38 protein-coding genes and 3 tRNA genes (1 of these 41 running past the window's edge) are annotated in these 57671 nt (G+C 74.2%); 34 read left to right on the top strand and 7 right to left on the bottom strand.

Annotated elements, in window-relative coordinates; all coding sequences use genetic code 11:
• The 20 genes from ACFU5J_RS05025 to ACFU5J_RS05120 form a co-directional block, all read left to right on the top strand.
• On the top strand, window positions 1-994 hold a 994-nt coding region (locus ACFU5J_RS05025), incomplete at its 5' end, for a type III polyketide synthase (RefSeq protein WP_430578028.1).
• 8 nt (window positions 995-1002) lie between these two features.
• Window positions 1003-1530 carry an isoprenylcysteine carboxyl methyltransferase family protein gene (locus tag ACFU5J_RS05030; RefSeq protein WP_430575352.1) on the top strand — a complete coding sequence of 176 codons (528 nt, stop codon included), beginning with the start codon at window positions 1003-1005 and terminating at the stop codon, window positions 1528-1530.
• A gap of 7 nt (window positions 1531-1537) precedes the next feature.
• Window positions 1538-2587: an NAD(P)/FAD-dependent oxidoreductase gene (locus tag ACFU5J_RS05035; RefSeq protein ID WP_430578029.1), complete on the top strand. Its 1050-nt coding sequence runs from the start codon at window positions 1538-1540 to the stop codon at window positions 2585-2587.
• 172 nt (window positions 2588-2759) lie between these two features.
• A complete protein-coding gene (locus ACFU5J_RS05040) occupies window positions 2760-8750 on the top strand; it encodes an Ig-like domain-containing protein (protein WP_430578030.1) in 5991 nt (1996 codons plus the stop codon).
• A gap of 267 nt (window positions 8751-9017) precedes the next feature.
• Entirely contained in the window at window positions 9018-14981 is a 5964-nt protein-coding gene (locus ACFU5J_RS05045) for an Ig-like domain-containing protein (RefSeq protein WP_430578031.1), read from the top strand.
• A gap of 191 nt (window positions 14982-15172) precedes the next feature.
• Window positions 15173-21232: an Ig-like domain-containing protein gene (locus ACFU5J_RS05050; RefSeq protein WP_430578032.1), complete on the top strand. Its 6060-nt coding sequence runs from the start codon at window positions 15173-15175 to the stop codon at window positions 21230-21232.
• 68 nt (window positions 21233-21300) lie between these two features.
• Window positions 21301-22275: an AAA family ATPase gene (locus ACFU5J_RS05055; protein ID WP_430574525.1), complete on the top strand. Its 975-nt coding sequence runs from the start codon at window positions 21301-21303 to the stop codon at window positions 22273-22275.
• Window positions 22276-22336: 61 nt separating this feature from the next.
• Complete coding sequence (locus ACFU5J_RS05060; protein WP_430574526.1) at window positions 22337-23686, top strand: DUF58 domain-containing protein; 1350 nt, start codon at window positions 22337-22339, stop codon at window positions 23684-23686.
• Window positions 23679-26252 carry a transglutaminase family protein gene (locus ACFU5J_RS05065; RefSeq protein WP_430574527.1) on the top strand — a complete coding sequence of 858 codons (2574 nt, stop codon included), beginning with the start codon at window positions 23679-23681 and terminating at the stop codon, window positions 26250-26252. Before ACFU5J_RS05060 ends, ACFU5J_RS05065 begins: the two co-directional genes overlap by 8 nt.
• Complete coding sequence (locus ACFU5J_RS05070) at window positions 26249-27742, top strand: RDD family protein (RefSeq protein ID WP_430578033.1); 1494 nt, start codon at window positions 26249-26251, stop codon at window positions 27740-27742. The genes ACFU5J_RS05065 and ACFU5J_RS05070 overlap by 4 nt, the downstream gene beginning before the upstream one ends.
• Window positions 27739-28575 (top strand): PP2C family protein-serine/threonine phosphatase, encoded by an 837-nt coding sequence (locus ACFU5J_RS05075; RefSeq protein ID WP_430574529.1) that lies wholly within the window; start codon window positions 27739-27741, stop codon window positions 28573-28575. Before ACFU5J_RS05070 ends, ACFU5J_RS05075 begins: the two co-directional genes overlap by 4 nt.
• Window positions 28572-30383: a hypothetical protein gene (locus tag ACFU5J_RS05080; protein WP_430578034.1), complete on the top strand. Its 1812-nt coding sequence runs from the start codon at window positions 28572-28574 to the stop codon at window positions 30381-30383. The genes ACFU5J_RS05075 and ACFU5J_RS05080 overlap by 4 nt, the downstream gene beginning before the upstream one ends.
• Window positions 30384-31997, top strand: coding sequence for a serine/threonine-protein kinase (locus ACFU5J_RS05085; protein ID WP_430574531.1), 1614 nt, complete (start codon window positions 30384-30386; stop codon window positions 31995-31997).
• Window positions 31994-32707, top strand: coding sequence for a hypothetical protein (locus ACFU5J_RS05090; protein WP_430574532.1), 714 nt, complete (start codon window positions 31994-31996; stop codon window positions 32705-32707). The genes ACFU5J_RS05085 and ACFU5J_RS05090 overlap by 4 nt, the downstream gene beginning before the upstream one ends.
• The gene (locus tag ACFU5J_RS05095) at window positions 32704-32967 is read left to right on the top strand and encodes a hypothetical protein (protein WP_430578035.1); all 264 of its coding nucleotides are present in this window, start codon (window positions 32704-32706) and stop codon (window positions 32965-32967) included. The genes ACFU5J_RS05090 and ACFU5J_RS05095 overlap by 4 nt, the downstream gene beginning before the upstream one ends.
• 68 nt (window positions 32968-33035) lie before the next feature.
• A complete protein-coding gene (locus ACFU5J_RS05100; protein WP_430578036.1) occupies window positions 33036-37508 on the top strand; it encodes an FtsK/SpoIIIE domain-containing protein in 4473 nt (1490 codons plus the stop codon).
• Window positions 37509-37647: 139 nt separating this feature from the next.
• Entirely contained in the window at window positions 37648-37920 is a 273-nt protein-coding gene (locus tag ACFU5J_RS05105) for a hypothetical protein (RefSeq protein ID WP_430574535.1), read from the top strand.
• A gap of 14 nt (window positions 37921-37934) precedes the next feature.
• The gene (locus tag ACFU5J_RS05110; RefSeq protein ID WP_430574536.1) at window positions 37935-39398 is read left to right on the top strand and encodes a hypothetical protein; all 1464 of its coding nucleotides are present in this window, start codon (window positions 37935-37937) and stop codon (window positions 39396-39398) included.
• On the top strand, window positions 39395-40030 hold the full coding sequence (locus tag ACFU5J_RS05115) for a hypothetical protein (RefSeq protein WP_430578037.1): 636 nt from the start codon (window positions 39395-39397) through the stop codon (window positions 40028-40030). Before ACFU5J_RS05110 ends, ACFU5J_RS05115 begins: the two co-directional genes overlap by 4 nt.
• Window positions 40027-40692, top strand: a complete 666-nt coding sequence (locus tag ACFU5J_RS05120; protein WP_430574538.1) for a hypothetical protein — start codon at window positions 40027-40029, stop codon at window positions 40690-40692. Before ACFU5J_RS05115 ends, ACFU5J_RS05120 begins: the two co-directional genes overlap by 4 nt.
• A gap of 16 nt (window positions 40693-40708) precedes the next feature.
• On the opposite strand, the gene ACFU5J_RS05125 is transcribed toward ACFU5J_RS05120, so the two are convergent.
• Window positions 40709-40963: a hypothetical protein gene (locus tag ACFU5J_RS05125; RefSeq protein ID WP_430574539.1), complete on the bottom strand. Its 255-nt coding sequence runs from the start codon at window positions 40961-40963 to the stop codon at window positions 40709-40711.
• 163 nt (window positions 40964-41126) lie between these two features.
• Here ACFU5J_RS05125 and ACFU5J_RS05130 point away from each other — a divergent pair, with 163 nt between their 5' ends.
• From ACFU5J_RS05130 to htpX, 6 genes are all read left to right on the top strand, one after another.
• A complete protein-coding gene (locus tag ACFU5J_RS05130) occupies window positions 41127-41954 on the top strand; it encodes a hypothetical protein (RefSeq protein WP_430578038.1) in 828 nt (275 codons plus the stop codon).
• A gap of 136 nt (window positions 41955-42090) precedes the next feature.
• Window positions 42091-42387, top strand: a complete 297-nt coding sequence (locus ACFU5J_RS05135; RefSeq protein ID WP_430574541.1) for a WXG100 family type VII secretion target — start codon at window positions 42091-42093, stop codon at window positions 42385-42387.
• 244 nt (window positions 42388-42631) lie between these two features.
• Window positions 42632-42928, top strand: a complete 297-nt coding sequence (locus tag ACFU5J_RS05140) for a WXG100 family type VII secretion target (RefSeq protein ID WP_430574541.1) — start codon at window positions 42632-42634, stop codon at window positions 42926-42928.
• A 136-nt stretch (window positions 42929-43064) separates the two neighbouring features.
• Entirely contained in the window at window positions 43065-43646 is a 582-nt protein-coding gene (locus ACFU5J_RS05145; RefSeq protein WP_430578039.1) for a hypothetical protein, read from the top strand.
• A 197-nt stretch (window positions 43647-43843) separates the two neighbouring features.
• On the top strand, window positions 43844-45256 hold the full coding sequence (locus ACFU5J_RS05150; RefSeq protein ID WP_430574543.1) for an FAD-dependent oxidoreductase: 1413 nt from the start codon (window positions 43844-43846) through the stop codon (window positions 45254-45256).
• Between the two features lie 145 nt (window positions 45257-45401).
• Window positions 45402-46295 carry a zinc metalloprotease HtpX gene (gene htpX / locus ACFU5J_RS05155; RefSeq protein WP_430578040.1) on the top strand — a complete coding sequence of 298 codons (894 nt, stop codon included), beginning with the start codon at window positions 45402-45404 and terminating at the stop codon, window positions 46293-46295.
• Between the two features lie 31 nt (window positions 46296-46326).
• Here htpX and ACFU5J_RS05160 read toward each other — a convergent pair whose 3' ends face one another.
• The gene (locus tag ACFU5J_RS05160) at window positions 46327-48195 is read right to left on the bottom strand and encodes a hypothetical protein (protein WP_430578041.1); all 1869 of its coding nucleotides are present in this window, start codon (window positions 48193-48195) and stop codon (window positions 46327-46329) included.
• Between the two features lie 105 nt (window positions 48196-48300).
• Between ACFU5J_RS05160 and ACFU5J_RS05165 the strand changes: the two genes are divergently transcribed.
• A complete protein-coding gene (locus ACFU5J_RS05165; RefSeq protein ID WP_430578042.1) occupies window positions 48301-49212 on the top strand; it encodes a potassium channel family protein in 912 nt (303 codons plus the stop codon).
• Here the strand turns inward: ACFU5J_RS05165 and ACFU5J_RS05170 are convergent.
• The 3 genes from ACFU5J_RS05170 to rarD are packed head-to-tail and all read right to left on the bottom strand — an operon-like array spanning window position 49176 to window position 51580.
• Window positions 49176-50126, bottom strand: coding sequence for an HAD family hydrolase (locus ACFU5J_RS05170; RefSeq protein WP_430578043.1), 951 nt, complete (start codon window positions 50124-50126; stop codon window positions 49176-49178). The genes ACFU5J_RS05165 and ACFU5J_RS05170 overlap by 37 nt on opposite strands.
• Entirely contained in the window at window positions 50123-50620 is a 498-nt protein-coding gene (locus ACFU5J_RS05175; protein WP_430574548.1) for a YajQ family cyclic di-GMP-binding protein, read from the bottom strand. Before ACFU5J_RS05175 ends, ACFU5J_RS05170 begins: the two co-directional genes overlap by 4 nt.
• Window positions 50621-50641: 21 nt before the next feature.
• Window positions 50642-51580 (bottom strand): EamA family transporter RarD, encoded by a 939-nt coding sequence (rarD, locus tag ACFU5J_RS05180; RefSeq protein WP_430578044.1) that lies wholly within the window; start codon window positions 51578-51580, stop codon window positions 50642-50644.
• 114 nt (window positions 51581-51694) lie between these two features.
• Between rarD and ACFU5J_RS05185 the strand changes: the two genes are divergently transcribed.
• The 7 genes from ACFU5J_RS05185 to ACFU5J_RS05215 all read left to right on the top strand — a co-directional run bounded on the left by ACFU5J_RS05185 (window position 51695) and on the right by ACFU5J_RS05215 (window position 55684).
• Window positions 51695-51776 (top strand) — tRNA-Tyr (locus tag ACFU5J_RS05185).
• A gap of 143 nt (window positions 51777-51919) precedes the next feature.
• Window positions 51920-51992 (top strand) — tRNA-Thr (locus tag ACFU5J_RS05190).
• A 64-nt stretch (window positions 51993-52056) separates the two neighbouring features.
• Window positions 52057-52130: transfer RNA gene (locus ACFU5J_RS05195), tRNA-Met, on the top strand.
• Between the two features lie 91 nt (window positions 52131-52221).
• On the top strand, window positions 52222-52392 hold the full coding sequence (gene rpmG, locus ACFU5J_RS05200) for a 50S ribosomal protein L33 (RefSeq protein ID WP_079572326.1): 171 nt from the start codon (window positions 52222-52224) through the stop codon (window positions 52390-52392).
• A gap of 29 nt (window positions 52393-52421) precedes the next feature.
• On the top strand, window positions 52422-52880 hold the full coding sequence (locus ACFU5J_RS05205) for a MaoC family dehydratase N-terminal domain-containing protein (protein ID WP_430574550.1): 459 nt from the start codon (window positions 52422-52424) through the stop codon (window positions 52878-52880).
• Window positions 52880-53305, top strand: a complete 426-nt coding sequence (locus ACFU5J_RS05210; RefSeq protein WP_430574551.1) for a MaoC family dehydratase — start codon at window positions 52880-52882, stop codon at window positions 53303-53305. The genes ACFU5J_RS05205 and ACFU5J_RS05210 overlap by 1 nt, the downstream gene beginning before the upstream one ends.
• Window positions 53306-53470: 165 nt before the next feature.
• Window positions 53471-55684 carry an N-acetylmuramoyl-L-alanine amidase gene (locus ACFU5J_RS05215; protein WP_430574552.1) on the top strand — a complete coding sequence of 738 codons (2214 nt, stop codon included), beginning with the start codon at window positions 53471-53473 and terminating at the stop codon, window positions 55682-55684.
• Window positions 55685-55744: 60 nt separating this feature from the next.
• On the opposite strand, the gene ACFU5J_RS05220 is transcribed toward ACFU5J_RS05215, so the two are convergent.
• Window positions 55745-57064 carry a C39 family peptidase gene (locus ACFU5J_RS05220; RefSeq protein ID WP_430574553.1) on the bottom strand — a complete coding sequence of 440 codons (1320 nt, stop codon included), beginning with the start codon at window positions 57062-57064 and terminating at the stop codon, window positions 55745-55747.
• A 147-nt stretch (window positions 57065-57211) separates the two neighbouring features.
• On the bottom strand, window positions 57212-57671 hold the 3' end of the coding sequence (locus ACFU5J_RS05225) for a HelD family protein (RefSeq protein WP_430578045.1). Its footprint extends 1622 nt past the window's final position; the window shows 460 of its 2082 coding nt (coding positions 1623-2082); the start codon falls outside the window, past its right edge — the gene reads right to left on this strand; the stop codon is at window positions 57212-57214.

Consider the following 57671-nt stretch of genomic DNA (forward strand, 5'->3'; position numbering starts at 1 on the left):
GCTCGCGGCCGACGCGTCGCGCCGCGCCCTCGCGCGCCGGCTGCACGCGTCGTCGGGGGTGCGCACCCGCCACCTGGCGCTCCCGCTGCCCGCGTACGCCGGGCCGACGTCCTTCGCGCAGTCCAACGCGCACTTCGTCCGGGAGGGCACCGACCTGGCGGAGCAGGCCGCGCGCACGGCGCTCGCGGCCGCTGAGGTCGACCCGCAGGACGTCGACCTGCTGTTCTTCACCTCGGTGACTGGGATCGGCGCGCCGTCGATCGACGCGTCCCTCGTGGGCCGGCTCGGGCTGCGGCAGGACGTGCGCCGGGTGCCGTCGTTCGGGCTGGGGTGCTCGGGCGGCGCGGCGGGCCTCGGCCTGCTGCACGAGTACCTGCGCGGCCGTCCGCGGGGCAGGGCGCTCCTGGTCTCGGTGGAGCTGTGCTCGCTGACGTTCCAGCGGGACGACGCGTCGACCGCCAACCTCGTGTCGTCGGGCCTGTTCGGGGACGGGGCGAGCGCCGTCGTCCTCGGGGGCGAGGACGTCGCGGTCCCGGCCGGCCGGCCGGTCCCCGAGGTCGTGGCGACGCGGAGCCGGCTCTACCCGGGTACCGAGGACCAGCTCGGCTGGGACGTGCGGGACAGCGGGTTCGGCATCGTGCTCTCGGCGGAGCTGCCCCACCTGCTGCGCGCGCACCTCGCCGGCGACGTCAAGGACCTCCTCGCCGCGCACGACCTGGAGGTGACGGACGTCGGGACCTGGGTGGTGCACGCGGGCGGGCCGAAGATCGTCGACGCCGTCCGCGACGCGCTGGGCCTCGACGAGGCGGCGCTGGCCCGCACCCGCTCGACCCTCGAGGCGCAGGGCAACCTCTCGTCGTCGTCCGTGCTGCACGTGCTGGCCTCGACGCTCGACGACGGCGCGCCGCCGCCCGGGGGGTGGGCGGTGCTCATGGCGTTCGGACCCGGCGTGTCCGCCGAGCTCGTCCTCCTGCGCGGGCGGGAGGTCGCGTGAGCACGTCGGTGGCGCTGTACGTCGCGCTGGTGCTCGCGACCGGGGCCGAGCGGGTCGCCGAGCTCGTCGTCTCGGCCCGGCACGCCCGCTGGTCGTTCGCGCGCGGCGGGGTCGAGTCGGGGCGCGGCCACTTCCCGGCGATGGTGGCGCTCCACACCGGGCTGCTGCTCGCGTGCGTCGCCGAGGTGGTGCTGCTGGACCGGCCGTTCCTGCCGTGGCTGGGCTGGCCGATGCTGGCGCTGGTGCTCGCGAGCCAGGCGCTGCGCTGGTGGTGCATCGCGACGCTCGGGGAGCGCTGGAACACCCGCGTGATCGTGGTCCCGGGGCTGCCGCTCGTGTCCGGTGGCCCGTACCGGTGGTTCCGGCACCCGAACTACGTGGCGGTCGTCCTCGAGGGCGTCGCGCTGCCGCTGGTGCACACCGCCTGGCTGACCGCCGTCGTCTTCACCGTCCTGAACGCGTGGCTGCTGCTCGGGTTCCGCGTCCCCGCCGAGGAGCGCGCGCTGCGCCTGGCGGACGACGCGCGCGCCGGGTGAGCGCGCCGTGACCCCGGACGCCGACGTGGTCGTGGCCGGCGGCGGGCCGGTCGGGCTGGCGGCCGCCCTCGAGGCCCGCCGCGCGGGGCTCGACGTCGTGATCCTCGAGCCCCGGCCGGCCCCGGTCGACAAGGCGTGCGGCGAGGGGCTCATGCCGGGCACGCTCGCCGCGGTCCGCCGGCTCGGCGTCGACCCGCCCGGTCACGACCTGGGTGGCATCTCCTACCGGCAGGGCGACGTCGTCGCGGACCACCGGTTCGCCGCCGGCCCCGGACGCGGGGTGCGCCGGACGGTGCTGCACGCGACGCTGCACGAGGCGGCCCGGGACGCGGGGACGGTCGTGCTGGCGCGCCGGGTCACGACCGTCGAGCAGTCCGGGGGGCTGGTGACGGCGGGCGGCCTGCGGGCGCGGTGGCTGCTCGCCTGCGACGGGCTGCACTCCCGGGTGCGGCGGGAGACGGGTCTGGAGGTCGTCGCGCCGCGCGCGGTGCCGGGCCGGGGCCGGCGGGCGGCGGACCGGCGGCGCTTCGGCCTGCGGCGGCACTACCGGGTGGCGCCGTGGTCCGACCTGGTCGAGGTGCACTGGGGCCCGCGCGTCGAGGCGTACGTGACCCCCGTGGCCGCGGACCTCGTCGGCGTCGCGCTGCTGGGCCCGGCCGGCGTCGACTTCGACGCCGAGCTCGCCACGCTGCCGCGGCTCGCCGCACGGCTCGAGGGAGCGGCGGCCGGGCCGCTGCGCGGCGCCGGACCGTTGCGCGTGCGCTCCGCGGCCCGCACCGCGGGGCAGGTCCGGCTGGTGGGCGACGCCTCCGGGTACGTCGACGCGCTCACGGGGGAGGGGCTGCGCGTGGGGCTGGCGCAGGCGCGCGCGGCGGTCGAGCACCTCGACGACCCGGCCGCCTACGAGCGCCGCTGGGCGCGCGTCACCCGGGACTACCGCCTGCTGACCACCGGCCTCGTCGCCGCCGCGGGCTCGCCGCTCCGGAGCGCGGTCGTGCCCGCCGCCGCGCGGCTCCCGCGCGTGTACGGGACAGTGGTGGAGCGGCTGGCGCGCTGAGCGGACGGGTGCCCGGGGTATCAGGTGCGCGACGGGGCGCTCCCTGTGGACAGACGGGGACAAACCCCTGTCGCCTGTGGGTGGGGTCTGCCTATCCTGGGCCGGCGATCGCACGGGGGCGTCACCGCCTCGTGTCGGGTGTCTGCCCAGGTCATCGTCCTCCGGGGGAATCTTGAGCTTGCTGACGCGGCTGCGCGCCGACCGTCGTGCGTCCGTCTCCACCGCTGTCGTCGTCGCCGTCGCCGGCGGCGTCGTGACGGCTGCCGTGCTGTACGAGGGCCAGGCGACGGCGGACGTCGACCTCGACGACTCGGGCGTGTGGGTGACGAACCAGGCGTCGGGTCTGGTGGGTCGGTTCAACACCGAGGCCAAGGCGCTGGACGGCACGATGCTGGCGGGCAGCTCGGCGTTCGACGTGGACCAGCAGGCGAGCCAGGTGCTCGTGGACGACAAGGGCACCCACGCGGGGAGCGTCGTCGACGTCGCGCGCCTGAAGTTCGGCTCGACGACGAAGCTGCCGGGCGCCGCCGAGACCTCCATGGGCGGCGGGCGCGTCGCCGTCGTGGACGGCGAGTCCGGGTCCCTGTGGGTCACCACCGTGGACCGCTTCGCCGGCCTCGACACGCAGAAGGCGGACCCGACGGCGGAGCTCGACGGGGCGGCGTCCGTCGTCGTGTCCGAGGGGGGCACCGCGTACGCCGCCGTGCCGGCCCGGGACGTGCTGTGGACGGTGGCGCCGGGCAAGGACCCGGCCACGACGAAGCTCGGGATGCTGTCCGAGGGCGACGACGTCGAGCTGACCACGGTGGGCGACGACCTCGTGCTCCTCGACCGGACCACCGGCGAGCTGCGCCTGCCGGGCGGCGACGTCGTCGACGTCTCCGGCGCCCAGGACGCGCGCCTGCAGCAGCCCGGCCAGGGGTCCGGCTCGGTGGCGTACGCGACCGCGGACTCGCTGGTGGTGCAGCCGCTGGGTGGCGGCGCGGCCACGTCGCGGCAGGCGTCGGGCACCCCCGCCGCGCCGGTGCAGCTCGGCGGCTGCCTGTACGGCGCGTGGTCGGGCTCGGGGCAGATCGTGCGCGACTGCGAGGGCACGGACCGCGACCTCGACCAGGTGCTCGAGGGCATCGACCAGTCCACGGAGCTCGAGTACCGCGTGAACCGGAACAACGTGGTGCTGAACGACCTCACCGCGGGCACGCTGTGGATGGCGCTCGAGGACTACCAGAAGGTGGACGACTGGGACGTCCAGCTCCCCGAGCAGGCGGAGGGCTCCGACGAGGACGCGGAGGACGCGAAGCCGGAGCTGGTCGACAACACCGTGGTGGACCGGGAGAAGCAGGACCCGCCCGTGGCGAAGGACGACGACCTCGGGCTGCGGCCCGGGCGCACCACCGTGCTCGACGTGCTGTCGAACGACCTCGACCCGGACGGCGACGTCATCACGGCGTCGCTGGTGGGCGAGCAGCCGGGCGGGCTGCGCGTGGAGCGGGTCATGGGCGGCAAGGCGCTGCAGGCGGTGGTGCCCGCGGACGCGACCGGCTCGACGACGTTCACCTACGAGGCCGACGACGGCCGCGGCGGCACCGACCGGGCCACCGTGCGGCTGCGCGTGTCGCCGGAGGACGAGAACGCCGCGCCGGAGCAGGACGGCAGCCCGGTGCTGCGGGTGCAGCAGGGCAAGACGGCGACCATCAAGGTGCTGCCGTACTTCCGCGACCCGGACGGCGACGACGTGTACCTCGCCACCGCCCGTTCGACGGTGCAGGGCGACGAGGTGCGGGCCTACCCGGACGGCACGGTGGAGTTCCGCGACGGCGGCACGTCGACCGGGCGCAAGAAGGTCAGGCTGACCGTCGGCGACGGGCGGGGCGAGGTCGTCGAGGGCACGCTGGACGTCGACGTGCTCAGCGAGGGCAACGAGCCGCCGGTGGCCGTGGGCGACCACGTCGTCGCGACCGCCGGCCAGCCGGTGACGATCGAGCCGCTGACGAACGACACCGACCCCAACGGCGACGAGCTGCGCCTTTCCAAGGTCAGCCCGGCCGCCCCGGCGGAGATCACGCCGAACCACGACGCGGGCACGTTCACGTTCCTGGCGCAGGAGCCGAAGTCCTACGACGTGCTCTACCAGGTCAGCGACGGCCCGTCGTCGACCACCGGCGTGGTGCGCGTGGACGTGCAGGACCCGAAGGAGGCGAGCGGCGCGCCGATCGTCGTGAGCGACGCGGCGATGCTGCCCGCGGGCGGGTCCGCCCTCGTGGACGTCCTGGCGAACGACACCGACCCGACGGGCGGCGTCCTGGTGGTGCAGTCGGTGCGGGTGCCGGACGACGCGGGCGTGAGCGTCGCGGTCCTGTCCCACCAGATGCTCCGGATCACCGAGACCCGGCGCATCTCCGAGCCGGTCGTCCTGGAGTACACGGCGTCGAACGGCAACGACACGTCGACCGGGCAGGTGCGCGTGCTGCCGGTGCCGCCGCCGGACCGGCTGCAGCCGCCGAACGCGGCACCGGACGAGGTCACGGTGCGCGTGGGCGACTACGTGAACATCGACGTGCTGGCCAACGACTCCCACCCCGACGGCCTGGAGCTGACGCTCGGCGAGGAGCTGGAGCAGTCGGTGGACCCGGAGCAGGGCGACCTGTTCGTCTCCGAGGACCGGCTGCGGTTCCGCGCCGGCCCCGAGGCCGGCACCGCCTACGCGATCTACACGGTGCGCGACCCGAACGGGCAGGAGGACTCCGCCCAGGTCACGATCCACGTCCGCGGCGGCAAGGACAGCGCGGCGCCCGTGCCGCACGACGTCGACGCCCGCACGCTCGCGGGCGGGACGGTGCGGATCCCCGTCCCGCTGGACGGCATCGACCCCGACGGCGACTCCGTGCAGCTCACGGGCCTCGCGACGGGGCCCGCCCAGGGTCGTGCCGAGGTGGTCGACGGGTACGTCGACTACGAGGCGAGCGAGGACGCCCGCGGCCTCGACTCCTTCCGGTACACCGTCCAGGACGCCCGCGGCGAGGTGGCCACGGGCGTGGTCCGGGTCGGCATCGCGCAGCCGCCCGCGACGAACCAGCCGCCCGTCGCCGAGGACGACGAGATCACCGTGCGCCCCGACCGGCGCGTCGCGATCCCGGCGCTGGGGAACGACTCCGACCCCGACGGCGACCAGGTGGGCCTGGTCCCGGGGACGTTGGAGGGCGGCGACGACCTCAGGGCCAAGGTGTCGGAGGACCGGATCGTCGTGCAGACCCCGGGCGAGGAGGGGACCACGACCTTCTTCTACGCGATCGAGGACACGTACGCGGCGCGCGGCTCCGCCGCCGTGAGCGTGACCGTCGCGAAGGACGCGCCGCTGCAGCGGCCGGTCGCGCGCGACGACTCCGTGCCGGTGGCGGACCTGCTCGGCAAGACGACGGTGACCGTCCCGGTGCTGGACAACGACGAGGACCCGGACGGGTCCACCGACGACCTCGAGCTCGGGACCGACTCGTCCGCCGCGACGGTGACGCCCGACGGCGAGGTGCAGGTCGAGCTCGCCGAGCAGCGCCAGGTGATCACCTACACCGTGACGGACGTGGACGGGCAGAGCGCGAAGGCGTTCGTCGTCGTCCCCGGCCTCACCTCGGTGCAGCCGATCCTCAGGCCGGGGCAGGCGCCGCTCGAGGTGCCCTCGGGCGAGTCCCTGGACGTCGACATCGCCGACCACGTGCTGGTGGTCGAGGGCCGCAGCCCGCGCCTGACGACGGCGGACGAGGTGACCGGCCTCGAGGGCGAGGCCGAGGTGACCGGCACGACGACGCTGACGTACACGCCGCGGGAGGACTTCACCGGACCGGCGGGCGTGACCTTCGAGGTGACGGACGGCGACGGCCCCGACGACCCGGAGGGGCACACGGCGGTGCTGACGCTGCCGATCACCGTACTGCCGCCGGACAACCTGCCGCCCGAGCCGGGCTCCCCGTCCGGCCAGGTCGCGGCGGGGGAGGAGAACGTGGTCGACCTCGGCCGGTTCGCCAAGGACCCGGACGGCGACGACCTGCGGTTCGAGCTCGGCGCGCTGCCGAAGGGGCTGCGCGCGACGACGGCGGGCTCGCGGGTCACGCTCGAGGCGTCGCCCGACACCCCCAAGGGCACCACGCTGACGGTGCCGTTCACCGTGACCGACGACGAGCACCCGCCCGTGGACGGCGAGCTCGCCGTCGAGGTGGTGGCCTCGACCCGGCCGCTGGCGCGCGCTGTCGACGACACGGTCGACGACGCCCACCAGGGCCAGGCGGTCTCCGTGCCGGTGCTCGCCAACGACTCCAACCCGTTCTCCGACCGCGGCTCGCTCGAGCTCGTCGGCGACGCCGTCCTCGAGACCGGGCAGGGCGGCACCACCGTGGACGGCGACCAGGTGGTCGTCACCCCGCAGGCCGACTTCGTGGGCACGATGGTGGTGCGGTACACGGTGCAGGACGCCACCAAGGACCCCGACCGGCAGGTCGAGGGGCGCATCACGGTGAACGTCGTCGGCGCGCCCGAGGCCCCGGCGACGCCGGTCGTGGAGGAGGTGCGCTCGGAGACGGTCGTGCTGTCGTGGACCCCGCCGGGCAACAACGGCTCCGAGATCACCGGGTACACCGTGACGTCGAGCCGCGGCGACACGTTCGACTGCGCCACGACCACCTGCACGCTGGGCGGCCTGACCAACGACGTGACCTACACGTTCACGGTGGTCGCGACCAACGACGTCGGGCCCTCGAAGAAGTCGCCGCCGTCGGCGGAGGCGCGTCCGGACGAGAAGCCGGACCCGCCGGCCGCGCCCCAGCTGGAGTTCGGGGACGGCTCGCTGACGGTGACGTGGGACAACGCGACGTACTCCGACCGGTCGCAGATCTCGTCGGTGACCCTGGAGATCTCGCCGGCGCCCGCGAACGGCCAGACGCAGAAGGTGAGCGTCACCGGCGAGCGCATCGCGTGGGACCACCTGACGAACGGCACGGCGTACAAGGTGCGGATCCAGGCGGTGAACTCCGCGCCCGACCCGTCGGACTGGGGCGCGTGGTCCACCACGATGGTGCCGGCCGGCCCGCCGGACGCCCCCGCGGCGCCGTCGGCCTCGCGCGTCGACGACGCGCTGGGCGGCCAGGTGAAGGTCACCTGGGGCGCACCGGAGGACAACGGCGACGCCGTGAAGAAGTACTACCTCGACGTCTTCAAGAACGGCTCGAAGGTGGAGACCCGCACGGTCTCCGGCACCTCGCAGAGCCTCGAGGGGCTCGACCGGAAGGGGAGCTACGCCTTCGCGGTGACGGCCGAGAACAAGGCGGGCAAGGGCGGCACGAGCGGGAGGTCGAACGCGGTGACGCCGTTCGGCAAGCCCGGCGTGCCGGGCGCCGCGAGCGCGAAGGTCGGCACGGGGATGAGCGGCCAGGCCGCCGTCTCGTGGGGCGCCGCGAACGACAACGGCAACCCCGTCACGTACACGGTGGCGACCGACAAGGGCGGCAGCACGACGACCACCGGGACGTCGACGCGGTTCTCCGGGCTGTCGAACGGGACCGCCTACCGGTTCCACGTCCAGGCGTGCAACGCGGCGGGCTGCTCGGACTGGACGGCCTGGACCGGCGCGGTCACGCCGTTCGGCCCGGTGCCCGCGCCGTCGGTGAGCGCCACCGGCCAGAGCAACGGCGTGAAGTTCACGTGGGGCACCACCGAGAACGGCCGACCGGTCACCGTGAGCGTCACGGGGGCGTTCACCTCCTCCGCCGGGTCCGGCACGAAGACGGTCACGGCCGACCCGGGCCAGAACAAGCGGGTCTGCGTCACCGCGAAGGACAAGGAGGGGCAGTCGAACCAGACCTGCAAGGACGCCTCCGCCCTCCAGGCGGACGCCTGGGTGACCCGCGGGCCGAGCGCGAAGGGGCAGCCGGGCTGCACGGACGGCTCGTGCGCGTACTTCGTGGTGAACACGAAGAACTTCAAGCCCGGCACCCACCACGTGAACTGCTACGGCGACGACCGGGACGGGTGGAGCGACATCACCGAGTCCGGCGCGGGTTACGACATCAGCCTGCCCGAGTCGGGGAAGAAGCAGCTCCTGTGCTACTTCGGCTACCCGGGCAAGCAGGTGGCGGTGAAGATCGACGGCAAGGAGTACCGGCGCACCACCTGGTGACGGGCCCTCCCGGGGGTCCGCGGGCCCGGCCACGGGGACCTGCATGGGGACCTCTCCCCATGCCCGGGGACCGGGATTCCTTGCCTCGGGCGGGTGAATTCTGGCTATCCTGTCCGCGCGATCGCACCGCGCCGACGTCGGCCCGGGCGGGGGGAGTTCGACCCGGGTCGTCGGCCAACAGGGGAGTCATTCAGCGTGTTCACGCGTCTGCGCGGAAACCGTCGCGCGTCGGTCTCGACGGCAGTGGTCCTGGCAGTCTCCGCGGGCATGGTGACCGCGGCTGTCCTCTACGAGGGCCAGGCGACGGCGGACGTCGACCTCGACGACTCGGGCGTGTGGGTGACGAACCAGGCGTCGGGTCTGGTGGGTCGGTTCAACACCGAGGCCAAGGCGCTGGACGGCACGATGCTGGCGGGCAGCTCGGCGTTCGACGTGGACCAGCAGGCGAGCCAGGTGCTCGTGGACGACAAGGGCACCCACGCGGGGAGCGTCGTCGACGTCGCGCGCCTGAAGTTCGGCTCGACGACGAAGCTGCCGGGCGCCGCCGAGACCTCCATGGGCGGCGGGCGCGTCGCCGTCGTGGACGGCGAGTCCGGGTCCCTGTGGGTCACCACCGTGGACCGCTTCGCCGGCCTCGACACGCAGAAGGCGGACCCGACGGCGGAGCTCGACGGGGCGGCGTCCGTCGTCGTGTCCGAGGGGGGCACCGCGTACGCCGCCGTGCCGGCCCGGGACGTGCTGTGGACGGTGGCGCCGGGCAAGGACCCGGCCACGACGAAGCTCGGGATGCTGTCCGAGGGCGACGACGTCGAGCTGACCACGGTGGGCGACGACCTCGTGCTCCTCGACCGGACCACCGGCGAGCTGCGCCTGCCGGGCGGCGACGTCGTCGACGTCTCCGGCGCCCAGGACGCGCGCCTGCAGCAGCCCGGCCAGGGGTCCGGCTCGGTGGCGTACGCGACCGCGGACTCGCTGGTGGTGCAGCCGCTGGGTGGCGGCGCGGCCACGTCGCGGCAGGCGTCGGGCACCCCCGCCGCGCCGGTGCAGCTCGGCGGCTGCCTGTACGGCGCGTGGTCGGGCTCGGGGCAGATCGTGCGCGACTGCGAGGGCACGGACCGCGACCTCGACCAGGTGCTCGAGGGCATCGACCAGTCCACGGAGCTCGAGTACCGCGTGAACCGCGGCAACGTGGTGCTGAACGACCTCACGGCGGGCACGCTGTGGATGGCGCTGGACGAGTACGAGAAGGTCGACGACTGGGACATCAAGCTCCCGGAGCAGGCCGAGGGCTCCGACGAGGACGCGGAGGACGCCAAGCCCGAGCTGGTCGACACCACCGTCCTCGACCGGAAGAAGGAGGACCCGCCCGTCGCGAAGGACGACGACTTCGGCGTCCGCCAGGGCCGGGCGACGGTGCTCGACGTGCTCTCGAACGACCTCGACCCGGACGGCGACGTGATGACCGCGTCCCTCGTCGGCGACCAGCCGGACGGCGTGCGCGTGGAGCGGGTCATGGGCGGCAAGGCCCTGCAGGCGGTCGTGCCCGCCGACGCGACCGGCTCGGCCACGTTCACCTACGAGGCCGACGACGGCCGCGGCGGCACCGACCAGGCCACGGTCAAGCTCCGGGTGGTGCCCGAGGACGAGAACGCCGCGCCCGAGCAGGAGGGCAGCCCGGTGCTGCGGGTGCAGCAGGGCAAGAAGGCGTCGATGAAGGTGCTGCCGTACTTCCGCGACCCGGACGGCGACGACGTCATCCTCCTCACGGCCGCGCCGACGGTGCAGGGCGACGAGGTGCGGGCCTACCCGGACGGCACGGTCGAGTTCCGCGACGGCGGCACGTCCACGGGGCGCAAGAAGGTCAAGCTCACGGTCGGCGACGGCCGGGGCGAGGTCGTCGAGGGCGTGCTGAACGTCGACGTGCTCGGCGACGGCAACCAGCCGCCGGTCGCGGTCGGGGACCACGTGGTGGTCACGGCCGGCCAGCCGGTGACGGTGGAGCCGCTGAAGAACGACACCGACCCCAACGGCGACGAGCTGCGGCTGGCCAGCGTGGCCGACGCCGCGCCCGCCGAGATCACCCCGAACTACGACTCGGGCACGTTCACGTTCCTGGCCCAGGAGCCCAAGTCGTACGACGTGCTCTACCAGGTGAGCGACGGCCCGGAGGCCACGACGGGCGTCGTGCGGGTCGACGTGCAGGACCCGGACGCCGCGCAGGGCGCGCCCGTGGTGGTCGCGGACACCGCGCTGCTGCCGTCGGGCGGCTCGACCCTCGTGGACGTGCTGGCCAACGACACCGACCCGGCGGGCGGCGTGCTCGTGGTGCAGTCGGTGGACGTGCCGGACGACGCGGGGGTGAGCGTCGCGGTCCTGGGGCACCAGATGCTGCGCATCACCGAGACCCGGCGCATCTCCGAGACGGTCACGCTGCGCTACACCGTCTCCAACGGCACCGAGACCTCCACGGGCCAGGTGCGCGTGCTGCCCGTGCCGCCGCCGGACCGCCTGCAGCCGCCGAACGCCGCGCCGGACGAGGTCACCGTGCGCGCGGGCGACTACGTGAACGTCGACGTGCTGGCCAACGACTCCCACCCCGACGGCCTGGAGCTCACGCTGGCCGACGAGCTGGAGCAGTCGGTCGACCCGGCGCAGGGCGAGCTGTTCGTCTCCGAGAACCGCCTGCGCTTCCGCGCGGGGTCGAAGCCCGGCACGGCGTACGCCATCTACAAGGTGCGCGACCCGAACGGGCAGGAGGACTCCGCCCAGGTCACGATCCACATCCGCGGCGGCAAGGACAACGCCGCGCCGCTGCCCCGCGACGTGGACGCGCGGGCCCTGTCCGGGGGCACGGTCCGCATCCCGGTGCCGCTGGACGGCATCGACCCCGACGGCGACTCGGTGCAGCTCACGGGCCTGGCGACCGGCCCGGCCCAGGGCCGCGCCGACGTCGTCGACGGGTACGTCGACTACGCGGCCAGCAAGGACGCCCGCGGCCTCGACACGTTCCGCTACACCGTGCAGGACGCGCGGGGCGAGGTGGCCACGGGCGTGATCCGGGTCGGCATCGCGCAGCCGCCGGCCACCAACCAGCCGCCCGTGGCCCAGGACGACGAGGTCACCGTGCGCCCCGACCGCCGGGTCGCCGTCCCGGCGCTGGAGAACGACTCCGACCCCGACGGCGACCAGATCGGCCTCGTGCCGGGCGCCCTCGAGGGCGGCAAGGACCTCGGGGCCAAGGTGTCCGAGGACCGGATCGTCGTGCAGTCGCCGAGCGCCGAGGGCACGACCACCTTCTTCTACGCGATCGAGGACACGTACGCGGCGCGGGCCTCGGCGTCCGTCAGCGTGCAGGTCGCGAAGGACGCGCCCCTGCTCGCCCCGATCGCGCGCGACGACTCGGTGCCCGTGGCCGACATCCTCGGCCGCACGTCCGTGACGGTGCCGGTGCTCGACAACGACGAGGACCCGGACGGCGCGGCCGACGACCTCCAGGTCACGACCGACGCCACGGGGGTGACCGTGACGCCCGAGGGCGAGCTGGACGTCACCCTCACGGAGCGTCGCCAGGTGATCACCTACACCGTGACGGACGTGGACGGGCTCACGTCGAAGGCCTTCGCCGTCGTGCCGGGCCTCGCCGCGGCCGAGCCGATCCTCAAGCCGGGGCAGGCGCCGCTGGAGGTGCTCGCCGGCGAGTCGCTGAAGATCGACATCGCCGACCACGTCCTGGTGGTCGAGGGGCGCACGCCCCGCCTGACCACGGAGGACCAGGTCACCGCGCTGGAGGGCGGCGTCGAGGTGACCGGCAGGACCACCATGACGTACACGCCCCGGGACGACTACACGGGCCCGGCCGGCGTCACCTTCGAGGTCACCGACGGCACCGGCCCGGACGACCCGGACGGCCACTCGGCCGTGCTGACCCTGCCGATCACCGTGCTGCCCCCCGAGAACCTGCCGCCCGAGCCGGGCTCCCCGTCCGGCCAGGTCGCGGCGGGGGAGGAGAGCGCCGTCGACCTCGGCCGGTTCGCCAAGGACCCGGACGGCGACGACCTGCGCTTCCAGCTCGGCAGGCTGCCGGGCGGTCTCGGCGCCACCCTGAAGGGCGGCCGCGTGACGCTCGAGGCGTCGCCCGAGACCCCGAAGGGCACCACGCTCACCGTGCCGTTCACGGTGACCGACGACGAGCACCCGCCGGTGGACGGCAAGCTCACCGTCGAGGTCGTCGCGTCCACGCGCCCGCTCGCGCGCGCCGTCGACGACGTCGTCAAGGACGCGCACCAGGGCAAGCCGGTCTCCGTGCCGGTGCTGGCCAACGACACCAACCCGTTCGCCGACCGCGGGCCGCTCGAGCTCGTCGGGCAGCCGGTCGTCGAGACCGGCCGGGGCGACGCGACCTCGGACGGCAGCAAGGTCGTCGTCACGCCGAAGGAGGACTTCGTCGGGACGCTCGTGGTGCGCTACACGGTGCAGGACGCCACCAAGGACCCGGACCGCCAGGTCGAGGGCCGGGTGACCGTCAACGTCATCGGCGTGCCGGAGGCGCCGTCGAGGCCCGTGGTCGAGGAGGTGCGGTCCGAGACGGTCGTGCTGTCGTGGACGCCGCCGGCGAACAACGGCTCCGAGATCACCGGGTACACCGTGACCTCGAACCAGGGCGACACCTTCGAGTGCGCCACCACCACCTGCACCCTGACGCCGCTGACCAACAACGTCACCTACACGTTCACGGTCGTCGCGAACAACGAGGTCGGGGCGTCCGACCCGTCCCCGGCCTCCGAGGACGCCCGTCCGGACCAGAAGCCGGACCCGCCGGCCGCGCCCCAGCTGGAGTTCGGCGACGGCTCGCTCACCGTGACCTGGGCCAACGCCTCGTACTCCGACCGGTCGCCGATCACGTCGGTGAACCTGGAGATCTCGCCCGCGCCGGCGAACGGCGAGACGCAGAAGGTGGGCGTCACCGGGCAGCGCATCGTCTGGGAGGGGCTCACCAACGGCACCGCCTACAAGGTGCGGATCCAGGCCGTGAACGACGCGCCGGACCCGTCCGACTGGGGTACCTGGTCGACGTCGGAGATCCCCGCGGGCAAGCCCGACGCGCCCGCGGCGCCCACGGCCTCGCGGGTGAGCTCGGAGATCGCCCCGGACGGGGGTCAGGTCGACGTGTCGTGGGCCGCGCCGAACGACAACGGCGACGCCGTGAAGGCGTACACCGTGGACGTCCTCAAGGGCGGCTCCAAGGTCGACACGCGCACGGTGACGGGCGCGACGTCCACCACGTTCGAGGGCCTCGACACCAAGGGCTCGTACACGTTCGCCGTCACCGCGGAGAACAAGGCCGGCAAGGGCGGCACGAGCGGCGCCTCGAACGCGGTGACGCCGTACGGCAAGCCGCCCACGCCCGGCGCGCCCAGCGCGAGCGTCGGAAAGGGCATGAGCGGGCAGGCGAAGGTGTCGTGGGGCGCCTCCGACGACAACGGCGCCGCGGTCACCTACACGGTCGCCACGGACCAGGGCGGCAGCACCACGACCACCGGGACGTCCATGACGTACGGCGGGCTGTCGAACGGCACCGCGTACAAGTTCCGGGTCCAGGCCTGCAACGCCGGCGGCTGCTCGGCGTGGACGGCGTACTCGGGCGCGGTGACGCCGTTCGGCCCCGTCCCGACCCCGAACGTCTCCGCGACGGGCGGCGACCAGAAGGTGTCGTTCAGCTGGTCGACCAGCACCAACGGCCGGAACATCTCGGTGAAGGTCAGCGGCGCCCTGTCGAGCTCGGCGAAGTCCGGCAGCGACACCGTGAGCGCGGGGTACTCCGACACCAAGCAGATCTGCGTGACGGCGACCGACACGGAGGGCCAGTCGAACCAGAAGTGCGCGGCGGCCACGTCGGACGCTGCGCCGCAGCCGTCGCTGACGCTCCAGCGGGGTACCAGCGCCGACGGCGAGCGCGAGTACGGCGCGTGCGACGGGGCGGCATGCGCCTACCTGCGGATCACCGTCCGCGACGCCAAGCCGAACACCACCTTCACCTACGAGTGCATCGCGGACGGCCGGAAGTTCAACACCGCGGGCACGAACTGGATGAAGGCCCCCACGGAAAGGACGAGGACCGACGCCAACGGCAATGCCGGACCCCGCGACCTGTGGTGCTACTACGGCGGCGGCGGTGACAGCGTGAAGGTCACGACGAGCCTCGGCCTGACCAGCAACACGGTGATCTGGTGACGACGGCCGGTCGGTGACCGCATCGTGACGATTGCCCGGGAACGCCTCGGGCATGGGGACCTCTCCCCATGCCCGAGGGGCGGAATCGGTATCCCGGGCGGACGAAGACTGGCTATCCTGTGCGGGCGCTGGGTGCGGTCGACGAGGGGCGTCGGACGGTCGGCGCCCACACATCCGGGGGAACAGTGAGCGTGCTCTCGCGCCTGCGTGCCGACCGCCGTGCGTCGATCTCGACCACGGTGGTCCTCGCGCTCTCGGGCGGCGTCGTCGCCGCGGCCGTGCTGTACCAGGGCGAGGCGACGGCCGACGTCGACCTGGACGACTCGGGCGTCTGGGTCACCAACGAGTCCTCCGGCCTGGTGGGCCGGTTCAACACCGAGGCCCGCTCGCTCGACGGCACCATGCTCGCGGGCAGCTCGTCCTTCGACGTGGACCAGCAGGCGAGCCAGGTCCTGGTGAGCGACGACGGCTCCAGCACCGGCAACGTGGTGGACCCGGCCCGGCTGAAGTTCGCGTCCAGCACCGCGGTCCCCGCCGGGGCCGAGGCCTCGATGGGCGGCGGGCGCGTCGCCGTCGTCGACGACGAGTCCGGGTCCCTGTGGGTCACGAGCCTCGACCGGTTCGCCGCGCTCGACACGACGAAGGCGAAGCCCACCGCGGCGCTCGACGGGGCGGCGGACGTCGTCGTCTCCGAGTCCGGCATCGTCTACGCCGTCGTGCCCGCCCGCGACGTCCTGTGGACGCTGGAGCCGGGCGAGGCCCCCCGCACCTCCGGGCTGGACCTGACCTCCGAGGGCGACGACGTCGTCCTCACCACCGTGGGCGACGACCTCGTCGTGCTGGACCGCACCCGCGGGAAGCTCCGGCTGCCGGGCGGCGACGTCGTGGACGTGGCCGACGCGCAGGGCGCGCAGCTCCAGCTCCCGGGCGCGGAGGGCACCTCCGTCGCCTACGCGACGAGCGGCGCGCTCGTGGTGCAGCCGCTGGGCGGCGGCGCGTCGACGACGCGGAAGGCGTCCGGCACCCCGGCGCAGCCCGTCCAGCTCGGCGGCTGCCTGTACGGGGCCTGGTCCGGCACCGGGCAGATCGTGCGCGACTGCGAGGGCACCGACCTCGACGTCAGCAAGGTGCTCGAGGGCATCGACCAGGACACGCGGCTGGCCTACCGCGTCAACCGCGGCAACGTCGTGCTCAACGACCTCACCGCCGGCACCCTGTGGATGGCGCTCGACGAGTACGAGAAGGTCGACGACTGGGACGTCCAGCTCCCCGAGGAGGGCGACGGCGACGACCCGAACGCGGAGGACGACACCCCCGAGATGGTCGACCAGACCGTCGTCGACCGGGAGAAGCAGGACCCGCCCGTCGCGAAGGACGACAAGTTCGGCGTGCGGCCCGGCCGCGCCACCGTGCTCGACGTCCTGGCCAACGACCTCGACCCCGACGGCGACGTCATCACCGCCGCCCTGGCGGGCGACCAGCCCGACGGCATGACGCTGCAGGAGGTGCTCGGCGGCGCGGCGCTGCAGGCCGTCGTCCCCGAGGACGCGACCGGCTCCGTGACGTTCTCGTACGTGGTCTCGGACGGCCGCGGCGGGCACGACGAGGCGAGCGTCCACCTGAGCGTGGTGCCGTGGAGCGAGAACGAGGCGCCCGAGCAGACCGGCGAGCCGGTGCTCACCGTGCCGCAGGGCGGCAAGGGCGAGATCCGCGTGCTGTCGTACTTCCGCGACCCGGACGGCGACGACCTGCTGCTCGGCACGGCGGCGTCCGCGGTCAAGGGCGACGAGGTGCGCACGTCCCCGGACGGCACGGTCGAGTTCCGCGACGACGGCAAGACGACAGGGCGCAAGAAGGTCGCGCTGACGGTCAACGACGGCCGCGGCAAGAGCACCGAGGGCACGCTCTGGGTCGACGTCGTCGGCGCGACGCAGAAGCCGCCCGTCGCGGTGGGCGACCACGTGGTGGTGGCCGCGGGCCAGCCGGTGACGGTCGAGCCCCTGAAGAACGACTCCGACCCGAACGGGGACGAGCTCCGCCTGGCCAACGTCAGCGAGGCGTCGCCGGCCCGGATCACGCCGAACTACGACGCGGGCACGTTCACGTTCCTGGCGCAGGAGCCGAAGTCCTACGACGTGCTCTACCAGGTCACCGACGGCCCGAACGCCACCACGGGCGTGGTGCGCGTGGACGTGCTGGACCCGGACGAGGCCACCGGCGACCCGGTGGTCGTGGCGGACACCGCGCTCCTCCCGGCGGGCGGGTCGACGCTCGTGGACGTGCTGGCGAACGACAGCGACCCGGCGGGCGGCGTGCTCGTGGTGCAGTCGGTGGACGTGCCGGACGACGCGGGCGTCGCCGTGGCCGTGCTCGGGCACCAGATGCTGCGCGTCACCGAGAGCCGCCGGATCTCCGAGGCGGTCACCCTCACCTACACGGTCTCCAACGGCTCCGGCACGGCGACGGGCCAGGTCCGCGTGCTGCCGGTCCCGGCGCCGGCGCGGCTGCAGCCCCCGAGCGCGGCCGCGGACGAGGCGACGGTGCGCGTGGGCGACTACGTGAACATCGACGTCCTCGACAACGACACCCACCCGGACGGGCTGGAGCTCACCCTCGACGACGAGCTGGTGCAGACGGTCGAGCCCGAGCAGGGCGAGCTGTTCGTCTCCGAGGGGCGGCTGCGGTTCCGCGCCGGCCCGAAGGCGACCACCGCCTACGCCATCTACACGGTGACGGACGAGAACGGCCAGGAGGACTCCGCCCAGGTCACGATCCACGTCCGCGACGGCAAGGACAACCGGCCGCCGACGCCGCCGGACGTGCAGGCGCGGGTCGTGTCCGGGGGCACCGTGCGCGTGCAGGTGCCGCTGGACGGCGTCGACCCGGACGGCGACTCCGTGCAGCTCGTCAACCTCGTGAGGCCGCCGGTCAAGGGCATCGCGGAGATCGTCGACGGGCGCTACGTCGACTTCAGGGCGACGCGCGGCGTCGTCGGCCAGGACTCCCTCACGTACGCCGTCGTCGACGCGCGGGGCGAGACGGCGGAGGGCACGGTGCGGATCGGCATCGCCCCGCCGCCCACCACCAACCACCCCCCGCTCGCGGAGGATGACGTCGTCACGGCCCGGCCGGGGCGCAACGTCGCCGTCGCGCCGCTGCGCAACGACTCCGACCCGGACGGCGACCAGTTCGGCCTCGTGCCCGGCGCCCTGGAGGCGAAGGAGCCGCTGACGCCGAAGGTCGAGGGCGAGCGGATCGTCGTGCGCACCCCGGACGACGACGGCTCGTACGGCTTCTACTACGCGATCGAGGACTCGTGGGGCGCCCGCGCGATGGGCGCGGTGACGCTCGAGGTCGCCGAGGACGCGCCGCTGCTGCCGCCGGTCGCGCGCGACGACGTCGTGATGCCGGGCGCCGTCAAGGCCGACCAGTCGTCCGTCACGGTCGCGGTGCTCGACAACGACGAGGACCCGGACGGCGCGGCGAGCGACCTGGCCGTCTCGGTCGACGCCGACACGGCCACCGTCGGTGACGACGGCGTCCTCGAGGTGCGCCTCACCGCCGAGCGCCAGCTCCTGACGTACACCGTGACCGATCAGGACGGCCTGCAGGCCAAGGCGTTCGTCCAGGTGCCGGCGTCGAAGCAGCCGAGCGCGGACGCCGAGGACCCCGAGGGCCCCGCGCCGATGCTCAAGCCGAGCTTCTCGCCCCTGAAGGTGCGGTCGGGCGAGGCGCTCACCGTCGACCTCGCGGACGCCGTCGTCGTCGCCGAGGGCGGCAAGGTGGCGATCGCCGACGCCGGCAGCGCGAGCGCGGTGGCGGGCGCCGTGGTCGTCAAGGACAAGCAGCGGCTCGTCTACACCTCCGACGAGGACTACGTCGGGCCCGCCGCCGTCGGCGTGCTGGTCACCGACGGCCTGGGCGACGGGCCCGAGGACGACGCGCACACCGCGATGGTCCAGGTGCCGATCACCGTGCTGCCGCCGGAGAACCTGCCGCCCGAGCCCGGCGCGCCCTCGGGCAGCGTCGCGGCGGGCGAGGAGAGCACCGTCGACCTGGCGCGCTTCGCGACCGACCCCGACGGCGACCCGCTGACCTTCTCGCTCGGCTCCGCGCCGAAGGGCGTGAGCGCCGTCCTCACCGGGTCCGTCGTGACGCTCCAGGCGGCGCCCGAGACCACCAAGGGCACCAGCCACACGATCCCGTTCACCGTGTCCGACGGCGAGAACTCCCCCGTGAAGGGCTCGCTCACCGCGACGGTGGTCGCCTCCACGCGCCCGCTGGCGAAGGCGAACCCCGACACCGTCGACGGCGCGCACCAGGGCAAGGCGGTCGCCGTGCCCGTGCTGGCCAACGACATCGACCCGTTCGCGCCGAAGGGCCTCGGGCTCATCGGCAGCGGCGTGGAGACCGGCGACGGCGAGGCCGTCGTGGACGGCGACAAGGTGGTCGTGACGCCCGCGGGCGACTTCGTCGGCACCCTGGTCGCCTACTACCGCGTCGAGGACGCGACCCAGGACCCGGACCGGCTCGTCGAGGGCCGGATCACCCTGTCCGTGCTGGGCGTGCCCGAGGCGCCCGCGACGCCGGTCGTCGAGGAGGTGCGCTCCGAGACGGTCGTCCTGTCCTGGACGCCGCCGCTCAACAACGGCGCGGACATCACCGGCTACACCGTGACCTCGAACCGCGGTGACGCGTTCGACTGCGCCACGACCACGTGCACGCTCGACGGGCTGACCAACAACGTGAAGTACACCTTCACCGTCGTGGCCACCAACGAGGTGGGGGACTCCCCGGCGTCCCCGGCCTCCGCCGAGGCCCGGCCGGACGAGAAGCCGGACCCGCCGGCGGCGCCGTCGCTGGCGTTCGGCGACGGGTCGATCGACGTCACCTGGGTCAACGCGACCTACACCGACCGCTCGCCCATCAAGTGCGTCAACCTGCGGATCTCGCCCGCGCCCGCGAGCGGCGTCACCGAGGTCGCCTGCGTCACCGGGCAGAGCTACACGTGGGACGGGCTGAAGAACGGCACGGCGTACACCGTCGCGGTGCAGGCCGTGAACGAGGCGCCCGACCCGTCCGACTGGGGCGCGGCCTCCGCGGAGGAGATCCCCGCCGGCGTCCCGCTCGACCAGGCCGCCCCGACCGCGTCCCGCGTCTCCGACCCGCTGGGCGGCAAGATCGCCGTCAGCTGGTCGGCGCCGAACTCCAACGGCGACGCCGTGCGGACGTACCACGTCACCACCCTCAAGGGCGGCGCGGCGGTGAAGACCGAGTCGGTCTCCGGGACCTCGTACAGCGCGACCGGCCTGGACAACGAGGGCACGTACACGTTCACCGTGGTGCCCGAGAACAAGGCGGGCAAGGGCGCGTCCAGCCCGGCGTCCAACGCGGTGGTGCCCTTCGGCAAGCCGGAGGCACCCACCGGGGTCGCCGCGTCCGACGGCAAGGGCACGCCGGTCGTCTCGTGGAACGCCGCGGACGCCAACGGCTCGCCGGTGACGTCCTACACGGTCACGGCCTCGAACGGGCAGACCATGACGACGTCCGGCCGCAGCCTGTCGTTCACGTCCGGCCTGGCGAACGGCACGTCGTACACGTTCACGGTGACGGCGACCAACGCCGGCGGCACGTCGTCCGCCAGCGGGAGGTCGAACGCGGTGACGAGGTACAGCGCGCCGTCCGCGCCCAGCGTGAGCTGGACGAAGACGGCGGGCGACGACGGGTACTTCACCGTCAGCGGGCCGGGCAGCTGGAACGGCAAGACCGGCACGGTGAGCTGGACGCTCTCCGGCTCGCAGAGCGGCAGCGGCGACGGCACGGGCCGTGTCGACGTCGCGGGCGGCTGGTCGAAGAGCTACACCGTCTCCGTCAAGGCCTGCAACACCGCCGGCTGCACGTCGGGCAGCAGCGCGAGCGGCACCACCGACCCGCCGCCCCCGCCGCCGCAGGTGACGGTCAGCAAGGGCCCGATCTCGCACGTCGAAGGCTGCAACACCGACGCCTGCAACCGCTACCGCGTGAACGCCAACTCGACGTTCCCCACGGGCACGCACACGTTCGAGTGCTGGTCCAACGCCGACGGCCAGGACAGCAACATCGTCCGAGCGGGACGCTCCTACTCGGCGTACCTCGCGGCGAACGGCTCCGTCGACCTGCCGTGCGTGCTCGGCATCACCAACGGCGCCCAGGCCTGGGTGATGGTGGACGGCAGCTTCAGCATGTCCGTCCGCACGACCTGGTGGCACTAAACGTCCTCCACCCGCTCCCTACAGGCACTGACCCGACATCCGACGCACGACCCTGGAGAGATGAAGCGATGAGCACGATGACCCCCGAGCAGGCGACCTGGTTCGCCCAGACCTTCGACCGCCTCGTCGGGAACGTCGCGCAGGCCGTGCTGGGCAAGGAGGACCAGATCCGCCTGGCGCTCACGTGCATGCTGGCCGAGGGCCACCTGCTGCTGGAGGACGCGCCGGGCACGGGCAAGACGATGCTCGCCCGTTCGATGGCGGCGAGCGTGCAGGGCACGAACCACCGCATCCAGTTCACGCCGGACCTGCTGCCGTCCGACGTCACGGGCGTGACGATCTACGACCAGAAGTCGGGCACGTTCGAGTTCCACAAGGGCCCGATCTTCGCGAACATCGTGCTCGCGGACGAGATCAACCGTGCCTCGCCGAAGACGCAGTCCGCGCTCCTCGAGGTGATGGAGGAGGGGCAGGTCACCGTCGACGGCGTCACGCACGCCGCGGGCAGCCCCTTCATGGTGGTCGCGACGCAGAACCCCATCGAGCAGGCCGGCACCTACCGCCTGCCGGAGGCGCAGCTGGACCGCTTCCTCATGAAGACCTCGATCGGCTACCCGGACCTCGCGTCCACGGTGGAGATCCTCGCGGGCTCGGCCGTGCGCGACCGCAGCGCGGGCCTGCAGCCCGTCATCACCGGCCAGGCCGTGGTGGAGATGGCGAACCTCGCCGCCGCCACCCACGTGGACCCGGCCGTGCTCGAGTACGTCTCGCGCCTGGCGGAGGAGTCGCGCGCGGCGGCCGACGTGCACGTCGGCGTCTCCGTGCGCGGCGCGCTGGCGCTGGTGCGCTGCATGAAGGTGTGGGCGGCGGCGCACGGGCGCAACTACGTGCTGCCCGACGACGTGAAGGACCTGCTGCGGCCCGTGTGGGCGCACCGCCTGGTCCTCGACGCCGAGGCGGAGTTCGGCGGTGCCACCGCGGAGGGCACGATCGACCGCCTGCTCAGCGACGTGGCCGCCCCGCAGGAGCGCCGCTCGGCCTGACGGCGGGCCCCCGGCCTGACCGCGCACCCGGTCCGACAGCGAGGAACTAGGGGAGAACCCCATGACGACCACCACCGAACGGGAGACGGACGCGCCTGCCGCGCAGGACGCCCCCTCGACCCCGGAGCAGGACGCCTCGGCCGCCCCGAGGGCGCCCCGCCGCACGACGCGCCGCCTCCTGGCGGGCGCGCGCGGCGCGGGCGCCGGCGCCGCGGCCGCGGTCCGCTCCGTCGCCGGCCGCGCCTGGGCGCGCACCACGCCCGTCCTGGGCGTCGTGTCCGCGTTCGGGTGGGCCGTCCTCGTGCTCACCGCGGCGGCCTGGTGGGCCGGCGTGGTGCTGGGCTGGGAGGAGTGGGCCGTCGTCGCGGTGACCGTGACGGTGGCGCTGCTCGGCGCGGTCGTGTTCGTCCTCGGGCGCCTGCGCTACGACGTGACGCTCGACGTCGCGTCGCGCCGCGTGGTCGTGGGGGACCGGGCCGTCGGCCGCCTGCTGGTGCGCAACGGCTCGTCGCGCACGATGCTGCCCGCCGTCATGGAGCTCCAGGTGGGGCAGGGCATCGCCACGTTCCCCGTGCCGCGCCTGCGCCCGGACAGCGAGCACGAGGAGATCTTCGCCGTCCCGACGCACCGCCGCGCGGTGATCCCCCTGGGCCCGGTGCGCTCCGTGCGCGCCGACCCGCTCGGGCTGCTGCGCCGCGAGCTCACGTGGACGGAGCCGGAGGAGCTGTTCGTGCATCCCCGCACGCTGCCGCTGTCGGGGTCGTCCACGGGCCTGCTGCACGACCTGGAGGGCCGGGTCACCCCCGACATCTCCGACTCGGACGTGTCGTTCCACGCGCTGCGCGACTACGTGCCGGGCGACGACCGCCGGCACATCCACTGGAAGTCCACGGCCCGCACGGGCCAGCTCATGGTGCGGCAGTTCGAGGAGACGCGCCGCTCGCGCCTCGCGGTCATCCTCTCCACGCGCGAGGAGGACTACGCCGACCCCGAGGAGTTCGAGCTCGCGGTGTCGGTGTGCGGCTCGCTGGGACTGCAGGCCATCCGCGAGGACGGCGGCCTCACCGTGCTGGTCCAGCGAGGCCGGGTGCGGGGGGACCACCGCACGCGGCTGCTGGACGACCTGACCCGGCTGGAGCTCCAGCCCGCCCGCACCAGCCTCGCGGAGGTGGCGCGCGTCGCGTCCGCGACGGTGACCGACGCGTCCGTCGTCGCGGTGGTCGTGGGCAGCCGGGTGACCCCGACCGACCTGCGTGCCGCCGCCGTGCGCCTGCCCGTCGACGCCCGCCTCGTGGCGATGCAGTGCGTGCCGGGGGCGAAGGTGAGCAGGGGCCGGGTGGCCGACATGCAGGTGCTCACGCTCGGCGAGCTGCCGGACCTGCCGAACGCGCTGCGGAGGATGAATGACTGAGGGCTACGCCCCCGCCGAGGACCCGGACGACCGGACCTCGCACGCCGGGCCGACCGGTACCACCGGGAGCACGGGGCACACGGGCGGCACGTCGCGCACGGGCGGCACCTCGCGCACCTCGGTGCGCGCCGGGACCACCCGCGCCAAGGGACGCCGCGACGACCGCCGGCGGGCCGTGACGGCCGCGGGCGCGGTGGACGGCGTCGTGCTGCTCGCCCTGCTCGGCGTGGTCGCGGTGGGCTTCGCGCCGGCCTGGGGCACCACCGGGTACCTCCTGCCGGCGGTCGGCGGGGCGGTGCTCGGCCTGCTCGTCGCCTGGCTCGGCGCGTGGCTGCGCTGGTCGGTGCTGCTCACGAGCGCCGCGACCGTGCTCGCCTACTTCCTGTTCGGCGGCGTGCTCGCGCTGCCGGGCACCGCGATCGCGGGGGTCGTCCCGTCGCTGGACACGCTGCGGGAGCTCGCGGTCGGCGCGGTGCACGGTTGGAAGGCGTTCGTCACGACGGTGCCGCCGATCGCGTCGTTCCCCGACCTCGCGGTGGTGCCGTACCTGCTGCTGTACCTGGCGGCGGTGCTGGCGGGCACGATCGCGTGGCGCGCGCGCCGCGCCGCGTGGGCGCTGCTGCCCGTCGTGGTCGCGCTGGCCGGGGTGGGGCTGCTCGGCACGATCCTGCCGGCCTACCCGCTGGCCCAGGGCCTCGTCGTGGCCGTGGTCGGCCTGCTGTGGGCGTCGTGGCGCGCGGCGGAGAGCCGCATGGGCGCCAACCGCCTGCTGTCCGACGCGAGCCGCTCGGCCACCCGCCGGCTGCGGGCGCAGCGCGTGCGCGGCGGCGCGGTGCTGCTCGCGCTCGGCGGCGTGGCCGCCGTCCTGGTGGCGCCGCAGGTGGCCCAGGGCGAGCGCCTGGCGCTGCGCGAGATGATCACGCCGCCGCTCGACCTGCACCAGTACACGAGCCCGCTGGTCGGCTTCCGGCACTACACGAAGGACCTGGCGGAGACCGAGCTGTTCAGCGTCGACGGCCTGCCGGAGGGCGGCCGCGTGCGGCTCGCGACCCTCGACACCTACGCCGGCACCGTCTACGACGCGTCCAGCGGGCGTGCCACGGGCGTGTTCAACCGCGCGGGCGAGGTCGTGGACACGGTCGCGGCGGGCACGCGCACCCCGGTCGACGTCACGGTGCTGGGCTACTCGGGCGTGTGGGTGCCCGACGTCGGCCAGCTCGCCGGCATCCGGTTCACGGGCGACCGCGCCGCGGAGCTCGCGGCCGGCACCTACTACAACGCGACGTCGGGCACGGCGCTGACGACCGCGGGCCTGCGCCCCGGCGACGGCTACGAGATCGACTCCGTCGTGGCCGCGCCGCCGGACGAGAAGACGCTTGCCTCCACACCGATCGAGCAGGTCGCGCTCCCGAAGCCGCAGGACGTCGCCGACGCCGTGCCGGCGAAGTCGGCCCAGTTCGCGGCCGACGCGACGGACCCGTTCGAGCGGCTCACCAACATCCGCGACACCCTCAAGGCCACGGGCGTGTACTCCAGCGGCCTGGAGAACCAGCCGCCGTCGCGCCCCGGCCACTCGGCCGCGCGCATCGACGCCCTGCTGGCGCAGGACGAGATGGTGGGCGACGACGAGCAGTTCGCCACCGCGTTCGCCCTCATGGCGCAGCAGGCCGGCGTGCCGGCGCGCGTCGTCATGGGCTTCTACCCGGAGAAGGACACCGTCAAGGCGGGCGAGCCGTACGTCGTCACGGGCGAGGACGTGCACGCCTGGGTCGAGGTGCCGTTCGAGGGCTACGGCTGGGTCCCGTTCGACGTGATCCCCGACGAGGACAACAAGGTCGAGCCGCTGCCGCGCTCCAAGCAGGTGCCGAAGCCGCCGGTCCTCGAGACGCCCGAGTCGCCGGAGGAGCCGCCCCAGGCGGAGGCCGGCGACGTCGAGGAGGACGACCAGGACGACGACCAGTCGGCGATCGACTGGCGCCAGGTCATGATGATCGCGGTCACGGTCGGCGTGCCGCTCGCGATCCTCGCGCTGCCGCTGCTGCTGATCCTCGGCTTCAAGCGCCGCCGGCGCCGGGGCCGTCGCACGGCCCCCGTGGTCGCGGACCGGGTCAGCGGCGGCTGGCGCGAGGTCGTCGACGTCGCCACCGACCTCGGCGCGGGCGTGCCCCGCGCGGCCACCCGCCGCGAGGGCGCCCGCCTGCTGGCGGAGAAGCTGCCGGAGTCGACCTCGGGCACGGTGCTGCTCGCGCACCGCGCGGACGCCTCGGTCTTCGGGTCGGGCACGCCCACCGACGACGAGGTCACGCAGTACTGGGCCGACGTGGACCAGGCGGTGGGCGAGATGCGTGCCGGCGTGCCCTGGGGCCGCCGGGTCGCCGCGCGGCTGTCGCTGCGCTCGGTGCGCGGCGCGGACGCCCCGCCGCTGCCCGCCGTGCTGCGCGGGTGGGTCGCCGCGGTTCCCGGGGTGTTCGCCCAGGCAGGGCGGGCCGTCGTCCGCCCGGTGCATGACAGGATGGCGCGCGCGCGTCGCCGCAAGCAGCGCGCCCGGCGGCAGGAGGATCGATGACCACGACGTGCACCGCCTGCGGTGCCACCGAGCAGAGCGGCGCGTTCTGCTCCGTGTGCGGCACGCCCACGGTGGCGACCGCTTACCGCGCGCCCGCGGCCTCCGGCCCCCCGACGGGGAGCCTGGAGGTGACGACGGAGCCCGAGCTGCGCGAGCGCACGCGCCGGGCGCCCGCCGGCCTGGTGCAGGCCGCCGCCGGCGCGCCCGGGGTCGCACCGGGCCGGCCGGCGGAGCCGCCGCTGGCCGGTGTCGGCCGGCGCGCCGGGGCGTACCTGCTCGACCTGCTGACGCTCTCCGTGCTGTCGGGCATCGTCGCGACGGTCGTCGTCGTCGCCACCCGGCTGCCGGCGCGCGTCGCGGACCTCGCCGCGGCGACGACGACCATGGGGCAGGCGGCGGCCGCGCAGGAGCTGATGGGCGCGTACACGGTCGTCGCCCTCGTCTCCGGCCTCGTGGGCCTCGCCGGCTGGGTCGGCCTGGCGCTGTGGGACGGCCTCGCCGGCCGCACCGTCGGGAACAGCCTGCTCGGGATCCGCACGGTCTCCGCCGAGGGCGGCGGCCCGATCGGCGCGGGCCGCGGGCTGCTGCGCTGGCTCGTCCTGGCGCTGAGCGGCGTCGTGCCGCTCGTCGGGACCGTGCTGGTGCTGGTCTCGCCCACCTTCGACGCGTCGGGCCGCCGCCAGGGCTGGCAGGACAAGGCGGCCCGCAGCCTGGTGCGCGACGTCCGCAACGAGACCCCGCGCAGCTTCGCGCCCGCCTCGCCCGCGAGCCCCGGCGGCGCGCCCGCCCCGGCGGCCGGCGCGTCGCCCGACCCGTGGGCCTTCCCCGGCGGCGAGGGGCGCGAGCAGCTCCCCGCGGGCGGCGTGATCACCGGCGTGCCGGGGTCGGCCGCACCCGCCGGCACGGCCGGGGACGGGCTGTCCGGCATCGAGGCGCACACGGTGCACCGCGGCGCCCCCGGGACCCCCGCCGCCCCGGCGGGCCCGGTCCCGCCGGCGACGCCCGTGCAGGCGCCGGCCCAGCCGGCCGCGCCGCCCGCGCCGCTGCCCGCGCCCGTGCAGCCCGCCCCGGAGGCGGACGACCTCGAGGACCTCGAGGCGACGCGGTTCAGCGTGTCGTCGCGGCGCAGCGCCGGCGACGGCAGCGCCCCGCCGCGGATCGTCGTGGAGGTCGACCCGGACCGCCGCGTGCACGTCGCGACCCGCACGCTCGTCGGTCGGGCGCCGCAGCAGGACGGCGGGGCCCCGGCGACGCTGCTGCGCGTCGACGACGCGACGCGCTCGGTGTCCAAGACGCACCTCGAGCTCGTGCCGTCCGCCGGCGGGCTGCAGGTCACCGACCTCGGCAGCACCAACGGGAGCGCGGTCATCGACCCCGCCGGCGCGGTGCAGGAGCTCTCGGCCGGCCGGCCGGTCACGGTGGGCGCGGGCTGGGTCGTGCAGGCGGGCGCGCGGCGCCTGACCGTCGTCGGGCAGGACGCCGGCGCATGACCGTTCCCGTCAGCCTCGGGCTGCTGTGGGGTGCGGCGACGCACCAGGGCGCGCGCCGCAAGCTCAACGAGGACTCCTACCTCGCGGGGGGCTCCGTCTTCTTCGTCGCCGACGGCATGGGCGGGCACGACGCCGGGGAGGTGGCGAGCGCCGCCGCCGTCGAGGCGCTCACGCCGCTCGGCGACGCCGACGTCGTCGGGGTGGACGCCGTGCGGGGCCGTGTGCGCGCCGCGCACGACGCCGTGCGGGCGATCGAGACCGCGCCCGGCCGCGGCGCCGGCACGACGCTCGCCGGGGTGGTGCTCACCGAGCAGGGGGGCGAGCCGTACTGGCTGGTCGTCAACATGGGCGACTCCCGGACCTACCGCAGCGCGGACGGCGTGCTGGAGCAGGTGAGCGTGGACCACTCGGAGGTCCAGGAGCTCCTGGACGCCGGCCGGCTCACGCCCGAGCAGGCGCTGACGTACCCGCGCCGGCACGTCGTGACGCGCGCGCTCGGTGCGCCGGACGACCCGGAGCCGGACTTCTGGTTCCTGCCCGTGCACCCGGGGGACCGGATGCTCGTGTGCTCCGACGGGCTGACCGCGGAGCTGACCGACCGGCGGGTGGCCGAGGTGCTGCTCGTCGAGGCCGACCCGCAGGTGGCCGCCGAGCGGCTGGTCCGCGAGGCGCTCGTCGCGGGCGGCCGGGATAACATCACCGTCATCGTGGTGGACGCCACGGGGCTGACGGAGGCCCTGGAGAGCACGGCGCCGAGGGACGGGCGCGCGGGCCGCGATGACGACGAGGACACGGTGCCCCGGCGGTCGCCGTGGAAGGGGGCCATGACGTGACCGTGCGCTACGTGATCGGCCCGGCGTATGCCGTGGTCCGAGGTGGTGCCGTGGTGGTGCTGCCGGAGAAGGTGACGCCGGAGCTGGTCGACGAGCTGTGGACGAGGCTCGGGGACGGCGGCGGGGTGGTCCCGGTGCTGGAGGTGCTCACCGGGTCGTTCGGCGCGAGCCTCGCCTCGCTGCCGCCGTTCGCGATCGCCGTCGCCGACGGGCGGCGGGTGCAGGTCGCCAGCCGCGGCGCGACGTCCGTGACCATCGACCGTGCGGGCGGGCGCGAGCACGTCTCCGGCGAGGGGGTGACCACCTGGGCCGAGCGCACGTTCGACGAGGTGATCGACCTGTCCGTGCAGGTGGGCGTGGCCGAGCCCTCGCACCTGGTGGACGCCCGCGCGCTCCCGCTGGACGCGGGCGTGACCCTGGTGACGTCGGTCGGCGCGCGGCTGACGGGCGACGCCCTGCCGACGGCGCCGGTGCGGCACCCGGAGCGCGTGCGCGAGCCCTGGGAGGACGACGCGGCGGCCGAGGACGACGCGCCGCCGCCCCTCGTGCGCGGGGCGGCGGTGCCGACGCCCGCGCCGTCCGGCCCGGCGACGCCCGAGCCGGTCGAGCCGCCCGCGCCGTCGACGCCCCTGGTGCCGAGCCCGGTGCCGAGCCCGGTGCCGAGCCCGGTGCCGAGCCCGGTGTCGAGCCCGGTGTCACCCGCGCCGCCGACCCTCCCCGTCCTGGACGGCGTGCCGGTCGCCGAGGCGACCATCGCGCCGGAGGCCACGATGGTGCCGAGCCTGACGGTGGTGCCGGTCGGCGCCGACGACGCCGTGGACGGGCCCGCCGAGGACGCCGCGGACGCGGCCGGGGCGGCCGACCTCCCCGCTGCCGCGGGCGGCGCCGGCGACGAGCCGCCGCTGGAGGAGACCACCGGCTACGGGCACCTGTGGGGCTCGACGGTGCACTCGTCCGTCGAGGCCGCCGCCGTCCGCCCCCCGGGGGAGGACGAGGAGGAGGACGGCGAGCCCGAGGCCGCGCCGGCGTCCGAGGCGCCCGCCGCGATCGTCTCCGCCGTCCCCGCCCCGCAGGCTTCGGAGCCCGCCGCGGCGCCCGGCCCGTCGGGACCGGTCCCGGCCGCCCCTGCGCCGGCCACCCCCGTGCCGCCCGCCCCCGTGCCCGGCGCGCCGGCGGAGCCGGCGGCCGACGGCGTTGCCGACGAGATCGACGGCAGCACGGTGCTGTCCTCCGCCATCGCGGACCTGCGGTCCTCCGCGCCGGGGCCGCAGGCCGCCGCGCCGGCCACGGGCGTGCCCGGCGCGCCCGTCCCGCCCGGGCCGGCGTTCGCGTCCGCGCCCGCTCCCGGCCGGCCGATGATCCTCGCGCGGTCCTGCACCGCCGGTCACCCGAACCCGCCCCAGCGCGACGACTGCGCCACCTGCGGGCAGTCGCTCGTGGGCGAGGCGCGCCAGGTGCCGCGCCCGCCGCTCGGGACGATGGGCGTGTCCGGCGGCCCCCGGGTCACGCTCGACCGGCCGGTCGTCGTCGGGCGCAAGCCGCGCTCGCCGCGGGCCTCCGGCGACGACCTGCCGCGGCTGGTCACGGTGCCGAGCCCGCAGCAGGACATCTCCCGCTCCCACGTCGAGGTGCGCCTCGAGGGCTGGCACGTGCTGGTCAGCGACATGAGCACGACGAACGGCACCACGCTGCTGCGGTCGGGTCAGCCGCCGCTGCGGCTGCACCCGGGCGAGCCGGTCATGGTCGTCTCGCGCGACGTCGTCGACCTGGGTGACGACGTGACGCTGACCTTCGAAGGGATCCTCTGAGTGAGCCGCAAGCGTCCACCGTCACCGCCGCCGGAGATCGAGGGGTTCGAGTACGTCTCCCTCATCGGGTCGGGCGGCTTCTCGGACGTCTTCCTCTACCAGCAGCGCCGACCGCGTCGTCGGGTGGCCGTGAAGGTCCTGCTGCACGAGTGGACGAACGAGGGGCAGCGCGAGGCCTTCGAGGCCGAGGCCGACCTCATGGCCACGCTGTCCACCCACCCGTCCATCGTCACGATGTACGAGGCGGACGTCGCCTCCGACGGCCGTCCGTTCCTCGCGATGGAGTTCTGCTCCCGGCCGAACCTGGGCGCGCGCTACCGCAGCGAGCGGCTCAGCGTGCCCGACGTGCTGCGGATCGCCGTGCAGGTCGCGGGCGCCGTCGAGACGTCGCACCGCGCCGGCATCCTGCACCGTGACATCAAGCCGGCGAACATCCTCGTCACCGAGTACGGGCACCCCGCGCTGACCGACTTCGGCATCTCGTCCACGCTGGACGACGCCGGCCGCGCGGAGGGCATGTCCATCCCGTGGTCGCCGCCGGAGTCGTTCGCGGAGCCGCCGCGCACGGGCGTGGCCACCGACGTCTGGGGCCTCGCCGCGACCACGTACTCGCTGCTGGCCTCCCGCACGCCGTTCGAGGTGCCGGGCGGGTCGAACTCCAGCGCGGACCTGGTGGCGCGCATCGAGTCGGCGCCGCTGCAGCAGACGGGCCGCAACGACGTGCCCGCCTCGCTCGAGCGGGTGCTGAGCACGGCGATGGCGAAGAACCCCGAGGCGCGGTACCCGACGTCCCTCGCGTTCGCCCGCGCCCTCCAGGCCGTGCAGACCGAGCTGTCCTTCGCGGTCACGCCGATCGACCTCCTCGACGACCGCGGCCAGGTCCGCGACGACGACGGCGACGCCCCGGGCGACGAGGACGAGGTCGGCACCCGGCTCCGCGAGGTCGTGTCGGTCGACCCGCGCGGGCCCGCGGCGGCCGCCGCGCTCGCGGCGACCGGTACCGCCGCCCCGCCCCGACCCGCCTGGACGTCGTCCGTCCCGGCCCCGACGGCGTCGACGGTCACCGGCACGGCGCCCGCGCTGGCCGACGACCTCGGCGACACGGTGCACCGCTCGATGGCGCCCGCGGCGCCCGCCCGGGTCGACGCCCCGGCCGCCCCCGCCGAGGCGCCCGCGCCGCGCCGCAGCGGCGTGGTCGTCGGCCTGGTGGTGGGCCTGGCCGTCCTGGTGACCGCGCTGGTCGTGACGCTCGCCGTCGTGCTGTGGCCGGACGGGGAGTCGCCCGAGGACCCGGTGACGCCCGTCGCCACGGGACAGGGCGACGACCCGGCCCCGCCCGCGGACAACCTGGGCGGCCTCGTGCCGTCGGTCACCGAGCTCGAGGGCAAGGCGAAGGGCGACAAGGTCGTCTTCACCTGGACCAACCCGGACCCGCAGGACGGCGACGCGTACGGCTGGCGCGAGGCCAAGGCCCTGGGGGAGGCGCACTACCAGAAGGTGACCGAGCCGACCGTCACGGTGCCGAAGGAGAAGTCCGGCGAGACGTGCGTCGAGGTCGTCGTCGTGCGGAGCGGCGCGTTCTCGGTGCAGCCGCAGGGGGTGTGCGTGGGATGAGCGACCTGGCGGTGGAGTTCGCGGGCGAGTGGTTCCGGCCCGAGCCGGGCTCGGTGTTCGAGATCGGTCGCGAGGGCGACCTCGCGCTGGACGACAACCCGTACCTGCACCGGCGGTTCCTGCAGCTCACCCACGCGTCGGGGCTGTGGTGGCTGGGCAACGTCGGCAACCGGCTGTCCGCCACCGTGTGCGACGCGGCGGGCGGCGTGCAGTCCTGGCTCTCGCCGGGCACGTCGCTGCCGATCGTCTTCCCGAACACGTCGATCGTGTTCACGGCCGGGCCGACCACCTACGAGCTGCTCGCGGCGCTCAGCCCCGCGCCGTACGCGGAGATCCGGTCGGAGGAGCCCGAGGGCGGGGCGACGACGATCGGGATGATCCCGTTCACCGTCAGCCAGCGCCAGCTCGTGGTGGCCCTCTGCGAGCCGATGCTCAAGCGGGACGGCACGGGCCTGTCGGAGATCCCGTCCTCCGCCGAGGCGGCGGCGCGCCTCGGGTGGACGACGACGCGCTTCAACCGCAAGCTCGACAACGTGTGCGAGAAGCTCGACCGGGTGGGCGTGAAGGGCCTGCGCGGCGGGTCGGGCGGGCTCGCGACCAACCGCCGCGCGCGCCTGGTCGAGTACGCGGTGGCGTCCCGGCTGGTGACCTCCGACGACCTGCCGCTGCTCGACCTGCCGTCGGACGGCGACCCGAAGGACGCCGAGTGACCCGCCGCCAGCGCCCCGAGCCCTGGCAGCTCGTCGTGGTGACGGCGATCGGGGGCGCCGCCATCGCGTTCGTGATCGTGGTGGTGACCGGCGTGCTCGCCGACGGGGTGGGCACCGGCGATCCCCTCGACTTCTACCGCGCGATCGGCCGCGAGCTGACCGACCCCGCGACCTGGCGCGTCGTGGGCCTGAGCGCGGTCGTGGTCGCGGCCGTGACGGCCGTGGTCCTGGCGTTCACGCGCCGCGGCCGGGGCGGCTGACCCCGCGACGTCCCCCGCCGGCCGCTCGGCCGCCGGACAGAACCTGACCGAACGAACCGAGGAGAGCGATGCGCGTCAAGGTGACGCTCCGGCGCCCCGACACCACGCACGACGACGTCGTCGTCACCGCGGACGCGGGCGCGACGATCGGGGAGGTCGCCTCGACGATCGCCCGCGTCGACCCGTCCGGCACGGAGGAGACGGACCGCCGGCGGCGCACGCTGGAGGCCCGCCTGCCCGGGCAGGACCGGCCCGTGCGGCTGCCGGCCGACGCCGCGCTCGGCGAGGCGTGGATCGGCTCGGGCGCGGAGGTCGCGATCGTCGACCTCGACCGGCCGGGCTTCGACTACCAGCCCTCGCGCGACGTGCGCGCCACCCTGCGGTTCTCGGACGGCGGCGTCATCGACCTGCCTGAGGGCAGCTGGGTGCTGGGCCGCGCGCCGGGCTGCGACGTCGTGCTGAGCGACGCGCTCGTGTCGAAGCAGCACCTGCGCCTGGACGTCTCGGACGTCGTGGACGTGGTCGACCTGGGCTCGGCCAACGGCCTCCTGGTCGACGGCGCGCACGTGCAGCGCCTGCGCGTGGAGGGCAGCCAGCGCGTCACCGTGGGCGACACGGTGATGACGATCGAGCGCCGCAAGCCGCAGACGCTCCAGGGGGTGGCGCCGAAGGCCGGCCCCGTCCCGTTCACCCGCTCGCCGCGCGTCGAGGCGCGGTACAAGGGCGAGCAGTTCGACGCCCCCGAGGTGCCCGCGGAGACGGAGCCGCAGCCGTTCCCGCTGCTGGCGATGCTCGCCCCGGTCCTCATGGGCGGGTTCATGCTCGCGATGGGTCGCGGGATGATGTCGCTGGTCTTCATCGCGCTCTCGCCGATCATGCTGGTCGGCAACTACCTCACGCGGAACATGCAGACCAGGAAGCGCAAGGAGCGCGACATCGCGCGCTTCGAGGAGCGGCTCGACGCGCTGCGCGAGGCGCTGGGCGGCGAGGAGGAGACCGAGCGCTCGGTGCGCCTGCGCGAGGCCCCGGCCACGCCGCACGTGTTCGCGGAGGCGATGCGGCACGGCCCGATGCTGTGGACCCGCCGCCCGGAGCACTGGAGCTTCCTCAACGTGCGGTTCGGCATCGGCACGATGCCGTCGCGCAACACGGTGAAGGACTCCGCCAAGGGCTCGATGATCAAGGAGTACCAGGACCGCCTGGACGCCGTGGTCGAGCGGCACGAGAACGTGTCGGGCGTGCCCGTGGTGGAGAACCTGTACGACGCCGGCGCGCTCGGCTTCGCGGGCCCGCCCGCGGCGGTGGCCGGCAGCCTCAACGCGACGCTGCTGCAGCTCACCGGCCTGCACTCGCCGGCGGAGCTGGTCGTCACCGGCATGGTCAGCCCGGTGTGGACCAAGCACCTGCAGTGGCTGACCTGGATCCCGCACACGTCCTCCCCGCAGAGCCCGATCGAGGGGCACCACCTCGCCGACTCCGCGAGCGGCGCGGCGCGGCTGGTCGCGGAGCTCGAGGAGCTCGTCACCACCCGCCTGCGGGCGGCGCGCGGCGGCGCCCAGCGGCGTGGGGCGATCGACGAGGACGACGCCGCCCTCGAGCGGGGCTCCGACGTCGGCGGCAAGAAGGCCGAGGCGGGGACGAAGTCGCCCGTGCCCGCGGTCGTCGTCGTGATCTCGGACGACATCGACGTGGACCGCGCGCGCCTCGTGCAGCTCGCGGAGCAGGGCCCGGACGCGGGGGTCTACCCGCTGTGGATCTCCGCGGACACCGCGTACCTGCCGGCGGCGTGCCGCACGTTCGTGGACCTGGGGGAGCACGGCCCGCGCGTCGGCATGGTGCGCCTGGGCCGCTGGGTGGACGACGTCGAGCTCGAGGAGGTCGACGCGTCGACGGCGCTCGACTACGGCCGCCGGCTCGCCCCCGTGTTCGACGCCGGCGCGATCGTCGCCGACTCGTCCGACCTGCCCCGCTCGGTGACGATGCCCGCGCTGCTCGGGCACGACCTGTTCGAGGACCCGGGCGCCGTGCTGGAGCGCTGGCGGCAGAACCTGTCGGTCTACGACCGCACCCAGGCCGTGCCGCGCAAGCGGGCCGGCTCGCTGCGCGCCATCGTCGGCTCGGCGGGTCTGGACGCCCAGCACCTCGACCTGCGCTCCCAGGGCCCGCACGCCCTGGTGGGCGGCACGACGGGCGCCGGCAAGTCCGAGTTCCTGCAGGCGTGGGTGCTCGCGATGGCGGCGGAGTACAGCCCGGACCGGGTCACGTTCCTGTTCGTGGACTACAAGGGCGGGTCGGCGTTCGCCGACTGCGTCCAGCTGCCGCACTGCGTCGGCCTCGTGACGGACCTCAGCCAGCACCTGGTGCTGCGGGCGCTGACGTCGCTGCGCGCCGAGCTGCACCACCGCGAGCACCTCTTCAACCGCAAGAAGGTCAAGGACCTGCTCGAGCTGGAGAAGCGCGGCGACCCGGAGACGCCTCCCGCGCTCGTCATCGTCATCGACGAGTTCGCGGCGCTGGTGGGCGACGTGCCGGAGTTCGTCGACGGTGTCGTGGACGTCGCCCAGCGCGGCCGCTCGCTCGGCATCCACCTGATCCTGGCCACGCAGCGCCCCGCGGGCGTCATCAAGGACAACCTGCGCGCCAACACGAACCTGCGCGTCGCGCTCCGCATGGCGGACGAGTCCGACTCCAGCGACGTCGTCGACATCAAGGACGCGGCGCACATCGACCCGGCCATCCCCGGCCGCGGCGTGGTGAAGACGGGCCCGGGCCGCCTGCAGGCGTTCCAGTCCGGGTACGCGGGCGCGTGGAGCAGCCGGGCCCCGGAGCGGGCCGCGATCGAGGTCGCGGGCCTGCACTTCGGCCGCGAGGAGCGGTGGGAGGAGCCCGTCGACCCGTCGGCCGTCGTCGACGACGGGCTCGACCTCGGCCCCAACGACCAGCAGCGCCTGGTCGCGCGGGTCACCGAGGCGTTCGAGGCGGGCCGCCTGCCCGTGCCTCGTCGTCCCTGGCTGGACTCGATGGCCGACGCGTACGACCTCACGCGCCTGCACCAGCGCACGGACACCGAGCTGCTGCTGGGCGTGGCCGACATCCCCGAGCAGCAGGCGCAGCGGCCCGTGTACTTCGTGCCGGACGTCGACGGACACCTGGGCGTGTACGGCACGGGCGGCGCCGGCAAGAGCACGGCGCTGCGCACGCTCGCCGCGGCCGCGGGCATCACCCCGCGCGGCGGCCCCGTGCACGTGTACGGCCTGGACTTCGCGGCGGGCGCGCTGCGCATGCTGTCGTCGCTGCCGCACGTCGGGACGATCGCGCGCGGCGACGACGTCGAGCGCGTGGTCGGCCTGATGCGCATGCTGCGCGACGAGCTGCAGCGCCGCGGCGAGGCGTTCGCGGCGGTGTCGGCGTCGAGCGTCACCGAGTACCGGCAGCTGTCGGGGCGCGCGGACGTGCCGCGCATCCTGCTGCTGGTCGACGGGTTCCCGGGCTTCCGCGACGACTTCGAGGTGGGCGCCGGCCGCGCGGAGTGGTTCGACGTCTTCCGCGACATCCTCAACGACGGCCGCGCCCTCGGCATGCACGTCGTGTTCACGGCCGACCGCTCGGGCGCGGTCCCCACGTACGTGCGCTCGATGGTGCAGCGCAACCTGCTGCTGCGGATGACCGACGACGGGTACCTGGCGTTCAACGCCCCCCGCGACGTCATCACCTCGAGCTCGCCCAACGGCCGCGCGCTCGTCGACGGGCTCGAGGTCCAGGTCGCCGTCATCGGCGGCACGACGTCGGTGTCCGCTCAGGCGGCCGCGACGGAGAAGCTGGGCCAGTCGATGCTGGCGGCGGGCGTGCGCCCGGCGCCCGACGTCCGCGTGCTGCCCACCGAGTACGGGGCGGGCGAGCTGCCGCCGCGGGTGGACGGGCAGCCGGTGCTGGGCCTGGACGGCATCACCCTCGGGCCGGTGCCGTTCGAGCCCACGGGCACGATGGTCGTCGCCGGCCCGCCCGGGTCGGGGCGCAGCAACGCGCTCGTCGCGATCGCGCGGGCCGTGCTCCGGGCCAACCCGGACGCGCGGATGTACCTCTTCGCGCAGGGCCGGTCGGCGATCGCCGACAAGCTGCCGTGGACGGAGGTCGCCACCGGGGTGGAGAAGGTCAAGGCGCTCGCCACCGACCTGCTCGCCGCCGTCCAGGACGAGGACGTCGACCCCGGGATCGTCGTGCTGATCGAGGGCATCAACGAGTACCTGCAGTCCCCGGCGGACAAGCCGATCCAGGACCTCACCAAGGCGATCCGGGGCAGCGACCACCTGCTCGTCGCCGAGGCGGAGACGGCCGGCTGGTCCGCGACCTGGCCGCTGCTGGGCGAGGTGAAGAACGGCCGGCGCGGCCTCATCCTGCAGCCCGAGAACCTCGACGGCGACACCATCCTCAAGACGTCGCTGCCGCGCGCCGCCAAGGGGGAGTTCCCGGTGGGCCGGGGCGCGTGGATCGCCCGCGGCAAGCACACGCGGGTGCAGCTGCCGCTGGTCCTGGACGACTGAGGGGCGGCCGGGCGGGTCGATGGGGAGGTCTCCCCATCGACCCGTGCCGTCGCCCTCGGCTACGGTGCTGCCCGGCGGCCGGACGACGAGCTGCACAGGACGAGGGGGAGCTGTGGCCGGGTACGACCTGTCGATCGACATGGATCAGCTGAGGACGCTCAAGGACGACCTCAAGGCGATCTCGACGGAGCTGGAGAACGCCGACTCGAACGCGGAGGCCGCGGCCAAGGCGACGGGTCACGACGACCTGCGCGACCGCGTCAACGACTTCTCCGACAAGTGGGAGATCAAGCGCGGCGAGATGCTCGAGAACGTCAAGAAGCTGTCCGACATCATCGGGCAGATCGCCGACACCTTCACGGAGATCGACACCGAGCTGGCCAAGTCGCTCGAAGACGCGGCGAAGAAGTAGGGGGACCCAGGAACATGGCGGACACCCAGTGGCAGGAGCTGGACGGCGAGGCTGACGTCGTCCAGACCAAGGGCCGCAAGTACACCGACCTCGCCGAGGCGATCGGGCGGTCGGTCAGCACCCTCCAGCAGATCGTCGACGACACGAACACCACGGCGAAGTCGATGGAGGCCACGCGCAAGCTCGCCGGCGAGGTGCGCGAGGACATCGAGAAGGCCAAGGAGCGCTACTCGTACACGGGCGACGCGCTGACGACCTACGGGGCCGCCCTGCGCAGCGCGCAGAACGAGGCGGACCCGGCGGCGGCGCGGCTCCGGACCCTGCGCGACCAGCTCGTCGACGCGCAGTCCACGGCGCGGGGCGCGAACGACGGGGTCGACGACCTGCCCGACGACGCGACCGACGCCGAGAAGAGCGAGGCGAAGAACTCCGCGCGGACCGCGAACGGCGCCGTGCACGACCTGGAGGGCGACATCGCCGTCCAGGAGGGCTACTGGAACGACGGCCACGACGCCAAGAACCGGGCGGCGAGCACCGCGATCGGCAAGATCGAGGAGGTCGTGAGCGGCGACAAGGTCAACGGCCTCAAGGACAGCACCTGGGACAAGGTCAAGAACGTCGTCAAGGGCATCTACAAGGTCTTCAAGATCATCTGCGACATCGCGGGCATCCTGGCGATCTTCCTGTCCTGGGTCCCGATCCTGGGCCAGATCCTCCTGGTCCTCGCCGCGATCGGCTCGATCATCTCCATCATCGAGAACATCGTGAAGTTCGCGCGGGGGGACATCGGGTTCGGCGAGATGCTCCTCGGCGTCGGCCTCGGCGTGATGGGCCTCTTCGGCGGCAAGGCGATCGGGTCGTTCGCCAAGTACGCGAAGGCGCGCTCGGTGGTGCAGACCTCCGCCCGGATGAGCAGCCGGGCGTCGAAGCTGAAGTTCGGGAGCGCGCTGCTCAAGAGCTCGCGCAAGACCATGGCGATGACCAAGGGCCAGCGCGTGACCGAGGTCCTGAAGTCCCCGTTCGTGCGGTCCGCGGGCGACAAGGCCGTGGCCGGGATGGTCAAGAACGGGCTCTACAAGAACGCGTTCAAGTCGTGGCAGAAGTCGAACTTCCCGCTGCCCTACAAGGACGGCGCGGCGCGCTTCGCCATGGGCAACGACGACGTGATCGACATGGTCTCGCACTTCAACATGACCGGCCTGCGGATCGACGGGGTCACCAGCGCGACGCAGGCCGTCGCGACGGTCGGCGCCGTCTTCCACCAGACGGCGAGCCTGGCCAACAACTCGGCCCGGCTCGGCATGGCCATCGCCGGCGGCGACGGCTGGGGCTCGTACGGCGAGGGCAACTCGCTGGCCTCGAGCGGCGCGGGCGGCAGCTGGGGCAAGATCTCCGGCGGTGCCGGCAACGTGCACGGCGCCATGGACGGCTTCAACGACGTCTTCGGCAACAACGGCTACGTGGCGGGGTCCTGGTGACCCGGCGCATCGCGGGCTTCGAGCTGCGGCTGCCGGAGTCCTGGTACGCCGTCCCGACCGAGGCACCGGACCTGGTCGGGGACTGGGCGCGGTCGACGGCGGCGGGGATCGTCGCCGAGGCGGGCACCTCGGGGGGCCTCGACGTCCCCGCCGAGGAGCTCGCCACCAGCCTGGCCGCCGAGCTGGAGGACGTCGGGCGCGCGGTCGCGGACACGGGGATCCCCGGGCTCGTCACCGCGGCCCTCGTGCGGCGCCCGGAGCTCGGCGTCGTCGACGCGATGGTGACCGTGACGGCGCAGCCCGACCTCGCCCAGGAGGAGTTCGCGGCGCAGCTCGCGGCCGGCGTGGAGAGCTCGCAGGAGCACGACTACGCGTTCGCGAGCCGGTTCGACGGGACCAGCGACTCGGGCGCGGTCGAGGGGCTGCACGCGATGATCACCCACTTCGGGGAGCTCGGCGACGACGCCAGCGGCGTGCTCGAGGAGCGCGTCGTGCTCGGCGTCTTCCCGCCCGCCACCCCGGACATGGTCGAGGTGACCGCCGTCGCGCGTAGCGTGGGCACGTTCGACGACATGCCCCAGGAGATTCTCGACCTGCTCGTGGGGCTCACGGTGGAGACGGAGACGGCATGACGCAGGCGGCGGCACCCGAGCTGAAGGTGCTCGGGGGCGTGGTGCGGATCATCGTGCCCGGCACGTGGGTGAGCATCCCGCTGGAGTCACCGGAGAAGGCCACGGCGTTCATCAAGCGCCTCGTCCGTCGCCAGGTGGGCACCGCGGACCGGCTGGCGCGGATGCGGCGCCAGGCGCTGGACGAGCTGCTGGCGACGGCGCGCGACGCCGTGTCGATCGGCGTGCACACGTACCTGATGTCCCTCGAGCTCGCCCCGGGCGTGCCGTTCCCGGCCGCGATCCTCATGTTCGACGACGAGTGGCCCGCCGCGGCGGCCCCGCTGCTGGCCGACGGCGACTACGCCGGGGCGCTGCGCGCGGCCTACCCCGAGGGCGAGGTCGCCGTGCAGCGCAACGGCCGCCCGGCCGCCCGCGTCGTGGAGATGTCGCAGGGCCAGGCGGGCGAGGGGGACGACGCGGTCGACGTGCTGACCATGCGCCTCGAGTACCACATGCCCCACCCGAAGGACCCTGCACGGATGCTCTTCGTCCGCGTGAACGTCACGGACATCCCGTCGGCGGAGCCGTTCGCGGTGCTCTTCGACGAGATCGTCGACTCGATCGAGTTCATGGACGACGACGCCGCCGCGGCCGAGGGCGAGCAGCGGGCGGCGTCCGCCTGACCGTGAGGCCCGGGCGTCAGGCGCCCGGGTCGTCCTGCGCGGCGTTCCGGCGGGTGCGGCGCACGACGGCCAGCCCGGCCCAGACGCAGGCGGCGACCACGACCAGGGCGAAGGTGACCCAGCCGCCGATCGCGGCGAACGCGTCCGGTGCGGCGGCGCTGAGCACCACGGCGAGCACGCACGCCACCACGACCGCGCCCAGCGCGTAGGTGGCCGGCCGCATGGCCTGGTTCGCCGCGGCCTCGCGCTCCCTGTCCCTCTTGCTGCTCATGCGGGTCCGTCCCTGTCGTCGGTCTCGTCGGTCGGGTGGTGCGGGGGCTGCCACCCGCGCCGCGTCGCCGTCGTCCCGCACGCACCCCGGGGGGTCCGCGGCCTCGGCGGCGCGGTGCCGACGCTAGTGTGGCACCCCGGAGCCGGACCGACGTGGAGGAACCATGCCCGGAACGACGGCCGACGGCCGGGGAGCGCCGGCGGGCGACGGCGCACCGCCCCCGCGCTGGAGCGTGACCCTGCGCCCGCTGGGCTACCTGGTGGTCGGGGTCGTGTGGACGACGATCTGGCTGATCGCGGTGCTCCTCCTGGTGGGCTCGGTGCCGTACCTCGCCTTCGTCGACTCCGCGAGCCTCGTGGCCGGTGTCGAGGACCGGCTGTCGGACCCGCTGGGCGCGCTGGGCCTGCTGGTCGTCGCGCTGCCGGTCCTGGCGCTGGCGGTCGGCGCGGGCGGGTGGCACGTGCTGACCGCGTCCTGGCCGCTCGCCGTGCTGTCGTTCGTGTACGTGGGGCGCGGCCTCGACCGCCGCTACCGGGGCGAGAAGCTCTCGTACACCACCCACGGCGCCTGGGGGAGCACCTTCGGCCCGCCCACGCTCACGGGCGTCGCGCTGTCGCTGCAGCCCGTGCGCCCCAGCCCGTTCACCGACCGGGTGATGCGGTACTACGCCGCCGGATGGACGGTGGACGGCCGTACCGTCCTGGCGATGCTGCCCGCGGGCCTGGCGTGGCCCTTCGCCGTGGCGGCGCTCGTGCCGGGGGTGTCCGGGACGGTGCACCTGGTGGCGGCCGTCGTCGCCGTCGGGCTGCTCCTGACGTCCTTCGTGCTGGGGGTGCGGGCGTTCCGCCGTCGGTTCTCCGGTGCGGCCGACGCCGCGCCCGACGACCGGCCGCTGACGGCGCTGACCCCCGACGAGCGCCGTGCGCGGCTGGCGCACCTGGAGCGGCAGCGCCGGGCGCGCCTCGCGCGCGGCGGCCCCGGCGACGCCTGAGCGGGCCCGCGGGCCCACGGCGCATGGGGAGGCCTCCCCATCGACGCGTGCTCGGGGCTCCCGCTAGGGTCGTCACCGCACCACGGATCGGCCGCTAGGGGGCCGGCCGAACCACCGATGAGCTGAGGAGCTTCCCATGGCGAACATGAACGTCACCTACGACGAGCTGCGGTCGCAGGCGGGTCAGCTGCGCAACGGTCAGCAGCAGATGACCGACATCCTGCACAACCTGCAGTCCCAGGTGAACAACCTCGTGTCGTCGGGCTTCGTGACCGACCAGGCGTCGGGCGCGTTCCAGACGTCCTACGAGGAGTTCACGACCGGTACCACGCAGGCCATCGAGGGCCTCGAGGGCATGGCGTCGTTCCTGGAGCAGGCCGCGCAGACGCTGTCCGACGCGGACTCGCAGCTCGCGCAGGGCATCCGCGGCTGATTCCGGCCGAGGTCGAGGGGCGGTCCGGGTACTCCCGGGCCGCCCCTTCGTCGTCCGGGCGGTGGGGTGTACGCGACCGGGCGCCGGCCCCTCCCTACGGGGGACGACGCCGGGTGGCACCGCGTGCGCATGGGGAGCCCTCCCCATCGACGGCTGCTCGGGGCGCCCGCTAGGGTCGTCGACGGAACGACGGATCGGCCGCTAGGGGGCCGGCCGGGAACCGACGAGAACGAGGAGCTTTCTCATGGCGAACATGAACGTCACGTACGACGAGCTGCGGTCGCAGGCGGGTCAGCTGCGCAACGGTCAGCAGCAGATGACCGACATCCTGCACAACCTGCAGTCCCAGGTGAACAACCTCGTGTCGTCGGGCTTCGTGACCGACCAGGCGTCGGGCGCGTTCCAGACGTCCTACGAGGAGTTCACGACCGGTACCACGCAGGCCATCGAGGGCCTCGAGGGCATGGCGTCGTTCCTGGAGCAGGCCGCGCAGACGCTGTCCGACGCGGACTCGCAGCTCGCGCAGGGCATCCGCGGCTGATTCCGGCCGAGGTCGAGGGGCGGTCCGGACTCCGGGCCGCCCCTCGTCGTCTGCGGCGCCCGCCGCCGCACTCCCGCCTGCCGCGTCCCGTGGCGCGCGACCCCGAACCGTCCCGAGACGACGCCCTGGAGGCAGCATGGACTCCCGTACCCGACGCCGGTGGTTCGTCGCCGCGCTCGTGCTCTTCCTGGCGCTCTCGGTGGTGCGCATCGCGAGCACCGCCGCGCGCGACGGCGTCGACGGCGCCGTGATCTGGATCGCCCTCCTCGTGGTGGCGGTCGTCCTGGTGGTCGCCCTGGCGGTGGTCGTGCGCCGGGCCGGCGCCGTCCGGGACCACGTCACGCGGCTGCGGCCCGGCGCGGTCGTCGTGCCGGCGTTCACGACCGCGGACACGCTCGACGAGGCGCGCGCGGCCGGTGTCCGCACGAAGGGCATCTCGGGGATGGGGGGCAACCCCGTCGCCCTCGCCGTGGGGAACGGCGCCGTCGAGGTGTGGGTGGGCCGCGAGGAGGGACCCCGCTGGGTCGTGCGCCGGGTGCCGGCGGGTGTGGCGCAGGCGCGCGCCGTCTACGGCTCGCGCGAGTCCGGTGCGGTGCGGGTCGCGGACGGGACGGCTGCGGTCACCGTGGTGCCCGCGTACCGACCGCTGCGGGCGGCCGGCGGGGCGGGGCGCGAGGACCTGGAGCGCGCGGTGCGCGAGCTGACCACCGCCCCGTGACGGCCGGCGCGCCGTCGTGTGTCGGATGCCCCCGGCACCGGTGACCGCCAAGCGAGACGACCTGTTCACCGGATGAGACGGTTGTGGCACCCTGGGTAAGGCTGGACCCTGAAGGTGAGGTAAGCCTCACCAGTTCGCAGGAGAATCCTCCTAGAATCGAACGCCACGCATCACCGATCCGGAAGGCGTACCCCGCAGTGAGCAGCATCCGACCTCTGCGCGTCGCGATCGTCGGCGCAGGCCCCGCCGGCATCTACGCGGCGGACATCCTGTCGAAGACCGACCTCGACGTGAGCATCGACCTCTTCGAGCGCCTGCCCGCGCCGTTCGGCCTCGTGCGCTACGGCGTCGCCCCGGACCACCCGCGCATCAAGCAGATCATCACCGCGCTGCACCGCGTGCTGAGCCGCGGCGACGTCCGCCTGCTGGCCAACGTGGACTACGGCGTCGACCTCAAGCTCGACGACCTGCGCCAGTTCTACGACGCGGTGATCTTCTCGACGGGCGCGATCAAGGACCACGAGCTGCCGGTTCCCGGCATCGACCTCGACGGCTCCTACGGCGCGGCCGACTTCGTCTCCTGGTACGACGGGCACCCCGACGTGCCCCGCACCTGGCCGCTCGAGGCCCAGCAGGTGGCCGTCCTGGGCGCGGGCAACGTGGCGCTCGACGTGGCGCGCATCCTCGCCAAGCACGCGGACGACCTGCTGCCCACCGAGATCCCGGCCAACGTCTACGAGACCCTCAAGACCTCGCCGGTCACGGACGTGCACGTCTTCGCCCGCCGCGGCCCGGCCCAGGTGAAGTTCTCGCCGCTCGAGCTGCGCGAGCTCGGCCACGTGCCCGACGTCGACATCGTGGTCTACCCGGAGGACTACGACTTCGACGAGGGCTCGATGGCCGCCGTCGAGTCGTCCAACCAGACCAAGCAGGTCGTCAAGACCCTCACCGACTGGACCCTGGTCGACCCGGCCACGCAGAAGGCGTCCCGCCGGCTCCACCTGCACTTCCTGCACGCGCCGGCCGAGATCCTCGGCGAGGACGGGAAGGTCACCGCGCTGCGCACCGAGCGCACCGCCCTGCAGGGCGACGGCACCGTCAAGGGCACCGGCGAGCACCACGACTGGCCCGTGCAGGCCGTCTACCGCGCGGTGGGCTACTTCGGCTCCCCGCTGCCGGAGATCCCGTTCGACGAGCTCAAGGGCGTCATCTCCAACCGGGAGGGGCGCGTGGTCGACCTCGACGGCGAGCACCTGCCGGGCGTCTACGCGACGGGCTGGATCAAGCGCGGCCCGGTCGGCCTCATCGGGCACACCAAGTCGGACGCGTCCGAGACGATCCGCCACCTCGTGGAGGACGTGACGGGCGTGGGCGACGGCGGCGACGTCGCGACCGGCGACGTCGAGGGCGGGCGCACCGCGACCCAGGCGGACCCGCAGGCCGTGCTCGACTTCCTCGCCGACCGCGGCGTGGACGTCGTCGAGTGGGACGACTTCGTGCTCCTCGACGAGCACGAGAAGACCCTCGGCGAGCCCCACGGGCGCGAGCGGATCAAGGTCGTGCCGCGCGACGAGATGCTCGACATCGCCAAGGGGCGCGCCACGTCCTGACGGCGACCGGCAGGTCGACCGACAGTGCGACCGACCACACGACGGCCCGGGCGGGAACCGCCCGGGCCGTCGGCGCGTTCAACCCGTGGGATCCTGCCGGTGCGCGTGCACCGGGCAGGGCGCACGGAAGGAGACGGCAGGACACATGGGCCACCAGCACTTCAACGGTCTCAAGACGGCGGCGCTCTTCGGCGTCATGTGGGCCGTGGTCCTCGGTCTGTGGGCGATCTTCTTCCGCGGCAGCGCGGGGATGCTCGTCGTCTTCGTGGGGATCGGCCTGGTCACGACGTTCGTCGGCTACTGGAACTCGGACAAGATCGCGATCCGCGCGATGCACGCCTACCCGGTCACGGAGCTCGAGGCGCCCGAGATGTACCGCATCGTGCGGGAACTCTCGACGGAAGCCCGCCAGCCCATGCCGCGCCTCTTCATCTCGCCCACGCAGGCGCCGAACGCGTTCGCGACGGGGCGCAACCCCAAGAACGCGGCCGTCTGCTGCACCGAGGGCATCCTGCGCCTGCTCGACGAGCGCGAGCTGAGAGGAGTGCTCGGCCACGAGCTGATGCACGTCTACAACCGGGACATCCTCACGTCGTCGGTCGCGTCCGCCATGGCGGGAGTCATCACCTCGCTGGCGCAGTTCCTGCTGATCTTCGGCGGCGGCGACCGCCGCGAGGGCGGCAACCCGCTCGCCGCGCTGGCGATGGCGATCCTCGCGCCGTTCGCGGCGATGCTGATCCAGATGGCGATCTCCCGGACCCGCGAGTACGACGCGGACGAGGACGGCGCCAAGCTCACCGGCGACCCGATGGCGCTCGCCTCCGCGCTGCGCAAGCTGGAGTCGGGCACGGCCAAGGCCCCGCTGCCGCAGACCCGCGAGCTGCAGAACGTCTCCCACCTCATGCTCGCCAACCCGTTCCGCGGCGCGGGCATGGCGAAGATGTTCTCCACCCACCCGCCGATGGCGGACCGCATCGCCCGCCTCGAGAAGATGGCCGGCGGCACGGGCTTCGGGCCCGGGGGGATCACCCGCTACTGATCGCCTGGAACCGGCCTCGCGCGTGGTGCGTTCACCGCGCGAGCACCGCGAGGAGGAAGGCGGCCGCGCCGAGCGCCGCGACGATCGTGGGCCGGGACGGCCGCCGGCGCGTCGCCGTGTCGGCAGTCGCGGACGCCGCGCCCGCCGCCCGCGCGGCGAGGATCCGCTCGCGCGCGACGAGCGGGTCGGAAACCCCGGGCAGTAGTCGTTCGCCGTCGGGCGGTACGGCGAACATGAGCGCGTCCGGCTCCTCGACGCTCGACGCGCGGGTCCGGACCACCAGCGCCCCGGGGTCGGCGAGCACCGCGGCCACCCGTGACCACGGGTACCTCGCGTCGAGCACGGCACCGTGCTCCACGAGGCCACGCGGGGTCACGCGCAGGGCGGCGGTGGCCGACCAGGACCACGCGTGCAGCAGCCCGGCGACGAGCGCCGAGCCGACGAGCCCCGACCAGACCTCGGTCCCTGGCGCGAGCCACCAGCCCACGGTCGCCGCCGCGGGGACGGCGACCCACGGGCCCCACCGCCCGGTCCTCCGCACCACGGCCAGCACGGCTCCGTCGATGCGGCCTGCTCCTGCCGACGCGGGACGGCCGCCGCCGCGCCGGCCCCGGCGGGCCGGTGCCGGGCCGGTCTCCGTCACGTACCAGGCCCCGTCGGGCGCACGGAGGGCGAGGGGCGCGCGGTCGTCGTGGAGGCCCACGACGAGGACCTCGGTCCCGGCCCAGGTCGGCGGGAGGTGCGGACCGTCGGGGTCCGCCGGGCGTTCGTCGTCCTCCCAGCCGGTGCGGGCGATCGCGAGGAGCTCCTCGTCCGTGACCTCCTCCACCGGGCGCCCGTAGGGGCCGTCGTCGGCGTCGTCCCCGTCGTCCTCGGCAAGGGCGTCGGGCGCGTGGTCGCGGATCGGGGTGAGGCCCGCCAGCGGTCCGGTGCGCAGCACGGGGGAGCGCGGCGCCTCGACGGGTGCGAGCAGGACCTCGTCGTCGCGGTCCCAGCTCGCCCGCAGGCGGATCGCGGGTCCGCCGTGGGTCAGGAGCGCGGTGACGCGGCGTCGGCGGCCGGCCTCCCGCAGCAGCAGGAACGGGCCGCCGACGATCCCGATCCCCGAGACGAGGAGCAAGATCGACGAGTCGGCGGGGTCGTCCACCAGCTCCGCCCGGCCCGAGCCGTCATACCGGACGATCACCACGTCGCCGACCGCCGGTGAGGACTCGGGCGGCGACACGCTGAGGCGCAGCCCGTCGACGTCCACCACGACGTCGTACCCGTCGTCCGAGATTTCCACGACGGTGCCGTCTGCCGTGAGAGCGGTGGCCCGGAACTGTCGGTCTGCGGCCAGGTCATGGGCGAACAGGGCAGCCGCGCCGACGGCTGCGACGACCAGCAACACGCCCGCGACGGTCCATGGCCCACGCCATCGCTGGGCCATCCGACGACCCGTGGGAGCCAGCTCGGGGACCTGCACCGGCGCGGTGGACCACGCGCGTGCCGCCGCGGCCTGGTGGCGCCGCGGGGACGTCGCGAGCAACCCGATGCAGGCCAGCAGGACCGCGCCCGACAGACCGGCGACGAAGGCTCCCGAGCCGGGGGCCTCCCCGACCGACGGCGCGGCGAGGGCCGCCGCGCCCCACCACGCCCCCGCCGGCACGGAGAACCACAGGGCGACCAGGCTCCCGAGCAGCAGTCCGACGAGCAGCCCGGTGAGCCAGTAGTCGGGCGACTCGACCTCGGCCGCACTGAGGGGGATGTCGTCCTCCGGCGATAGCGCGACCGCCAGGGCGGCGGAACCGACGAGGACCACCGACCCCACGGCGGCGAGGGGCACCCGTCCCGGTCGGGGCCGCCATGCGGCGAGCGCGGCCGCGCCGGGTGCGGGCGACGCGCCCGGTGAGCTGTGCATGGCGGCGAGAGTAGTCGCTCGCCCGGACCGCTCCCCGGGGGATCACCCGTTCCGGGCACTCGCTCGGGCGGCGGGTCCCCGCCGGTTCTGCAAGGCTGACCTGCGATGACCCCAGCCCCGCTGGGCGGCGCCGAGGACGCGGCGACGCCCGGGCCGCCAGAGCCACGGCCGGCCCCCCACCCGGACGGCGGTCACGCGCGCCTGCGGCGCTGGCAGGCGGCCACCGAGTGGCCGCTCACGGCGGTCTCGCTGCTGTTCCTGGTCGCGTACGCGATCCCGATCGCCCGGCCGGACGTGTCGGCCGACGTGCGGGCGGTCTGCACGACCGTCCTCGCGCTGACCTGGTTGCTGTTCGTCGTGGACTACGTGGTGCGCGCCCGCCTGGCGCCCCGCACGTGGACGTACGTGCGGCGGCACCCGCTGGAGCTGGCGGTCGTGGTGCTCCCGGTGCTGCGGCCGCTCCTCCTGGTGTCCGTGGTGGTGCGCCTCAACCGCGCCAACGCCGTCCGCCTGCGGGGCCGGGTGGTGCGCTTCGCGGTCGCGGGGACGTTCCTGCTCGTGCTGGTCGGGGCGCTCCTGGTGACGCAGGCGGAGCGCGGCGCGCCCGGCGCGAGCATCGTGAACCTCGGCGACGGCTTCTGGTGGGCGATGGTCACCATCACCACCGTGGGCTACGGCGACATGGTCCCGGTGACCCCGTCCGGCAGGGTGGTCGCGGTCTGCCTCATGCTCGGCGGGGTGGCGCTGCTCGGCGTCGTGACGGCGACGCTGGCGTCGCTGCTGGTCGAGCGCGTCGCCCGCGGTCCCTCCGGCGACGCGGACGACGAGGGCGGCGCGGGCGTGGGCGTCGACGACGTGCCCCTGGGTCGGGTGGCCTCCCCGGAGCAGGTGGCCCTGCTCACCGCCGAGGTCCAGGCGCTGCGCGCCGAGATCGTGGCGGCACGGCGACAGGAGGAGCGGGACGAGCGGCGGGGGAGAGGTCAGCGGGGCGCCGCGCCCGGGGACGTGGACCCCTGAGCGTGGTGGGGTGCGGCCGGTGCGATCCCGGACGCGGCCCCGAGCGCTGCCTCCAGCGCGACCGCCACGCCGTCCTCGTCGTTGCCGGGCACGACGGCGTCCGCGCACGCGAGGACGTCCGGGTGGGCGTTGGCGACGGCGTGCCCGCGGCCCGCCCAGCGCAGCATCGGCAGGTCGTTGGGCATGTCGCCGAAGGCCCACACGTCGCGGGCGTCGACGCCCAGGCGCGCGCACCAGCGCGCCAGCGCGACGTCCTTCGTCACCCCGGGCGGCAGGAGCTCGGCGAGCCCGGCCGCGCCCGAGTAGTGCAGCTCGGCGCGGCCGCCGGCCACGGCCTGCACGTGCTCGAAGAAGGCCTCCTGCGCGGCGTCGTGGACGGCGCCGCGCTGCACCACGCCGAAACCCTGCGCCGTCGTGCCCGGGCGGACGGCGAGCAGCTTGGCGACGGGGTCGCCGGTCGCGCCCAGGGACCCCTCCACCGGGGCGGCGCGGAGGCTCCGGTCGAGGCCGGGCTCGCCGTCGGGGAACCAGGGGTCGAACGCGGGGCCGCGGACGGTCTCCACGGCGAGCCCGACGCCGGGGACGGCGTCGCGCAGCTCGGCGACGAGGTCGCGCACCACGCGGTCGTCGAACCCGCAGGTGTCGAGGGCGCGCCCGCTCGCCAGGTCCCACACCGCGGCGCCGCCGAGGCAGATCACGCGCCCGTGCCCGCCCACGAGGTCGCCCAGGGCGTGCAGCCAGCGCGGCGGCCGCGCCGTGACGAAGACGACCTCGGCGCCGCCGGCCTCCGCCGCGAGCAGGGCGCGCCGCGTCCGCTCGGAGACCGTGCCGTCCGAGCGCAGGAGCGTGCCGTCGAGGTCGGTCGCCACGACCCGCGGCAGCACCTGCGCGCCGGCCGCCGCCCCGGTCGTCACCGGTAGTTGACGAACTGGAGCGCGACGTCGAGGTCGGCGCCCTTGAGGAGGGCGATGACGGCCTGCAGGTCGTCGCGGGACTTGCTGGTCACGCGCACCTCGTCGCCGGTCACCTGCGTCTTGACGGCCTTCGGGCCCTCGTCGCGGATGATCTTGGTGATCTTCTTGGCGCTCTCGCCCGCGAGGCCCTCCTTGAGCGAGCCCGCGAGGCGGTACACCTTGCCGGACGCCTGCGGCTCCTTGTCGGCGGTGTCGAAGGCCTTGAGCGAGACGCCCCGCTTGATGAGCTTGGTCTGGAAGACGTCCAGGGCGGCGAGCACGCGCTCGCTGGAGTTCGCCTCGATGACGATGGTGTCCTGGCCGCTCCACTCGATGGACGCGCCCACGCCCTTGAAGTCGTACCGCTGCGAGATCTCCTTGACGGACTGGTTGAGCGCGTTGTCCACCTCCTGGCGGTCCACCTTGCTCACGATGTCGAACGACGAGTCGGCCATGACGGTCTCCTTCAGGTGGGGTCAGGGTTCGAGGACCACCGTAGTGCGTGCCTGCGCCGCGAGGCGGGAGACCCGGGCCTGCCGGCTGCCGTCGACGGTGAGGATCACCAGCGCCACCCACACCAGCGCGAACCCGGCCCAGCGGGTGGGCGGCATGTGCTCGCCGAAGACGAGGAGGCCGAGCAGGAACTGCAGCACCGGCGTGAGGTACTGCAGCATCCCGACCACCGAGAGCGGCAGCCTGCGGGCGGCGGCGGAGAAGAGCAGCAGGGGCAGGCCGGTGACGACGCCGCACGCCACGAGCAGCAGCGCGTGCCCGGCGCCCTCGGTGGCGAAGGTGCCGGCCCCGGTGGCGCCCAGCCAGCCGAGGTAGGCCAGGGCGAACGGCGTGGCGACCGCGGTCTCGGCGGCGAGGCCGGGCAGCGCACCGACGCCGCGGCCCACGCGGTTCTTCACGAGCGAGTAGAGCCCGAACGCCCCCGCCAGCACCAGGGCGATCCAGGGCAGCCCGCCCACCCCGGTGGAGATGACCACCACGGCCGCCGCGCCGAACCCCAGGGCCACCCACTGGGCGACGCGCAGCCGCTCGCGCAGGACGAGCACCCCGAGCAGCACGGTGAGCAGCGGGTTGATGAAGTAGCCGAGCGCGGCGTCGAGCACGTGGTCGGTGAGCACCGCGTACACGTACGTCGTCCAGTTGACGACGATGAGCACCGAGGCGACGGCGAGCGCGCCCATGGTGCGGCCGCTGCGCAGGACGGCGACGAACGACCCGAACGTCCGGGTCACCAGGAGCAGCGCCACGCAGAACACGAGGCTCCACACCACGCGGTGCGCGATGATCTCGACCGGGCCGGCCGGCTCCAGGAGCGGGAAGAAGAGGGGCATCGCGCCCCAGAGCACGAACGCCGAGAGCCCGAGGGGCAGTCCCCACCGGTCGGGGGAGGAGGGGGTCGTCACCGGCTCACCGTAGCCGGGCGGCGACCGGGTGACGCGGGCCACCGGCGGACGATTTCCGCCTGGGCCGCCCGGGGCGTTATGGTTCTACCCGCGAGCTCGTCCGCGAGCCCGCACGGCAGGTTGCCCGAGCGGCCAAAGGGATCTGACTGTAAATCAGACGGCTCAGCCTTCGGGGGTTCGAATCCCTCACCTGCCACCGCGACGGTCGGGGCGCCACCTCTGGGTGGTGCCCCGTCCGACGTCCGGAGAAGGTCCTCGCGACCCCGGTGCACGGTGTGATCGAGCGGGCATCCCGCGGATTTCATCAGGTGCCGCGAGCCGTGTAGAGTCTTCTCCGCTGCCCCGATAGCTCAGTCGGCAGAGCGTCTCCATGGTAAGGAGAAGGTCAAGGGTTCGATTCCCTTTCGGGGCTCTGTGGTGTGACGCGGGACCGTCGTCCGTCTATGCGGGCGACGGGTCCGCGTTCCGTCACGTGCGGCGGGGTAGCTCAGCTGGTCAGAGCGCACGACTCATAATCGTGAGGTCGCGGGTTCGAGCCCCGCCCTCGCTACCGCCACTCCTAACGGTTCGACGGCCGGCGTCGGACCGGCCTGTTCCTTGACGCACGTTGCGCCTTCCGGGGGCGCGAGAGGTGACACACCATGGCTGCTAAGAGCGCGGACGTCCGCCCGAAGATCACGCTGGCCTGCGTGGACTGCAAGGAGCGGAACTACATCACGAAGAAGAACCGTCGCAACGACCCCGACCGTCTCGAGCTGGCGAAGTTCTGCCCGCGCTGCGGCAAGCACACCTCGCACCGCGAGACCCGCTGACGCCTCGGTCGACACGACACCTCACCGACGTGGCGAACCCCGACTTCGCCGGCCGCGAGTACCCGGCCGGCGCCCCCTACAGCGTGGGGCGCGAGAAGCTTCGTGAGTTCGCGTGCGCCGTCGGTGCCCTGGACCCCGCGCACCACGACCTCGTGGCGGCGCGGGGTCTCGGCTATCCGGACCTCGTCGCGCCCCCCACGTTCGCCGTCGTCGTCGCCCAGCGGGCGGAGTCGCAGTACGTGCAGGACCCGGACGCCGACATCGACTTCTCGCGCGTGGTGCACGCCGACGAGAAGTTCGTGCACCATCGGCCGATCGTCGCCGGCGACGAGCTGGTCACCGTGCTGCACGTCGACTCCGTGACCCAGCGGGCCGGCATCGCGATGGTCACCACCCGCTGCGAGATCTTCGCGCAGGCCGACGACGGCACGCGCGAGCCCGTCTCCACGGTCTCCTCCAGCCTCGTGATCCGCGGGGAGGACTCCTGATGGCCCGCCCCGTCCTCGCCGAGCTGTCCGTCGGCGACGTCGTCGCCACCGCCGCGATCGAGCTGGACCGGGCCCGCCTCGTCCGGTACGCCGGCGCCAGCGGCGACTTCAACCCGATCCACTGGGACGAGTCCTTCGCGACCGGCGTCGGCCTCCCGGGCGTCATCGCCCACGGGATGCTCACCATGGGCTCCGTCGTCGGCGTGGTCACCGCGTGGGCGGGGGACCCGGGCGCCGTCGTGGCGTACCAGACGCGCTTCACCAAGCCGGTCCCGGTGCCCGCGAGCGGCGTCGCCGTCGTCGAGGTCTCCGCGGTCGTCGGGGCGATCGACGCCGAGGCCGGCACCGTCCGCGTCGACCTCACGGTGACCCACGAGGGCGCCAAGGTGCTCGGCCGGTCGCAGGCGACCGTCCGCCTCTCCTGACGCCCCTCTCCTCGCCACCCGCACCGCCCGTCGCGCGGGCCGGGACCGGTCGCGCGTCCGCAGGACGAGATTTTTTACGCCTAGCACTTCTCATGAAACGTGATTTCACGGTTCGATGACGTGGTGCGCCCCGAGCGCACTCCGTCCTCGAGAGGAGCACTCCCCGTGAGATCCGTACGACGACGCACCACCGGGCTGGCGGCCGCCGGCCTGCTCGTTCCCCTGATCACCATCCCCGCGGTCGCCGCGGGGGCCGGTCCCTCCACCGCCCCGCCCTCCGACGTGAGCTGCGACGCCGTCGTCGCGGCGCCGGACCGGGAGTCGGCGTTCGCGGCCGCGAGCGACGCCACCGGGGTCCCGGCCGACCTGCTCAAGGCCGTCTCCTACATGGAGTCCCGCTGGGACCAGCACGCCGGCGCGCCCAGCGCGGACGGCGGCTACGGCCTGTTCAACCTGCTCGACCACGCCGCCGAGGCGCCCGACGGGGCCGGCAAGGACGCCACGCCCCGCACCGCCGTCAGCGAGCTCGACCGTGCCGCCGCCCTGACCGGGCTGTCGGTCGCGGAGCTGAAGTCGGACGCCGGCGCCAACACCTGCGGCGCCGCCGCTCTCCTGTCCTCCTACCAGGCGTCGGCCGGGCAGGGCACCGGCGGCTCCCTCGCCACGTGGGAGACCGCGGTCGCGCGGATGGGCGACGCCACGACGTTCGCCGACCGGGTGTACGCCACGCTCCGCACGGGCGAGTCCCGCACCACCGACGACGGCGGGCGCGTCACCCTCGCGGCCCAGCCGGCCGCCGTCCTGCCCCGGGCGGCCGCGACGACGGCGAGCGACCCCGCCGCCGACTGCCCGGCCGACCTCGGCTGCGACTGGATCCCCGCGCCGTACGAGAAGGGCAGCGCCGACCTTCCCGACGACACGGGGAACTATGGCAACCACGACCAGGCCGACCGCACCGGCGCGGGCGGGCCGTCGATCGACTACATCGTCATCCACGACACCGAGGGCGGGTACGCCGGGACGCTCAACATGGTCCAGGACCCGAACTACCTCGCGTGGAACTACACGGTGCGCTCGTCCGACGGGCACACGGCCAACCACCTGCAGCCCGACGACGTCGGCTGGCACGCGGGCAACTGGTACATGAACATGCACTCGATCGGCATCGAGCACGAGGGCTGGGCCGGCACGTCGGGCTGGTTCACCGAGGCGATGTACCAGTCGTCGGCGGAGCTCGTGCGCTACCTCGGCGAGAAGTACGACGTGCCGCTCGACCGCGCCCACGTCATCGGGCACGACCAGATCCCGGGCATCCTGCCCGGGTCCACCAAGAGCGTGCACTGGGACCCGGGCCCCTACTGGGACTGGGAGCACTACTTCGAGCTGCTAGGCGCGCCGATCGGCGGCGGCCTGACGCCGACGACGGACGTCGCGCCCGGCGACGTCGTCGAGGTGGTCGCCGGCTACGACGACAACGCCAACCCGGTCACCGGCTGCCAGCAGGCGTCGCCGGGCTCGGGCGACTGCGTGGCGGGCGCGGGCACCAACTTCGCCGTCGCGTACCAGCAGCCCTCGCTCGACGCGCCGTACGCCCGCGACCCGGGCTGGAAGCCGAACGGCGCGGACGGCACGACGTACGCCAGCGACATCAGCGCGCGCGTGACCTCGGGCCACAAGCTCGTCGTCGCGCAGGTGCGGGGTGAGTGGCTCGGCGTGTGGTGGGCCGGCTCGCTGGTGTGGCTCCACAACCCGGCCGACCGGCCGGTGGTGGTCCCCGGCACCGGCAGGACCGTGACGGTGAGCGGCGCCAAGGCGGCCGCGATCTACGGCCGCGCGTACCCCGAGGCGGCCGCGTACGCGCCCTACCCGGGCATCGCGACGCAGGCCGTCACGCCGATCGAGTACACGATCGGGACCGGTCAGAGCTACGTGGTCTCCGACGACACCGTGACGACCGACTACTACAACGCCAAGTCGTTCGACGGCTCGATCCCCGACGACCGCACCGACGTGCGCGGCACCGACACCTACTACCAGCTCTGGTACGCCCACCGGCAGGTGTTCACCCGCGCCGCCGACGTCGTCCTCCACGACCCCGTGGTGACCGACGTCGAGGGCCCGTCCGTCGCGGGCAGGCCCGAGATCGGGAAGGTGCTGACCGCCGACACCGGCGAGTACCTGCCCGGTGCGGAGCGCCTCCGCGTCGAGGTGCAGTGGCTGCGCGACGGCGAGCCCGTGCGCGGCGCGGACGGCAGGCGCTACCACCTCACCGGCAGGGACCGCGGCGCGGACATGTCGGTCCGCGTGACCGTCTCGGCCCCGGGGTACACGTCGGCGACGTTCACCTCCGACGCCGTCGGCCCGGTGCGCCCGCACTGACGCCCGACACAGAGGAGGACCCCCGGGCTCACCGGAGCCCGGGGGTCCTCGTGCGTCAGGTCACCAGTTGGCGGTGGCGCCCGCGACGTTGCGGGGCAGCTTCACGTCGTGCGGGTGGATGACGTACGCGATGCCGTCGGTGGAGGTCTGCCACACGCGCTCGAAGTTCTCGCGGGTGTAGACGTTCCGCACGTCGGCGTCGGTCGCCTTGTTGGGGTCGTTGATGACCGGGTCGCCGTCGGCGGTGAAGCCCACGATGGTCACCAGGTGGCCGTCGGTGCCGTAGCCCGCCTCGGGCATCTCCTCCTTCGCGAAGTTGATCGAGACGACCAGCGGGATGCCCGCGGCGATGAACCGCTCCGCCTCCGCGAGCGAGCGGAGCCGGGTCACGAACGTCTCCAGGCCGTACTCGTGCGCGTACGCCGTGTTGAACGGCCAGTTGCCCGCGCCCTCGTACGTGTAGTCCCACGCGTTGATGGCGGCGTGCGCCACCTGCGGGTCGCCGTTCGGGGCGACTATCCCCTCGAGCCGGTCGGCGGGCACCCGGTACTTCTTGCCGTACGAGTACTGGATCATCGTGGTCGACGTCGGCGAGCACCACACCTGGCCGCCGCCCCCGAACTCGGGGTACTCGCCGATGTGGATCAGCTGCGAGTAGCCGGGCACGTCGAGCTCGACCGCGCGGCCGAGCGTGAAGTCGCTGGTGCCGGTGTACGCGGAGTCGGGCAGGTACTCGTTGGTCATCGTCGTCACGCCCGACAGCCGCGGGGTCGCCGTCGACCCCGCCGGCCGGTAGAGCGTGACGCGGGTCTGGAAGGCCTCGGGCTCGTGGCCGGTGCGCGCGATGAACGTGTCGGTGGACAGCGCGGCGTCGGCGTCGTTCTGTCCTTTCAGTGACGTGCGGTGGATGTCGCCGACGGAGCCGTCCGTGGGCGCGAAATCGGCGCCGGACGCCCAGCGGCCCATGACGAACCACTTGGTCCAGGCGCCGTCGGCCTTGCGGCCGCGGAACTCGACCTCGACCCACGTGCCGGTCGGGGTCGTGGCGTTCCAGGAGGTCAGGGACTCGTCGACGGCGTACCCGGTCTCGACGACCGGCGACGTCCACGTCCCCGTCTCGTAGTCCACCGCGCTGCCGTCGCCGAACGGGTCGGTGTACGCCGTGGTCGGGCCACCGGCATCCCGCACGCCCAGCGTGCCGTGCGCTCCGGGGCGCAGGTTCTCCCACTCGCCCTGCCGCAGGTCGGCGATGCCCTGCCAGTGGGTGGTGGTGATCTTGTGCCCCGATGCCGCGGGGTCGTCGGGCGGCGCGGCGCCGGCGGCCCCCGCGGTCGGTGCGATCACCGCCCCCGCTGCCAGTGCCGCCGTCGTCGCTCTCATCCAGCTCCTCCGCACCATGCCTGTCACGGGTCCCTCCCCAGGGACAGGGGCGTGGGACGGTCCCCATCGCCCGTTGGCAAAGACTTTCCCAGAAACTGTGGCGTGTGTCACGACCTTGCGCGTGGCCGCGGCCGCGGGGGAGGGGCGCTAGGCGGCCAGCTCGACCGGCACGTCCTCGTCGTGCCGCACCGCGAGCGACGTCACCGCCCGGGTGAGGCACACGTACAGGCGGCGCAGGCCGGACTCGCGGTCGACCTCCCCGGCCACGACCCCGGCCGGGTCGTCGAGGACGACGTGGTCGAACTCCAGGCCCTTGGCCAGGGAGGCCGGGACCAGGTCGAGCCGCGCGTCGAACTCGGTGGCCTGGTCGTCGGCGTCGTCGGCGTCGTCGGCGTCGTCTGCGGCATCGGCGGCGGCGGCACTCGCTGCCCCGTCCTCCTCGCCGACGACGGCGAACTCCAGCCCGGCGGCCACGAGCCGGCGGCGGGCGGCGTCCAGGCCGGCGTCGGGCACGATCAGCCCCACCGATCCGTCGCGCGCGAGCGCGGCCCGCACCAGCTCCTCCGCCGGCGCCGTGGTGAGCACGAGCTCGCCGCGGGCCCGCCGC

The organism is Isoptericola sp. NPDC057559 (genome assembly GCF_042801555.1).
Lineage (GTDB): Bacteria > Actinomycetota > Actinomycetes > Actinomycetales > Cellulomonadaceae > Isoptericola.

Excerpts from the sequence above, each read along its gene's own strand:
- ACFU5J_RS05045 (WP_430578031.1), top strand. The coding sequence starts at position 9,018 with ATGGTGACCGCGGCTGTCCTCTACGAGGGCCAGGCGACGGCGGACGTC.
- ACFU5J_RS05055 (WP_430574525.1), top strand. The coding sequence starts at position 21,301 with ATGAGCACGATGACCCCCGAGCAGGCGACCTGGTTCGCCCAGACCTTC.
- ACFU5J_RS05060 (WP_430574526.1), top strand. The coding sequence starts at position 22,337 with ATGACGACCACCACCGAACGGGAGACGGACGCGCCTGCCGCGCAGGAC.
- ACFU5J_RS05065 (WP_430574527.1), top strand. The coding sequence starts at position 23,679 with ATGACTGAGGGCTACGCCCCCGCCGAGGACCCGGACGACCGGACCTCG.
- ACFU5J_RS05070 (WP_430578033.1), top strand. The coding sequence starts at position 26,249 with ATGACCACGACGTGCACCGCCTGCGGTGCCACCGAGCAGAGCGGCGCG.
- ACFU5J_RS05075 (WP_430574529.1), top strand. The coding sequence starts at position 27,739 with ATGACCGTTCCCGTCAGCCTCGGGCTGCTGTGGGGTGCGGCGACGCAC.
- ACFU5J_RS05090 (WP_430574532.1), top strand. The coding sequence starts at position 31,994 with ATGAGCGACCTGGCGGTGGAGTTCGCGGGCGAGTGGTTCCGGCCCGAG.
- ACFU5J_RS05100 (WP_430578036.1), top strand. The coding sequence starts at position 33,036 with ATGCGCGTCAAGGTGACGCTCCGGCGCCCCGACACCACGCACGACGAC.
- ACFU5J_RS05105 (WP_430574535.1), top strand. The coding sequence starts at position 37,648 with ATGGATCAGCTGAGGACGCTCAAGGACGACCTCAAGGCGATCTCGACG.
- ACFU5J_RS05110 (WP_430574536.1), top strand. The coding sequence starts at position 37,935 with ATGGCGGACACCCAGTGGCAGGAGCTGGACGGCGAGGCTGACGTCGTC.
- ACFU5J_RS05120 (WP_430574538.1), top strand. The coding sequence starts at position 40,027 with ATGACGCAGGCGGCGGCACCCGAGCTGAAGGTGCTCGGGGGCGTGGTG.
- ACFU5J_RS05125 (WP_430574539.1), bottom strand. The coding sequence starts at position 40,963 with ATGAGCAGCAAGAGGGACAGGGAGCGCGAGGCCGCGGCGAACCAGGCC.
- ACFU5J_RS05130 (WP_430578038.1), top strand. The coding sequence starts at position 41,127 with ATGCCCGGAACGACGGCCGACGGCCGGGGAGCGCCGGCGGGCGACGGC.
- ACFU5J_RS05135 (WP_430574541.1), top strand. The coding sequence starts at position 42,091 with ATGGCGAACATGAACGTCACCTACGACGAGCTGCGGTCGCAGGCGGGT.
- ACFU5J_RS05140 (WP_430574541.1), top strand. The coding sequence starts at position 42,632 with ATGGCGAACATGAACGTCACGTACGACGAGCTGCGGTCGCAGGCGGGT.
- ACFU5J_RS05145 (WP_430578039.1), top strand. The coding sequence starts at position 43,065 with ATGGACTCCCGTACCCGACGCCGGTGGTTCGTCGCCGCGCTCGTGCTC.
- htpX (WP_430578040.1), top strand. The coding sequence starts at position 45,402 with ATGGGCCACCAGCACTTCAACGGTCTCAAGACGGCGGCGCTCTTCGGC.
- ACFU5J_RS05160 (WP_430578041.1), bottom strand. The coding sequence starts at position 48,195 with ATGCACAGCTCACCGGGCGCGTCGCCCGCACCCGGCGCGGCCGCGCTC.
- ACFU5J_RS05165 (WP_430578042.1), top strand. The coding sequence starts at position 48,301 with ATGACCCCAGCCCCGCTGGGCGGCGCCGAGGACGCGGCGACGCCCGGG.
- ACFU5J_RS05175 (WP_430574548.1), bottom strand. The coding sequence starts at position 50,620 with ATGGCCGACTCGTCGTTCGACATCGTGAGCAAGGTGGACCGCCAGGAG.
- rpmG (WP_079572326.1), top strand. The coding sequence starts at position 52,222 with ATGGCTGCTAAGAGCGCGGACGTCCGCCCGAAGATCACGCTGGCCTGC.
- ACFU5J_RS05210 (WP_430574551.1), top strand. The coding sequence starts at position 52,880 with ATGGCCCGCCCCGTCCTCGCCGAGCTGTCCGTCGGCGACGTCGTCGCC.
- ACFU5J_RS05220 (WP_430574553.1), bottom strand. The coding sequence starts at position 57,064 with ATGAGAGCGACGACGGCGGCACTGGCAGCGGGGGCGGTGATCGCACCG.